Source organism: Bradyrhizobium sp. UFLA06-06 (assembly GCF_054820065.1).
The window spans coordinates 1-51,147 of the sequence record NZ_JADFUD010000056.1 but is presented as its reverse complement, the minus strand read 5'-3'; the positions used below and the strand labels follow the sequence as shown (position 1 = coordinate 51,147).

51 protein-coding genes, 1 tRNA gene and 1 pseudogene are annotated in these 51,147 nt (G+C 65.4%); 21 read left to right on the top strand and 32 right to left on the bottom strand.

What is annotated here, in order from left to right:
* The 7 genes and pseudogenes from IF803_RS33035 to IF803_RS33005 form a co-directional block, all read right to left on the bottom strand.
* A pseudogene (locus tag IF803_RS33035) lies at window positions 1-255 on the bottom strand (class I SAM-dependent methyltransferase); the annotation flags it as partial.
* 7 nt (window positions 256-262) lie between these two features.
* On the bottom strand, window positions 263-757 hold the full coding sequence (locus tag IF803_RS33030) for a hypothetical protein (protein ID WP_461194992.1): 495 nt from the start codon (window positions 755-757) through the stop codon (window positions 263-265).
* 48 nt (window positions 758-805) lie between these two features.
* Window positions 806-4,036, bottom strand: a complete 3,231-nt coding sequence (locus tag IF803_RS33025) for an AAA family ATPase (protein WP_411781385.1) — start codon at window positions 4,034-4,036, stop codon at window positions 806-808.
* 80 nt (window positions 4,037-4,116) lie between these two features.
* Window positions 4,117-5,409, bottom strand: coding sequence for an NAD(P)/FAD-dependent oxidoreductase (locus IF803_RS33020; RefSeq protein ID WP_411781386.1), 1,293 nt, complete (start codon window positions 5,407-5,409; stop codon window positions 4,117-4,119).
* Window positions 5,410-5,603: 194 nt separating this feature from the next.
* A complete protein-coding gene (locus IF803_RS33015; protein ID WP_038382842.1) occupies window positions 5,604-6,335 on the bottom strand; it encodes an amino acid ABC transporter ATP-binding protein in 732 nt (243 codons plus the stop codon).
* Window positions 6,332-6,985, bottom strand: a complete 654-nt coding sequence (locus IF803_RS33010; protein WP_028341235.1) for an amino acid ABC transporter permease — start codon at window positions 6,983-6,985, stop codon at window positions 6,332-6,334. Before IF803_RS33010 ends, IF803_RS33015 begins: the two co-directional genes overlap by 4 nt.
* Window positions 6,986-7,151: 166 nt before the next feature.
* Complete coding sequence (locus IF803_RS33005; RefSeq protein WP_461194990.1) at window positions 7,152-7,919, bottom strand: ABC transporter substrate-binding protein; 768 nt, start codon at window positions 7,917-7,919, stop codon at window positions 7,152-7,154.
* A gap of 182 nt (window positions 7,920-8,101) precedes the next feature.
* On the opposite strand from IF803_RS33005, the gene IF803_RS33000 reads away from it, so the two are divergent.
* A complete protein-coding gene (locus tag IF803_RS33000; protein WP_304496703.1) occupies window positions 8,102-8,749 on the top strand; it encodes a cupin domain-containing protein in 648 nt (215 codons plus the stop codon).
* A 179-nt stretch (window positions 8,750-8,928) separates the two neighbouring features.
* Here IF803_RS33000 and IF803_RS32995 read toward each other — a convergent pair whose 3' ends face one another.
* From IF803_RS32995 to IF803_RS32985, 3 genes are read right to left on the bottom strand one after another with little or no spacing between them, the layout of a single operon-like run.
* Complete coding sequence (locus IF803_RS32995) at window positions 8,929-11,190, bottom strand: xanthine dehydrogenase family protein molybdopterin-binding subunit (protein WP_461194989.1); 2,262 nt, start codon at window positions 11,188-11,190, stop codon at window positions 8,929-8,931.
* A 3-nt stretch (window positions 11,191-11,193) separates the two neighbouring features.
* A complete protein-coding gene (locus tag IF803_RS32990) occupies window positions 11,194-12,240 on the bottom strand; it encodes an FAD binding domain-containing protein (protein ID WP_461194987.1) in 1,047 nt (348 codons plus the stop codon).
* The gene (locus IF803_RS32985; RefSeq protein ID WP_461194986.1) at window positions 12,237-12,734 is read right to left on the bottom strand and encodes a (2Fe-2S)-binding protein; all 498 of its coding nucleotides are present in this window, start codon (window positions 12,732-12,734) and stop codon (window positions 12,237-12,239) included. The genes IF803_RS32990 and IF803_RS32985 overlap by 4 nt, the downstream gene beginning before the upstream one ends.
* Window positions 12,735-12,898: 164 nt before the next feature.
* On the opposite strand from IF803_RS32985, the gene IF803_RS32980 reads away from it, so the two are divergent.
* The gene (locus IF803_RS32980) at window positions 12,899-13,531 is read left to right on the top strand and encodes a TetR/AcrR family transcriptional regulator (RefSeq protein ID WP_461194984.1); all 633 of its coding nucleotides are present in this window, start codon (window positions 12,899-12,901) and stop codon (window positions 13,529-13,531) included.
* A 119-nt stretch (window positions 13,532-13,650) separates the two neighbouring features.
* Here the strand turns inward: IF803_RS32980 and IF803_RS32975 are convergent, their stop codons facing one another.
* The 4 genes from IF803_RS32975 to IF803_RS32960 all read right to left on the bottom strand — a co-directional run bounded on the left by IF803_RS32975 (window position 13,651) and on the right by IF803_RS32960 (window position 15,711).
* Window positions 13,651-14,094, bottom strand: a complete 444-nt coding sequence (locus tag IF803_RS32975; RefSeq protein ID WP_461194983.1) for a hypothetical protein — start codon at window positions 14,092-14,094, stop codon at window positions 13,651-13,653.
* A gap of 208 nt (window positions 14,095-14,302) precedes the next feature.
* Window positions 14,303-14,488 carry a hypothetical protein gene (locus tag IF803_RS32970; protein WP_461194981.1) on the bottom strand — a complete coding sequence of 62 codons (186 nt, stop codon included), beginning with the start codon at window positions 14,486-14,488 and terminating at the stop codon, window positions 14,303-14,305.
* Between the two features lie 36 nt (window positions 14,489-14,524).
* On the bottom strand, window positions 14,525-14,968 hold the full coding sequence (locus IF803_RS32965; RefSeq protein ID WP_461194979.1) for a hypothetical protein: 444 nt from the start codon (window positions 14,966-14,968) through the stop codon (window positions 14,525-14,527).
* A 398-nt stretch (window positions 14,969-15,366) separates the two neighbouring features.
* Entirely contained in the window at window positions 15,367-15,711 is a 345-nt protein-coding gene (locus IF803_RS32960; protein WP_461194977.1) for a hypothetical protein, read from the bottom strand.
* A gap of 160 nt (window positions 15,712-15,871) precedes the next feature.
* On the opposite strand from IF803_RS32960, the gene IF803_RS32955 reads away from it, so the two are divergent.
* Both IF803_RS32955 and IF803_RS32950 read left to right on the top strand, forming a co-directional pair.
* Window positions 15,872-16,075 carry a hypothetical protein gene (locus tag IF803_RS32955; protein ID WP_461194976.1) on the top strand — a complete coding sequence of 68 codons (204 nt, stop codon included), beginning with the start codon at window positions 15,872-15,874 and terminating at the stop codon, window positions 16,073-16,075.
* Window positions 16,076-16,465: 390 nt separating this feature from the next.
* Window positions 16,466-19,597 (top strand): multidrug efflux RND transporter permease subunit, encoded by a 3,132-nt coding sequence (locus IF803_RS32950; RefSeq protein ID WP_461194974.1) that lies wholly within the window; start codon window positions 16,466-16,468, stop codon window positions 19,595-19,597.
* Between the two features lie 48 nt (window positions 19,598-19,645).
* On the opposite strand, the gene IF803_RS32945 is transcribed toward IF803_RS32950, so the two are convergent.
* The 3 genes from IF803_RS32945 to aptA form a co-directional block, all read right to left on the bottom strand.
* Window positions 19,646-20,092, bottom strand: coding sequence for a GNAT family N-acetyltransferase (locus IF803_RS32945; RefSeq protein WP_461194973.1), 447 nt, complete (start codon window positions 20,090-20,092; stop codon window positions 19,646-19,648).
* A 156-nt stretch (window positions 20,093-20,248) separates the two neighbouring features.
* On the bottom strand, window positions 20,249-21,514 hold the full coding sequence (locus IF803_RS32940) for a D-amino acid dehydrogenase (protein WP_028341248.1): 1,266 nt from the start codon (window positions 21,512-21,514) through the stop codon (window positions 20,249-20,251).
* 106 nt (window positions 21,515-21,620) lie between these two features.
* A complete protein-coding gene (gene aptA / locus IF803_RS32935; RefSeq protein WP_035631725.1) occupies window positions 21,621-22,949 on the bottom strand; it encodes an omega-aminotransferase AptA in 1,329 nt (442 codons plus the stop codon).
* A 160-nt stretch (window positions 22,950-23,109) separates the two neighbouring features.
* On the opposite strand from aptA, the gene IF803_RS32930 reads away from it, so the two are divergent.
* Both IF803_RS32930 and IF803_RS32925 read left to right on the top strand, forming a co-directional pair.
* Window positions 23,110-23,658, top strand: a complete 549-nt coding sequence (locus IF803_RS32930; RefSeq protein WP_461194972.1) for a cupin domain-containing protein — start codon at window positions 23,110-23,112, stop codon at window positions 23,656-23,658.
* 67 nt (window positions 23,659-23,725) lie between these two features.
* Complete coding sequence (locus IF803_RS32925; RefSeq protein ID WP_461194970.1) at window positions 23,726-24,454, top strand: hypothetical protein; 729 nt, start codon at window positions 23,726-23,728, stop codon at window positions 24,452-24,454.
* 301 nt (window positions 24,455-24,755) lie between these two features.
* Here the strand turns inward: IF803_RS32925 and IF803_RS32920 are convergent, their stop codons facing one another.
* Complete coding sequence (locus IF803_RS32920) at window positions 24,756-25,508, bottom strand: Crp/Fnr family transcriptional regulator (protein WP_461194968.1); 753 nt, start codon at window positions 25,506-25,508, stop codon at window positions 24,756-24,758.
* 186 nt (window positions 25,509-25,694) lie between these two features.
* Here IF803_RS32920 and IF803_RS32915 point away from each other — a divergent pair, with 186 nt between their 5' ends.
* Window positions 25,695-26,078: a hypothetical protein gene (locus IF803_RS32915; protein ID WP_461194967.1), complete on the top strand. Its 384-nt coding sequence runs from the start codon at window positions 25,695-25,697 to the stop codon at window positions 26,076-26,078.
* 120 nt (window positions 26,079-26,198) lie between these two features.
* Complete coding sequence (locus tag IF803_RS32910; protein ID WP_461194965.1) at window positions 26,199-26,603, top strand: DUF4864 domain-containing protein; 405 nt, start codon at window positions 26,199-26,201, stop codon at window positions 26,601-26,603.
* 7 nt (window positions 26,604-26,610) lie between these two features.
* On the opposite strand, the gene IF803_RS32905 is transcribed toward IF803_RS32910, so the two are convergent.
* On the bottom strand, window positions 26,611-27,810 hold the full coding sequence (locus tag IF803_RS32905; RefSeq protein ID WP_461194993.1) for an MFS transporter: 1,200 nt from the start codon (window positions 27,808-27,810) through the stop codon (window positions 26,611-26,613).
* A 145-nt stretch (window positions 27,811-27,955) separates the two neighbouring features.
* On the bottom strand, window positions 27,956-28,402 hold the full coding sequence (locus IF803_RS32900; RefSeq protein WP_461194964.1) for a hypothetical protein: 447 nt from the start codon (window positions 28,400-28,402) through the stop codon (window positions 27,956-27,958).
* Between the two features lie 341 nt (window positions 28,403-28,743).
* Between IF803_RS32900 and IF803_RS32895 the strand changes: the two genes are divergently transcribed.
* The 4 genes from IF803_RS32895 (at window position 28,744) to IF803_RS32880 (ending at window position 32,397) form a co-directional block, all read left to right on the top strand.
* Window positions 28,744-28,866, top strand: coding sequence for a hypothetical protein (locus IF803_RS32895; RefSeq protein WP_256438777.1), 123 nt, complete (start codon window positions 28,744-28,746; stop codon window positions 28,864-28,866).
* Between the two features lie 101 nt (window positions 28,867-28,967).
* Entirely contained in the window at window positions 28,968-29,264 is a 297-nt protein-coding gene (locus IF803_RS32890; RefSeq protein ID WP_016844559.1) for a hypothetical protein, read from the top strand.
* Window positions 29,265-29,681: 417 nt separating this feature from the next.
* Window positions 29,682-31,811, top strand: a complete 2,130-nt coding sequence (flhA, locus tag IF803_RS32885) for a flagellar biosynthesis protein FlhA (RefSeq protein WP_461194963.1) — start codon at window positions 29,682-29,684, stop codon at window positions 31,809-31,811.
* Window positions 31,812-32,196: 385 nt separating this feature from the next.
* A complete protein-coding gene (locus tag IF803_RS32880; RefSeq protein WP_092090232.1) occupies window positions 32,197-32,397 on the top strand; it encodes a hypothetical protein in 201 nt (66 codons plus the stop codon).
* A gap of 308 nt (window positions 32,398-32,705) precedes the next feature.
* On the opposite strand, the gene IF803_RS32875 is transcribed toward IF803_RS32880, so the two are convergent.
* The 4 genes from IF803_RS32875 to fliI all read right to left on the bottom strand — a co-directional run bounded on the left by IF803_RS32875 (window position 32,706) and on the right by fliI (window position 36,275).
* A complete protein-coding gene (locus IF803_RS32875) occupies window positions 32,706-33,671 on the bottom strand; it encodes an anti-sigma factor (RefSeq protein ID WP_461194962.1) in 966 nt (321 codons plus the stop codon).
* A 3-nt stretch (window positions 33,672-33,674) separates the two neighbouring features.
* Window positions 33,675-34,220: a sigma-70 family RNA polymerase sigma factor gene (locus IF803_RS32870; protein ID WP_461194961.1), complete on the bottom strand. Its 546-nt coding sequence runs from the start codon at window positions 34,218-34,220 to the stop codon at window positions 33,675-33,677.
* A 201-nt stretch (window positions 34,221-34,421) separates the two neighbouring features.
* Complete coding sequence (gene fliJ, locus IF803_RS32865; RefSeq protein WP_016848565.1) at window positions 34,422-34,841, bottom strand: flagellar export protein FliJ; 420 nt, start codon at window positions 34,839-34,841, stop codon at window positions 34,422-34,424.
* Between the two features lie 108 nt (window positions 34,842-34,949).
* Window positions 34,950-36,275, bottom strand: coding sequence for a flagellar protein export ATPase FliI (gene fliI, locus IF803_RS32860; protein WP_461194959.1), 1,326 nt, complete (start codon window positions 36,273-36,275; stop codon window positions 34,950-34,952).
* A 367-nt stretch (window positions 36,276-36,642) separates the two neighbouring features.
* On the opposite strand from fliI, the gene ctrA reads away from it, so the two are divergent.
* The 5 genes from ctrA (at window position 36,643) to IF803_RS32835 (ending at window position 39,887) form a co-directional block, all read left to right on the top strand.
* Window positions 36,643-37,344, top strand: a complete 702-nt coding sequence (ctrA, locus tag IF803_RS32855) for a response regulator transcription factor CtrA (RefSeq protein WP_016848562.1) — start codon at window positions 36,643-36,645, stop codon at window positions 37,342-37,344.
* A 167-nt stretch (window positions 37,345-37,511) separates the two neighbouring features.
* On the top strand, window positions 37,512-37,916 hold the full coding sequence (locus IF803_RS32850; protein ID WP_016848561.1) for a DUF350 domain-containing protein: 405 nt from the start codon (window positions 37,512-37,514) through the stop codon (window positions 37,914-37,916).
* A 16-nt stretch (window positions 37,917-37,932) separates the two neighbouring features.
* Window positions 37,933-38,364, top strand: coding sequence for a hypothetical protein (locus IF803_RS32845; protein ID WP_461194958.1), 432 nt, complete (start codon window positions 37,933-37,935; stop codon window positions 38,362-38,364).
* Between the two features lie 110 nt (window positions 38,365-38,474).
* A complete protein-coding gene (locus tag IF803_RS32840) occupies window positions 38,475-38,696 on the top strand; it encodes a hypothetical protein (protein WP_461194957.1) in 222 nt (73 codons plus the stop codon).
* Window positions 38,697-38,729: 33 nt separating this feature from the next.
* Complete coding sequence (locus tag IF803_RS32835; protein WP_461194956.1) at window positions 38,730-39,887, top strand: glutathionylspermidine synthase family protein; 1,158 nt, start codon at window positions 38,730-38,732, stop codon at window positions 39,885-39,887.
* Between the two features lie 166 nt (window positions 39,888-40,053).
* Here IF803_RS32835 and IF803_RS32830 read toward each other — a convergent pair whose 3' ends face one another.
* The 6 genes from IF803_RS32830 to chpT all read right to left on the bottom strand — a co-directional run bounded on the left by IF803_RS32830 (window position 40,054) and on the right by chpT (window position 46,742).
* Window positions 40,054-40,926: a CheR family methyltransferase gene (locus IF803_RS32830; protein ID WP_461194955.1), complete on the bottom strand. Its 873-nt coding sequence runs from the start codon at window positions 40,924-40,926 to the stop codon at window positions 40,054-40,056.
* A complete protein-coding gene (locus IF803_RS32825) occupies window positions 40,923-42,089 on the bottom strand; it encodes a protein-glutamate methylesterase/protein-glutamine glutaminase (RefSeq protein WP_461194954.1) in 1,167 nt (388 codons plus the stop codon). The genes IF803_RS32830 and IF803_RS32825 overlap by 4 nt, the downstream gene beginning before the upstream one ends.
* Before the next feature lie 154 nt (window positions 42,090-42,243).
* Window positions 42,244-42,609 (bottom strand): response regulator, encoded by a 366-nt coding sequence (locus tag IF803_RS32820; protein WP_018273268.1) that lies wholly within the window; start codon window positions 42,607-42,609, stop codon window positions 42,244-42,246.
* 63 nt (window positions 42,610-42,672) lie between these two features.
* Entirely contained in the window at window positions 42,673-43,143 is a 471-nt protein-coding gene (locus IF803_RS32815) for a chemotaxis protein CheW (protein WP_155262142.1), read from the bottom strand.
* Between the two features lie 22 nt (window positions 43,144-43,165).
* Window positions 43,166-45,892 carry a hybrid sensor histidine kinase/response regulator gene (locus IF803_RS32810; protein WP_461194953.1) on the bottom strand — a complete coding sequence of 909 codons (2,727 nt, stop codon included), beginning with the start codon at window positions 45,890-45,892 and terminating at the stop codon, window positions 43,166-43,168.
* A 202-nt stretch (window positions 45,893-46,094) separates the two neighbouring features.
* Window positions 46,095-46,742, bottom strand: coding sequence for a histidine phosphotransferase ChpT (gene chpT / locus IF803_RS32805; protein WP_304496730.1), 648 nt, complete (start codon window positions 46,740-46,742; stop codon window positions 46,095-46,097).
* A 241-nt stretch (window positions 46,743-46,983) separates the two neighbouring features.
* On the opposite strand from chpT, the gene cysQ reads away from it, so the two are divergent.
* Window positions 46,984-47,811 carry a 3'(2'),5'-bisphosphate nucleotidase CysQ gene (cysQ, locus tag IF803_RS32800; RefSeq protein WP_461194952.1) on the top strand — a complete coding sequence of 276 codons (828 nt, stop codon included), beginning with the start codon at window positions 46,984-46,986 and terminating at the stop codon, window positions 47,809-47,811.
* Here cysQ and IF803_RS32795 read toward each other — a convergent pair whose 3' ends face one another.
* Window positions 47,812-48,276: a YHS domain-containing (seleno)protein gene (locus IF803_RS32795; protein ID WP_028344112.1), complete on the bottom strand. Its 465-nt coding sequence runs from the start codon at window positions 48,274-48,276 to the stop codon at window positions 47,812-47,814.
* Window positions 48,277-48,429: 153 nt separating this feature from the next.
* On the opposite strand from IF803_RS32795, the gene IF803_RS32790 reads away from it, so the two are divergent.
* From IF803_RS32790 to IF803_RS32780, 3 genes are all read left to right on the top strand, one after another.
* Complete coding sequence (locus IF803_RS32790; protein ID WP_016843676.1) at window positions 48,430-49,035, top strand: DUF1134 domain-containing protein; 606 nt, start codon at window positions 48,430-48,432, stop codon at window positions 49,033-49,035.
* Between the two features lie 237 nt (window positions 49,036-49,272).
* Window positions 49,273-50,556, top strand: coding sequence for a coiled-coil domain-containing protein (locus tag IF803_RS32785; protein WP_411780199.1), 1,284 nt, complete (start codon window positions 49,273-49,275; stop codon window positions 50,554-50,556).
* Window positions 50,557-50,670: 114 nt separating this feature from the next.
* Window positions 50,671-50,745 (top strand) — tRNA-Val (locus tag IF803_RS32780).
* A gap of 91 nt (window positions 50,746-50,836) precedes the next feature.
* Here the strand turns inward: IF803_RS32780 and IF803_RS32775 are convergent.
* On the bottom strand, window positions 50,837-51,147 hold a 311-nt coding region (locus IF803_RS32775), incomplete at its 5' end, for a hypothetical protein (RefSeq protein WP_461194949.1).

Sequence of the window (51,147 nt, the reverse complement as noted above, 5' to 3'; positions counted from 1 at the left end):
GAGATAGGCGCACAGCGCGCCGTATCCGCAGCCGATGTCGTTCAGGCTGAACGGTGCGGAGAAGTCGCAGAGCTTCAGCAACTGGACGAAGCGGAGGTCCTGGGTGGCCTGGCAGGACCAGTCCACCCCGCGCGGGGTGGCGCCGTATTTGGCGACCCGCGCGCTGTAGTAGGATTCGACATCGGCATAGAGGTCGGAGAACCGCGCCCGGTCGCCTTCGGCGCCGAAACCTGCGGTCTCCGCCGCGATGCTCACGTCTTGCTCACTTCTTGGCTTTGGCCCGCCGCTGCTTTGCCATCGTAGCAAGCTCCTTGCGGGCGACCTGGCTTGGCTTGGTCGGGATCGACAGAACCCGATACGACTGGGTCGAGTAGATCAGCGGCGTGTGGCCATCGGCCGCAAACGTCACCTTCGGATTTTCCTTCATGGCGTGAACGCTAACCAGCACCGGCAGATACGGATTCTGCGTGAGCGCGTGGCGGAACGCCTGGACCACCCGCTTGTATCCGCTCACATTGGGCTGATCGGAAGGATAATCCTTCAGCGTGCCGAGGAAGGTGTACCAGCGCTTCCGTTCGATCCGGTCGGCCGGCTCGATCCCGATCAGCCGGAACGACTGCTCGAGGGGATGATTGGGAGAGAAGATGTCGAACTCCTTTTGCAACTCGACCATCTCCATGATCCCGCCGGGACCAAATCGCTTGTTCAGCAGATCCAGAACATCGCGCGTCGTATCGTCTTGAATCATCCGTCCCATTAGAACCCCCTCAATACCTTGTTTCCAGAAATGAAAAAATCGTCGCGTCTAGCGGCGTCGCTCAAGATGCAATCGAAGCTGATCGAGTTGTGGTGTGAAGTAGACTGCCCCCGAGACATCGAGCAAATTCTGAGCGCCGCCGACAATCTCGTCAAGCTCATCATGTGACGTGCTGCCCAAAGCGCAAATGATCAGGCCGCGCAGCACGGTCGCGTGCAGTTCGGCGACGCGATCGGTCCTTCGCCGCGCGACCATCAGCGCCTCGTCCACCGCTTGCAGGGCCGCATGGTGGTCGGCGGCGCGATACAGCGCTTCGGCCAGATCCGCCAGCATGCGGGCCTCGAATTCGAGGCCGGCTCGCGCAGAGCGCGCAAAATCGATCGCCTCCTGAAGCTGGGCGGCGGCAACCTTGAAGTCGCCCGCGGCGCCGCTGGCGAGGCCGGCGCTGGCGAGCGCCGCGACCCGCAGATAGGGCGTGCCGGACTGCTCGGCCAATTCGGCGATCCTCGCCGCATGCGGCTTGGCGAGTTCCGGCCGGCCGCGGCTCCAGCCCATCTCCACCATCGCAAAATGCGGAATGAACTGCACGACGGCGGCGAAGCGCTCCGGCTCGGCCCGCAGGACCTCGGCGATCCGCCGCTCGGCCTCGTCAAACCGGCCGAGCCGCACCAGAATTCTGGTGCCGAGACACCTGATCCAGTGCTCGACGTCGAAGCCGAGAATCTGGTTCGGGTTGAGACCGAGTGTGACGTTGTTGTGAAAACCGCCCTGCTCGGCAATCGCGGCAACCGCCACCTGCCCGGCGTCGAGCGCCTCGGCAAGACGACCCGACAGGAAGAACGCCTGGCTCAGCATGGCATTGACCGTCGCAAACCGTCCGACGTCCCCGGTGCCGGAAGTGAGCTTCAAGGCGTCCTGCACGAGATTGACATAGTCGTCGGCCGCCGCGGTCGCGGCCAGGATCCTGCCGTAGGCGCCGAGCAGGATCGGCTCGTGCACCGGGTCCGCCGCGCGTGCGTATTTGATCGCCTCTTCGGCGTAGGGCTTGACCTCTTCGGCGGACATGCCCTCACGCCAGCCGAAGTTGAGGATCTGGCCGCTCGACATCGCCCGCAGCCGGTCGACATATTCGGACGGAGGCTGGTCCTGCAGTAGGGCGCGAACCTTTTTCCAGCTTTTCATTGCCTCGGCGGAGTTGGTCTTGCCGATCCAGCGTGCCGCACGCTGCAAATGGGTGACGGCCTCCAGCGGCTGGCCCGCGGCCTCGTAGTGATAGGCGAGCAGCCCGGCAAACTCGTCGAGCTTGCCCCAGTCGAAGCCCTCGATGGCCTTGGCGACGGTCGCATGCAGCGTGGTCAGCCGCGACCGCAACTGCGTTGCATAGGCGACCTCCTGGATCAATGGATGGCGAAACGCCAGCAGTCCCTTGTCGTAGGGCGGCAGGTCGTACAGCAGCTCGGCCTGGCGGAGCTGCGCGATGGCGTTCTGCAAATCGTCGTTCGGCAGCGCCGCGACCGGACGCAGCACCGACATCGCGACCAGCCGGCCGATCACCGCCGCCGTCTCGAGCACCTGCTTGGCGATATCCTCCAGGTGATCGATGCGGGCGGCCACGACGGCCTGCACCGTTGCGGGCAACGGCACCGCATCGACGCCATGCTTGAGCCGGTAGTTGCCGCGTTCGCCCTCGACATTGCCGCGCTCCACGACGGTGTTGGCAAGCTCCTCGATGAAGAACGGATTGCCCTGCGCGCGTTCAATGACATTGCTGCTCAGCGAGGCCAGCGAGGGATGCCTGCCGAAATGCTCGCGCAGCAGCTCGTTCGAATCGGACCACGGCAGCGGCGGGATGGCGATCTGACGGTAGTGAGACCGCTGCATGAAAGGTGCCGTGAAGCCCGGCCTGAAATTGACCACCAGGAACGTCGCGGTGCCGACGATGGCATCGACCAGCGTCTCGACGAACTCTTCGCTCGCGGCATCGATCCAGTGCAGGTCCTCGATCATGACGACCGCCGGCGTGTCCCCGGGGCGCGCATGCACCAGCGTTCGAACGAGATCGAGCAGCTGCAGCCGCAGCGCGCGCGGATCGAGCTTCGGGGCCGGATGCTCCGGATCGGCAAGCCCGAGAAATTCGAGCAGCACCAGCAGCTCCTGCTCCGACGCGGCCATCTCGGCAAAGCGGTCGATGACGCGACGCCGGGATGTCTCGATCGGCTCCTTGACACGGATGCCGAAGATGTCGCGCAGCAGCTCGAGCACGGGCTGGAACGGTGTTGCGCGGCCATGCGCCAGCACGCGCGCCTCGTAGACGCGAATGCCCTTGCGGCGGCAATTTTCGGCGAACTCGAAGCAAAGCCGGCTCTTGCCGATGCCGGCATCGCCGACCATGCCGACGACCCGGCCGTCGCCGGCAACCGCACGCGACAGCTCATGCTCCAGCGCCGCCATCTGCTCGGTCCGGTTGACCATCGAGGTCAGGCGGCGGCCGCTGCGGAAAACGTCGCTGGCGGGCGCGCTGAGCAGCCCGGTCAGCTTGAAGACCTCCACCGGCATCGAGATGCCGCGAATGGTCTGCATGCCGAGCGGCACGACCTCGACGAATTGCCTGGCGCCGAGATAGGTGTCCCGCGTGATGAGGATCGTCCCCTCATCGGCCATCTGCTCCATCCGGTTGGCGATATGGACGTTGGCGCCGGCGGCGTCGTAGGTCTGGTAGATTGTGTTTTCCACCGTCTGAACGACGACTTCGCCGGTGTGCAGCCCGACCCGGATCTGCATGCCGGGATCGGCCAGCCTGGCCACCGAATCCTGCATGGCGAGCGCGGCGAGACAGCCGCGGACCGCATGGTCTTCATGCGGGCGCGGCGGCGCGCCGAACAGCGCCATGACGCCGTCGCCCTGGATCTTGTTGACGATGCCGTCGTAGCGGTGGACGGCCTCCTTCATCAGGTCGAGCACCGGCTCCAGCCGCCGCATGCCGAGCTCGGGATCGCCGAGGCTGTCGATCAGATTGGTCGAGTTGCGGATATCGGCAAACAGCAGAGTGAGGTTCTTGCGTTCGCCGCCCTTGGTGCTGAGCGAACGAAGCAGCCGCTGCGAGGGCGCATCGGGACGGACGCTGCCCGCGGCGAGCGCGGTGCCGCAGCGGCCGCAGAAGCGGCTGGAGGGCCCGTTCACATGCTGACAGGAGTCACATTTGAGGCCTAACGGCGCACCGCAATCTTCACAATAATCGTTGCCAGCCCGGTTTGCGCGGCCGCATCGCTCGCACTGCATGAACAGCCTTTCAGTAAAGACTGCGAATATATCCGACGCGCGAGATTAGCCCAGCACATTCTGTAATTGTGTTAAATGCCTCACACACCGAGCCGGTCCCGCACCCGGCCGGTCAGCACCGCCGTGGTGACGCCGACCCGCCAGAAGGCGTGCATCGGGATCGGTTTGATACCGGTCACGGGCATGTCGATCTCGGCCTTGGGGCCGCCGATCAGGCGGCGGGCCAGCTCTGCGCCCATCGCGGTCGAGAGCGCGACGCCGCGGCCGTTGCAGCCGAGCGAGATCAGCAAATTCTCCGCGGGCTCATGGACATGCGGGTAGTGATCGGCGGTGATGGCAAGGCGGCTGTTCCAGCCGTGGGTCCAGCGCACGCCTTTGAGCTGCGGCCACAGCCGCTCGGCGTAGCGGATCAGATAGGCGACGTCGGTCGGCTTGCTGATCCAGCGCATCGGGCCGCGGCCGCCCATCAAGAGCCGATTGTGCTGGTCGATGCGGTAATAGACCGTGATGTTGCCGCTTTCATAGAGCACCGGCCGGGTCGGCATGATCGCGCGCGCGATCGCCTCGGACAGCGGCGCGGTCGCCGCGATCGACGAGAACACCGGCACGATGCTGCGGCGGAGCGCCGGCCAGAGATCGTCGGTAAAGCCGTTGGTCGCGAGCAGCACCTTGTCGGCATGCACGACCGCGCGCGGGGTCGCGATCCGCCACCGGCCGCCGTCGCGGCGGAGCGACAGCGCCGGGGTCTCGCCATGGACGGCAACGCCGGCCCCGATCGCGGCGCGCGCAAGACCCCGCGCATAGCTCAGCGGATGCAGGTCGCCGCCGCGCGCATCCAGCATGGCGCAGAGGTAACGGTCGCTGCCGGTCACCGCCCGCATCTCGGCGGCGTCGAGCAGCTTCACCGGCATGCCGCGCCGGATGCATTGCTTTGCCGTGGTCTCGATCGCCGCCGCGCTGGCTTCGTTGTAGGCGGCGCGCAGCGTGCCGTTCTGCCGGGCCTCGCAGGGGATCTGGTAGCGGCGGATCAAATCATGCGTGAAGTTGGTGCTGCCGTAGGAAAGTTCGATCATGCGGCGGCCGAGATCGGCGCCGAAATCCGCTTCGATCTGGTCGGGGTCGTGCTTCAGCCCGGGATTGGTCTGCCCGCCATTATTGCCGGAGGCGCCCCAGCCCGGCTCCTGCGCTTCCAGCACGGTCGCCGGCACGCCCTGCTCGGCGAGGTGCAGCGCGGTCGACAGGCCGGTAAAGCCGCCGCCGATGATCGCGACCGGCACGCTCTTGTCCGATGTCAGCTGAGGCGTCGGCGTCGCCTCCACCGCGGTGTCGGCATAGAGGCTCGGTGGCAGCGGCAGGCGGGTGAGTGTGGTCATGGGAGGAACTCGTATTTCACCTCTCCCCGTCGGGGAGAGGTCGGCGCGCAGCGCCGGGTGAGGGGTTCAGGTCCCACGAGAGAGCGCAACCCCTCACCCGGATTGCATCTAACGATGCAATCCGACCTCTCCCACAAGGGGAGAGGTGGACCGTCGATGCTGAAACGGCCTGACCAAGCGGCATCATGAACCGATCACAGCGGATGCAGCACGCGGCGCAGGAAATCCTGGGTGCGCGGGTGCTGGGGTTGGTTGAGGACGGATTTGGCGGCGCCCTGCTCGACGATGACGCCGCCGTCGATAAACAGCACGCGGTCGGCGACGTCGCGGGCAAAGCCCATTTCATGGGTGACGACAACCATGGTCATGCCGTCGTCGGCGAGCTTGCGCATCACCGACAGCACCTCGCCGACCAGTTCGGGATCGAGCGCGGAGGTCGGCTCGTCGAACAGGATCGCCTTCGGCTGCATCGCCAGCGCCCGCGCGATCGCGACGCGCTGCTGCTGGCCGCCGGAGAGTTTTGGCGGATGCACCTCGGCCTTGTCGGCGAGCCCGACCTGCGCGAGCAGCGCGCGGCCGCGGGCGACCGCCTGCTCGCGCGGCTCCCTCTTCACATAAAGCGGCCCCTCGATGACGTTCTCGAGCGCGGTGCGGTGCGGGAACAGGTTGAAGCGCTGGAACACCATCGAGACCTGGGTGCGGATCGCCACGATCGAGCGGTCATTGCTATCGACGCGCGCGCCCTCGACGCTGATCTCGCCGCGATCGTAGCTCTCGAGCCCGTTGATGCAGCGCAGGATGGTCGACTTGCCGGAGCCGGACGGGCCGATGATGCAGACCACCTCGCTCTTTGCGACGGAGGCGGTGATGCCCTTCAGCACCTCGACCTTGCCAAAACTCTTGTGGACGTCGCGGAGCTCGATCATTTGCGGTTCGCCTTGTTCTCGAAGTGCCGAACCAGCAGGATGAGCGGAATGCTCATGGTGAGATACATCAGCGCCACCAGCGTGAACACGCTGGTGTTCTTGAAGGTCGAGGAGGCGATCAGCTTGCCCTGCAGCGCCAGCTCGGCGACCGTGATGGTGGACGCCTGCGAGGAATCCTTCAGCATCATGATCATGATGTTGCCGTAGGGCGGCAGGATGATCCGAACCGCCTGCGGCAGCACCACGCGGCGCATGGTGAGCCACCAGCCCATCCCGATGGTCTGCGCCGCCTCGATCTGCCCCTTGTCGATCGCCTCGATGCCGGCACGGAAATTTTCCGCCTGATAGGCCGAATAGGCGATGCCGAGCCCGATGATCGCGGCCTGCAGCGCCGATAGCGCGATGCCGAAATCGGGCATCACGAAATAGATGTAGAACAGCAGCACGATGATCGGGATGCCGCGGATCACGTTGATCAGCGAGGCGCTGAGGCCGACCAGGAAGCCGATCCCGGACACCCGCATCAAGGCCCACACCAGCCCGAGCACTGTCGAAAGGACCAGCGAGCCGACGGTGACGACGATGGTCAGCCAGACACCCTGCAGCAGGATCGGCACGAACTCGACGGCGTCATGGAAGAATTTTTGCATCGGCTCAAACGTATCCAGTCCCGACACACGCTCGAATATTGTTCCCGTCACCCTGAGGAGTGTAGCGCGTCTCGAAGGGTCGACGGCCACCAGCCGGGCCGTGCATCCTTCGAGACGCGGCGAAGACGCCGCTCCTCAGGATGACGGATCACCCCGGGGCGCACGCTCAGGAAGCGCCGCCCTTCTGGCCCCATTTCTCCAGGATCTTCGCGATCGTGCCGTTGGCCCTCAGCTTCCCGAGCGAGGAGTTGATCTTTGCGAGCAGCTCGGTGTCGCTCTTGCGGACGCCGATCGCGACCGTGCCGACGGTGACCGGCTTGTAGCCGTCGACCAGCCGAACGTCGGCGAAATTGCCCTGCTGCAGATTGTAGGCGAGGATCGGATAGTCGGCGAAGCCGGCCTTGAGGCGGCCCGCATTCACGTCGCGCAGGATGTCGGGAATGGTATCGTAGACCTTGACCTCGCTGAACAGCCCGGTCTTCTTCAGCGCGTCGACAAAGGCAGTACCGACCTGGGCGCCGACCACGGTGCCCTTCAGATCCTCCTGCGAGGCATAGGCCTTGGTGTCGGCCTTCGGCACCACCAAACCTTCACCATACGTGTAGACCGGCTCGGAGAAGTCGATCACCTCCTTGCGCGCGGCGGTGGCGAACATCGCGGCGGCAATGATGTCGATCTTGTTCGCGGTGAGCGAAGGGATCAGCGCCGAGAACTGCATCGGCTCGATCTGCACGGTAAAGCCGGCGTCCTTGCCGATCTCGGTGGCGAGATCGACCATGATGCCCTGGATCGAATTGGTCTTGGTGTCGAGGAAGGTGAAGGGAATGCCGGTCGGGGTCGAGCCGACCTTGAGCACCTGCTGCGCCCCTGACGGCGCGCTCAAGGCAAGGGCAAGCGCCGCCACCGCGGCCTGGACGAGACGCTGAAACGACATCGCAACACCTCCCGAAGCTGGCCCTGGCGCCGCATCGTCCGCGCGTTTCGCGCTTTTGGTTGCGGGCGACGCCGTTCCGGCCTATTTTCACCAATATGAAATTGTGGTCACGAAACCGCGGTCAATGCAAGCGGTTTTCATGCACATGAAGGAAGCGGATTGACGTGAGCGGCGGCAAGAGAATGCGTAAAGGCGCGGCAGCGAAGCCCGCAACGGCACGCCGCGCCGCCAGAAAGCCGGCCAGCAAGCCGGCCGAGCCCGCGATGGATCTCGCGGTCGGACGCCGCATCCGCGACCTGCGCCGCAGCAAGGAGATGTCGCTGGAGGTGGTTGCCGCGCGTACCGACTTGTCGATCGGCTTCATCAGCCAGATCGAGCGCGGCCTGTCGTCGCCCTCGCTGCGCGTGCTGGCGACACTGGCCGACGTGCTCGGCGTCGGCATCGCCGCGCTGTTCGGCGCGACGCCGAAGGATGACGGCGCCAGCGGCGTCGTGACCCGCGAGGTGCAGCGCGCCGAGCTGAAGCTGTGGCGCACCGGGATCTCAAAGCAGTTGCTAAGCCCCGCCGGCAGCGAGAGCCGGCTCAATCTGTTCCTGGTGCATCTCGAGCCCGGCGGCAACACCGGCGACGAGTTCTATACGCATGACGGCGAAGAGGCCGGCCTCGTGCTCCAGGGCGAGATGACGCTGACGGTGGACACCGAGACCTGGACGCTGAAGCAGGGTGACAGTTTCCGCTTCGCCAGCCGCCGCCCGCACCGCTTTTCCAACCCGGCGCGCGACGCGAAAGCCGTGGTGCTGTGGGTGAACTGCGTGACGGCGGCGGGGTGAGGCCCCACTCTCTCCACTCGTCGTCCCGGCGAAAGCCGGGACCCATAGCCACCAATCTTGATTGTCGAAGGGGAAGCGGCCCCAGCGTCGCGCAACAACTCGCATTCGTGGTTATGGGTCCCGGCTTTCGCCGGGACGACGATGATGGTTACACCGCGATCGTATCGAGCCGCATCACCTCAACCCATCACCACTTCCTCGATCTTGATCGGGAAATTCCGCACGCGGATGCCGGTGGCGTGGAAGACGGCGTTGGCGACGGCGCCTGCGCTGCCGGTGATGCCGATCTCGCCGACGCCCTTGATGCCGAGCGGGTTCACATGGGGATCGTGCTCGTCGACCGTGATCACCTCCATCGGCGGCACGTCGGCATTCACGGGCACATGATACTCGGCAAGGTTCGCATTCAGGATGCGGCCGGACCGCTTGTCCATCACCGCCTCCTCGTGCAGTGCGAAGGAAAGGCCCCAGATCATGCCGCCGCGGAGCTGGCTCTGCACCATCAACGGATTGATGATGCGCCCTGCGGCGAACGCGCCGACCAGCCGCGTGGCGCGGATCTGGCCGAGCTCCGGATCGACCTTCACCTCGGCAAAGACAGCGCCATGCGCGTGCATCGCATATTGCGATTGCGCCGCCGGATCAGCCGCACCCGTGCCGGAGGCCTCGACCTCGGCAACGCCGGCGCGCGCCAGGATCTCGGCGTAGCTTTCGCTGCGCGCGTCATCGTCGCGGCGATGGAGCCGCCCGGCCCGCGCCACCACGCCGGCATTGCCGGCGCCGAACAGCGGCGAGCGCTCATCGGAGGTCGCAAGCTCGGCGAGCTTTGCGATCACCGCCGCACCGGCATTGTGGATCGCGGCACCGACCGTTGCAGTGTGCGCGGAGCCGCCGGCGATGCCGGCATCCGGCAGGTCCGACGTACCCGACAGGAACGAGATCTGCTCGAGGTCGAGCGCGAGCGCGTCGGCCGAGATTTGCGTGAGCGCAGTCCGGGCGCCCTGCCCCATGTCGTGCGCGCCGCTCTCCATCACGCCGCGTCCGTCGGCGCGGATCACGGCGCGGGCATTGCCCTGGAACATCAGCGCCGGGAAGGTCGCGGTGCCCATGCCCCAGCCGACCAGAAAGCCGTTCTCGTCGCGCATCTGCCGCGGCTGTAGCGGACGCCCCGCCCAGCCGAAACGTTCGGCGGCCTTGGCGTAGCACTGCCGCAGCGCCTTGGAGGAAAACGGCTTGCCGGTGGTCGGCTCGACCTCGGCGTAGTTCTTCAGCCGGAATTCCAAGGGATCGATGCCGCAGGCGAACGCCGCCTCGTCGATCGCGCTTTCCAGCGCGATTGATCCGGTGGCCTCGCCCGGCGCGCGCATGAACAGCGGCGTGCCGGTGTCGACGCGCACCGCCTCATGCACGGTGCGGATTGCCGGACTCGCATAGAGCGTGTGCGAGGCGTCAGCCGCCGGCTCGTAGAAATCGTCGAAGCTCGACGTCGTGACGCGCGCCTCGTGATCGAGCGCGGTCAGCAGGCCGTCGTCACCGGTGCCAATCCGGATGCGCTGGCGGGTCTGCGGACGGTGGCCGACCGGGCCATACATCTGGCTCCGCCGCAGCACCAGCTTGACCGGACGTCCGACCAGCTTCGCCGCCATGACGCCGAGCACCTGCGGCCCGGAGACCAGGCCCTTGGAGCCGAAGCCGCCGCCGAGGAACGGGCTGTTGATGTGGATATTGCCGGGCGGGATGCCGAACAGGCCGCCGATCCGCATCTGCGCCATCGCCATGCCCTGGCTCGGCGTGTCGATGAACAAACGGTCGCCGTCCCACACCGCGACGATCGCGTGCGGCTCCATCGCGTTGTGATACTGCGCCGGCGTCTCGTAGGTTGCGTCGATCCGCTTCGATGCCGCGGCAAGGCCCGCATCGATATCGCCGTGCCGAACCTCGGCGGGATTACCGATGCCGACCACCGGCGGCGCATAGGCCTCGCCGGCGTCGAGACCGACACGCGCGATCTCGACCTGATAGCGCGGCGACAGCAGCGCCGCGCCTTCCGTGGCGGCCTCCAGCGTCTCGGCGATCACGACCGCGATCGCCTGGTTGGCGTAGCGCACCTCGTCGCTCTGCAGGAGCTCCATGCGGAACGCGAACGGATTGCCTTTGGCGTCGGGGTCTTCGGCGAGCTCCGGCTTGTGCGCCGGCGTCATCACGTCGATCACGCCGGGGTGGCGCTTGGCGGCAGCGACGTCGAGCGCGGTGACGCGGCCGCGCGCGATGCAGCTGGTCGCGATCACGGCATAGACCATACCGGGCGGATGATTGTCCGCGGCATAACGGGCCTTGCCGGTCACTTTCAGCGTGCCGTCGGTGCGGGTCAGCGGCTGGCCGATATTCGAGCCGTGCCTGACATGGGCGGGGTCGCGGGTCAGATTGAGTTCAGCCGTCATGCGTTACGCTCCTGCAACGGATGAGAAGGGAGAGCCCGGCAGCGCGGGAATGCGATCCGGCGTGCCCGCGGCAGCAAGGGTGAGCGCGCGCACGACGATGCGCTGCGCGAGCTCGATCTTGAAGGCGTTGTCGCCGGACGGTTTTGCGCCCGCGAGCGCCGCGCGCGCCGCCTCGCGATAGCTAGCCGCATCCGGCGCGGCGCCCGCGAGCACCTGTTCGGCCTCGCGCGCCCGCCACGGCTTGGCCGCGACGCCGCCGAGCGCAAGCCGCGCCTCGCGGATTTTTCCATCCTCGATGCGCAAGCCGGCCGCAGCCGAGACCACGGCGAACGCATAGGACGTGCGCTCGCGCACCTTGATGTAGCGGGCATGCCCGGAGAAGCCTTGCGCTTCGGCCGGCAGCCGCAGCGCGACGATCAGGTCGCCGCGCTCCAGCGCGGTCTCGCGCTCCGGCGTCTCGCCCGGCAGACGGTGCAGCGCCTCGAGCGGCAGCTCGCGCCGGCCGGTCTTGCCCTCGATCTCGACGACGGCGTCGAACGCGACCAGCGGCACGCAGAAATCCGACGGATGGGTCGCGATGCAGCCCTCGCTCCAGCCAAGCACCGCGTGCAGGCGGTTCTCGCCCTTCAGCGCGTCGCAGCCGGCGCCCGGCCAGCGCCGGTTGCAGGCGCTGCCGGCGTCGTAGAAATAGGCGCAGCGCGTCCGCTGCATCAGATTGCCGCCGACGGTCGCAGCATTGCGCAGCTGGGCGGACGCGCCCGACAGCAATGCCTCGGCGACCGCCGGATAGTTGCGCGCGAACTCCGCGTCATGCGCGAGATCGGCATTGCGCACCAGCGCGCCGATCCGCAAGCCGCCGTCGGCCAGATGCTCGATGCGGTCGAGCCCGGGCAGACGCGTGACGTCGACGAGAAGGCTCGGCCGGCTGACGCCGCCCTTCATCAGGTCGAGCAGATTGGTGCCGGAGGCGAGATAGCTCGCGCCCTTTTCGGATGCCGCCGCGATCGCGTCCGCGACGCTGGCCGGCCTGATATAATCGAAGTTCATCATGCGGAGCGCCTCTGCTTGGTCGCGTTGATGTCGGCCTGCGCCTCGAGCACGGCCTCGGTGATTCCTTGATAGGCCCCGCAGCGGCACAGATTGCCGCTCATGCATTCGCGCACGCGCTCCGGATCGTCGCCGGCCTGGCCTTCCTGGATCAGGCCGATGCCGCTCATGATCTGGCCCGGCGTGCAGAAGCCGCACTGGAAGCCGTCACGGGCGATGAAGGCGGCCTGCACCGGATGCAGCTGGTCGCCGCGCGCGATGCCTTCGATGGTTGTGATCTCGGCGCCGTCATGGCTGACGGCAAGCGCGAGGCAGGAATTGATGCGGCGGCCGTCGACCAGGACGGTGCACGCGCCGCACTGGCCGCGGTCGCATCCCTTCTTGGTGCCGGTGAGATCGAGGCGCTCGCGCAACAGGTCGAGCAGGGTCACGCGGGGGTCGTCGAGGACAATTTCCCGGCGGACACCGTTGATGGTGAGACTGAGTGGGAGATTCATGCAGGGCTCCGATCCGTGTATGGTCGGGTTGAATCGAGGCAACGGAAGCCCGTGGCCGCCGATGCAGGATCGGCGCGCCTTGTCAGGTCCGGTGCTGGTCGCCATATACGGAGGCATCCTCCGTTTACAAGGGAGGGTGAAAAGAAAAAGCCGATGAAAAACTAATGGCCGGTCGATCACCAGAAATTGCACGCAAGCCCCGCGCCGACGCCGTGCGCAATCGCGAGCGCGTGCTGGAAGCGGCCAAGGCCGTGTTCTCGGCCGGCGGCAGCGAGGCGAGCCTCGAGGCGGTGGCGCGCCATGCCGGCGTCGGCATCGGCACGCTCTATCGCCACTTTCCGACCCGCGAGGCGCTGTATGAGGCGGTCTATCGCCGCGAGGTCGAGCAGCTCGGCGACCTTGCCGAGCAACTGGAGAATGCGCCCGAGCCGGTCGAGGCACTGCGGCGCTGGCTGCGCGCCAATGTGGAATTCGTCGCCACCAAGAAGGGCATGGTCGCGGCACTGGCGCTGGTCGCGCACGGCTCGACCGAGTTGCATGCCTATTCGTTCGACCGCCTGACCAAGGCGATCGGCACCCTGCTCGCGCGCGCGGTCGCGGCCGGCGCGATCCGCGGCGACATCAGCGCCGAGGACGTGCTGCGCGCGCTGATCGGCATGTGCTACATGCACGACCAGCCCGGCTGGCAGACCACCGCGCTCCGGCTGTTGGACGTATTCGTGGACGGCTTGCGGGTGCAGCCGATCGGTACAACGGCAAAGCCTGCGAAGAAAGCCAACCCAAAGCCGTCGCGCTGACCTTACCCATCGTAGCCCGCATGAGCGCAGCGACATGCGGGACCGACTGCCCCGGATATCGCGGAGCCTGTCATCGGCGGGCCATCGCGCGACCCGTTGGCTCAACGGGCTATGCTTGTTCAGGCCGCCATGTTGAAGAGAATGCCGAGCGGCAGCCGGGGTCCTGCCGGATTGACATGAAACACCGCATCGATGGTGCGCGCGGCGAGGGATGACGGCTTCATCCAGTCAAGATGACCGGCGAGCCAGGATCGCGGCTCCGCAGCCAGCACGATCGCCGATCCCCAGCTATCCAGCGGATTGTCGCGGGCCAGCGCCTGCTCGCGGCCGGGAATGGTTGTGCCGGCGGCGCCCATCAGATGATGCAGCACCGCCTTGGCAAGCAGGTCATCGAAACGTCCGTCATCGACCCGTTCGCTTCCGACCGCATCGATCGCGAACAGCGCGTCGGCTTCGGCGCGACTGACCGAATGTCCGGCGCGACCGGCGGCACAGAGGATGCGCGCACATAGCGCGGCGTCGGCGGCGTCGATCGTTCGCGAGAAATGCGCCCGGCCGGCCATCGTGGGTCCCTCGCCCGCAATGATGTCGCAACACACCAGCGAGAGCGCCGCGGCGCTGCGCGCCGCAACGTCGGACGTTGACCTCGCGATTTCAGCAACAATATCCTCTGCGCCGCGAGGCGCGTGTGGGGACAGCTCAAACTCATGGGCACGCATCGATCGCTCTGCTGTTGATTGCCGCCCGCCCCACGATGGCGGCGGCAGCCGCTCAAGGACGTCCGGTCCGTGGCAGCAGCCACCGCATGATGATCGCGTGCGGCGTTCGCCGGCTGCGCGGCAGGTCGTGCCGCTGCAGCGCCGCCCTTGCAAAGGCGGCCGCCTGCTCGCTGGATTGCCGTTTTTCGCGCGCCAGCAACATCCATTCGCGGATCACGGCGCGTCGCACCTTGGACATGGCGGTTTCCCTTCGCGATAAGCCGCGTTCAGCGCGTCACGCCGCCAGCTGCAGCGGATGGGCTTGCGACCGCCGCGCCGACAGCGCGCAGCCGCATTGATGCACGATGCCCTGCTCGACGACGAAGCCGCGCCGCTCCAGCGACGCCCGCAGGCTTTGGTTGGCCAAGGCCTTCTGTGCATCGACCCAGACCACCAGCACCGCGCGGGCGCTGAGGACATTCGTCAACCAGTCCAACGCCGGCTCGAGTGCGAGAAGCGTGCGCCGCCGCCAATCGACCAGCGCAACGTCGTACTGACCGGCCGGGCGGCCGCAATTGCCCGACGCCGCCGCGCGCGCATAGCCGCGCCGCTGCAGTTCGAACATCAATTCCATGCTCCTCGTACCGGCCACGACGATGCGCTGTTGCGTCGTGCAGCCGGCAAGCGCGATCATCGGCTCGATGATCCGGTCGCCGGTAGCAATCTGAAGCGAAGACATGACATCACCTGTTCCCGTTCGCTCGCGCGCGTCCGGCCGAGCCTCGGCCCGGCGTCCGCGGGAGCGCTTGCATTGGGATCAATATCTTCAGGACGGGATATGAATTCGAGAGCGCCGCAGGCTCCGCGGCATATGAGCCGCATAAGCCCGCGGCCGGATGCGATGGCGGCGCGGTAAGCGGCAACGCGTGAGCTGAACTCGGAGGCCGCACGAGTGTGCTAAAGTGCACAGACGATCAGATTGCCATTCGGTTAGATCGTCGCATTGCCAAGCCTGGTACATACATATCTGTCATATCTGTTCATATTCGCGATTCAGCCCGGCCATCGTGCCGGGCTTTTTCGTTGGCCCATCGCGCTTGTAACGAAAAACCCCGCGCTGAGGCGGGGCTTTCGCGATCATCGCGGATTGGTCCGCGTTCCGCTGTTGTTGCCGGGCAGGTTCGACGTCCCGGTCCCTGTCGCGGAATTGTTGTTGGGGTCAGTCGAGTAATTCGGCGTCGAGGCGCCCGGGTTGTTCATGTTGCCGGTCGTGCCGGGCGGATTGCTCATTCCCGAGCCCTGGCCCATGCCGGTGGTGCCTCCGGTACCGGTTCCCGTACCCGAGCTGCCCGTCCCCGCACTCGCACCGCCCGCCGATCCGCCGCCAGCGCCGCCTCCCCCACCGCCGCCACCCTGCGCGAAGGCGAGCGATGTGGACAGCATCATTGCCGCAGCGAGACCGATCGTTGCCAGTTTCTTCATGTGAAATCCCTTCCTGATCCAGACCGGAGCAACGTGTTCCGCAAGGCGGGCGTTCCTAAGCCATCGCCGCAGGATGGAGCGGCGTTCCGCGCGGCGCGAGGAACTTGAACTGGCCGGCCTTGTTAGGCCGGAGAACGAACGTTCGGGAGGTGCTCCCCGCATGAAGACACTTCAAATGCAGCACGAGATCACGGCCGAACTGGAAAGACGGTCCGGTGTCACAGGCCTGACGCTGATCCGGCTCAAGGGCTATACGCCAAGCTGGGATCTCGGCGGCACGCGCGAGACCGCGCTGGATGAGGCAAAGGAAAGAGAGCTTCGCGCCACCGTGACGGCGATGCAGGACGAGTTCGACATCGCCTAGGACCGTTGCACGAGCAAGTTGCACCGAGCAGCCCGAAGCCGTGCGTGAATGATCATGACGCACCTGGTGGCGTCGAGCCAACCGGGCGCGCAATAATATGTCGTCCCACGATATATTCTATGCCAGGGACATGTTTGACGCTTCTCAAGCGGCGATAATGACACGCGAATCCCGGCCATTGAACGAACGTCGAATGCGCGATCCGACGTTTCCATTCGCGCGCCGTGCTCCGGAATGATTATGCTGGCAAAAAACAGGTAGACGCGGAGGCAAACTCCGCGATCTGCCGATTGGCCATGGCGAGGAAAACGCGCGTTCGCGCTCGAGCTTTCGAGGACGACTCCCGACTTTCGGGACAAGATGCGCCTGCCGTTCATTTGGATCGCAGAAATGAACGAGAGCATTTCATCTCGGTTTATCCGCTACCCGATCGGCACCTCGCTGCTGATGGCCGGCATTCTGTTCGTCGGCATGGTCGCCTACCCACTGCTGCCGGTTGCGCCGCTGCCGCAAGTCGACTTTCCGACCATCCAGATCTCCGCAAGTCTGCCCGGCGCCAGCCCCGAAACCATGGCTTCCTCGGTTGCGCAGCCGCTGGAGCGGCAATTCGCGCAGATTCCGGGCATTGCCCAGATGACCTCGACGAGTTCGCTCGGGTCGACCGCAGTCACCATTCAGTTTGATCTGAACCGCAGCATCGACGGCGCCGCCAACGACATTCAGGCGGCGATCAATGCCGCAGGCGGTCAGTTGCCCAAGAACCTGCCGACGCCGCCGACCTATCGCAAGGTCAACCCGGCGGACTCGCCGATCCTGCTGCTCTCGGCGACCTCGGACACCCTGCCGCTCATCACCGTGAGCGATGCGGTCGACGCCCAGCTCGGGCAGCAGATCAGTCAGATTTCGGGCGTCGCCCAGGTGTTCATCGGCGGGCAGCAGAAGCCTTCGATTCGCGTGCAGATCGATCCCGCCAAGCTGGTCGCCAAGGGGCTCTCGCTGGAAGATATCCGCAGCCAGATCGCGATCACGACGGTTGACAGCCCGAAGGGCAACATCGACGGCACGAGCCGTGCCTACACGATCTACGCCAACGATCAGCTGCTGGATGCCAAGGACTGGAATGACGTGATCATCGCCTATCGCAACGGCGGCCCGTTGCGGATTCGCGACATCGGCCAGGCCGTCGCCGGGCCGGAGGACATGAAGCGCGTCGCCTGGGCGGACGGCAAGCGCGGCGTGTTCCTCGTCATCTTCAAGCAACCCGGCGCCAACGTCATCGGAACGGTCGACAGGATCAAGGAGCAGCTTCCGAGGCTCGTTGCCGCGATTCCGCCCGCCATCAAGATCAAGATCATCAGCGACCGGACATTGACCATCCGCGCCGCGGTCGAGGACGTGCAGATCACGCTGCTTATCACCATCGTTCTGGTCGTCATGGTGATCTTCCTGTTCCTGCGCAGCTTCTGGGCCACGGTGATTCCCGCCGTGACCGTGCCGCTCGCGCTGCTCGGCGCCTGCGCGCTGATGTGGGTGTTCGGCTACACGCTCGACAACCTTTCGCTGATGGCACTGACGATCGCCGTCGGCTTCGTGGTCGACGACGCCATCGTGATGCTGGAAAACATCACGCGGTACGTCGAGCAGGGCGCGCGGCCGCTCGCGGCGGCACTGCAGGGCGCCGGTGAGATCGGGTTTACGATCCTATCCATCAGTATCTCGTTAGTCGCGGTGCTGATCCCGCTGCTGCTGATGGGTGGCGTGATCGGCCGGCTGTTCCGCGAATTTGCGGTGACCCTTGCGATGGCGATCTTCGTCTCCCTGGTGGTGTCGCTGACGCTGACGCCGATGATGGCATCGCGCTTCCTGCGCGCGCGTGGCGAGACGAAGCACGGCCGGCTCTACCAATGGAGCGAGGCGGCATTCGACAGGATGCTGCATGCCTATGAGCGAGGGCTTGATCGCGCGCTGAGCTGGAGCCGGACCACGCTCTGCATCTTCTTCGCGACGGTCGCACTGTCGGTCTATCTGTTCGTGATCATTCCGAAGGGATTCTTCCCGCAACAGGACAACGGCTTCCTGAACGCCGTGTCGGAGATGGCCCAAGATATCTCTTTCGCCGACATGGAGCGGCATCAGGAAGAACTCAGCAGGATCGTTCGGGCCGATCCCGCGGTGGAGAGCATGGCCGAGTTCATCGGCGGTGGCGGCACCGCGCTGAATTCGGGTCGCATGTACATCACGCTGAAGCCGCGCGAGGAGCGTGACGCGAGCGCGCAGCAGATCATCGCGCGGCTGCGGCCGAAGCTCGAGGCGGTCGAGGGAGCACGTCTCTACATGCAGGCGTCCCAGGACGTCCGGCTGGGCGGCCGCGCCACGCGGACGCAGTTCGAATACACGCTGCAGGATGCAAAGCTCGACGAGCTGAACGAATGGGCGCCGAAGATTTTGGCCAGGATGAAGACGCTGCCGGAACTGCGCGACGTCGCCACTGACCAGCAGACCGAGGGAACGACGCTGACGCTGACCATCGATCGCGACACCGCGTCGCGCTTCGGCATCCAGCCGCAACTGATCGACGACACGCTGTACGACGCGTTCGGCCAGCGCCAGGTGACCCAATACTTCACCCAGCTCAACAGCTATCACGTCATCCTGGAGATCCTCCCCGAATTGCAGGGCAAGCTCGACACGCTCAACAAGATCTACATCAAGTCGCCGACCACGGGGGACGAGGTGCCGCTCTCCGTGTTCTGCAAGTGGACCACAATTCCGGTGCGCCCGCTCGCGATCGCGCACCAGGGGCAGTTTCCTGCGACCACGATCAGCTTCAACCTCGCGCAAGGGGTGGCGCTCGGCCAGGCCACCGATGCGATCCAGAACGCCGTCGCCGATCTCGGTGCTCCAGCCACGCTCAGCTCGAGTTTCCAGGGCACCGCGCAGGCCTTCCAGCAATCACTGAGCTCGGTGCCGCTGCTGATCCTGGCCGCCCTGGTCGTTGTCTACCTGATCCTCGGCGTGCTCTATGAAAGCTACATCCATCCGCTCACGATCCTGTCCACGCTGCCATCGGCGGGGGTCGGCGCGCTGGCGATCTTGATGGCATTCGGGTTCGATTTCAGCCTGATCGCGCTGATCGGCATCATCCTCTTGATCGGGATCGTGAAGAAGAACGGCATCATGATGGTCGACTTCGCGATCGCCGCCGAACGCGAGGAGCATCTGTCGCCGCGTGAGTCGATCCGTAAAGCGGCCCTGCTGCGCTTCCGCCCGATCATGATGACGACGATGGCGGCGCTGCTCGGCGGCGTCCCGCTGATGCTGGGCACCGGAGCCGGATCGGAAATCCGTCAGCCGCTCGGCTATGCGATGGTCGGCGGCCTGATCGTGAGCCAGGCGCTCACGTTGTTCACGACGCCGGTCGTGTATCTCTATCTCGACCGGTTCTCGAATGCGCTGTCGAACTGGACGGCAACGAAGCGAGACGACGATGTCGAACCGCCCGTGAAGAACGCCGCCGAATAGCCCCGGAGCGGACTCGAACCCGCGATCGCAACCGCCCTGGCGAGGCGATCAGGCCGAGCGGTAGATATCCGGCCGGACGATCTCCATGAAGCGCGACGGGTTACCGAGCGCCTCGAACCCGAATTGACGATACAGTCCATGGGCGTCCGAGGTCGCGAGCAGGAAGCGCCTCAGGCCCTGGAGGTCGTGATGCTCGACAACGCAACGCATCAGCCATTTGGACAGCCCCCTGCCGCGATGCGCCTCGAGGATGAACACGTCGGCAAGCAATGCGAAGGTCGACCTGTCGGTGACGATCCGCGCGAAGCCAACCTGTGCGGCGCCATGATAGACGCCAAAGCAGATCGAGTTCTCGATCGCCCGCTGCACGGTCGATCTCGGAATGCCCCGCGCCCAATAGCTGCCCTCCGCCAGAAACGTGTGAATGACCTCGACGTCCAGGCGGTGCGGATCGGCTGATATCTCGTAGTCGGTGGGCATCCGCTGCATCGGCATTGGCGCGTTCCTTCGATCAAGTCGCTAGAGCATTCTCGGTTCTGATTGAATCAGAACCGAAGCCGCGTAGCCCGCATGAGCGAAAGCGACATGCGGGACAAAGACCCGGATATCGCTTGCGCTCATCCGGGCTACGAAACTTCGCTCGAAAGCGCTCTAGCCGAACCGGTGGTCGTAGCGCTTGATCGACAGCTCCTTGGTGTCGATCTCGGGCTTCTTCCCCGAAAGCATGTCCGCCAGCACCCGCCCGGAGCCGCAGGCCATCGTCCAGCCCAGCGTGCCGTGGCCGGTGTTGAGGTGGAGATTGGCAAAGCGCGTGGCGCCAATCACCGGCGGGCCGTCCGGCGTCATCGGGCGCAGCCCGCACCAGAAGGTGGCCTTGGGCAGGTCGCCGCCGCGCGGAAACAGATCGGTCAGCGAATGGTCCAGCGTCGCGCGCCGCGCGGCGTAGAGTTTGGTCGAATAGCCCGAGATCTCGGCGGTGCCGCCGACCCGGATGCGATCGCCGAGCCGGGTGATCGCGACCTTGTAGCTCTCGTCCATCACGGTCGATTCAGGCGCGCCGGACGCGTCCTTGATCGGCACGGTGATCGAATAGCCCTTCACCGGATAGACCGGCAGCGAGATGCCGAGCGGCCGCAGCAGGATCGGCGAATAGCTGCCGAGCGCCAGCACATAGGCGTCCGCCGTCATCATCCCGGCGCTGGTCGCGACGCCGGTGATCCGGGTCGTGTCCGCATTCAACCCGTCGATGCCGACATTGAACTTGAAGCGCACGCCGAGCTTCTCGGCTTCCAGCGCCAGGGCCTGCGTGAACATGTGGCAGTCGCCGGTCTCGTCATGCGGCAGCCGCAGGCCGCCGGCGAACTTTTCCTTCACGCCGGCCAGCGCGGGCTCGGCGGCGATGCAGCCCTCGCGGCCCAGCACCTCGAACGGCACGCCGTACTGCTTCAGCACAGCGATATCGTCGCCGGTGTGATCGAGCTGCGCCTGCTCGCGAAACAGCTGCAGCGTGCCGCGCGCACGCTCGTCATAGCGGATGCCGATCTCGCTGCGCAGCGCCTGCAGGCAGTCGCGGCTGTATTCCGCGATCGGGATCATGCGGCTCTTGTTCACCGCGTAGCGCGCCGTGGTGCAGTTGCGCAGCATCTTCAAGAGCCAGAGCCACATCACGGGATCGAGCTTGGGGCGGATCACCAGCGGACCGTGCTTCATCAACAGCCATTTCACCGCCTTGACCGGCACGCCGGGGCCGGCCCAGGGCGATGAGTATCCGGGCGACACTTCGCCGGCATTGGCAAAGGAGGTTTCCAGCGCGGGCTTCGGCTGACGGTCGATCACCGTCACCTCGTGGCCGGCGCGCGCAAGGTAATAGGCGGAGGTGACGCCGATCACGCCACTGCCGAGAACAAGGACCTTCACTTTTCCTCACATCCTGCAGCGAAAACGCAATCGCCGCTGCGAAACCACTCTGCTTCGCAACGGCGACAGCAATTTGTAGAGCCAGCTAAGATATAGCTAGCAATTATCAGGCCACGCGCTTGATGGAGTCGCCGAGGATCGAGACGATGTCGTCGATATGCGACTTCTCGACGATCAGGGGCGGCGACAATGCCAGCGAGTCGCCGCTCATGCGGAAGTAGAGGCCGCGGTTGAAGCAATCGACCATGATGTCGTAGCCGCGCGCGCCGACGACACCATCGCGCGGCGCGACTTCGACCGCACCCATCAGGCCCTGGTTGCGGATGTCGACCACGTTCGGCAGGCCCTTCAGCGAATGCAGGGCATCGCGCCAGTAGTCGGCGAGCGAGGCGCCGCGGGTCAGCAGAGCTTCGTCCTTGTAGATGTCGAGCGTCGCAAGACCCGCCGCGCAGGCCACCGGATGCGCCGAATAGGTGTAGCCGTGGAACAGCTCCATGGCGTTGTCAGGGCCAACCATCAGCCCGTCGTGGATCTGGCGGCTGGTGAACACCGCGCCGCACGGCACGGTGCCATTGGTGATGCCCTTCGCGGTCGTCATCATGTCGGGCGTCACGCCGTAGAAGTTGGCGGCGAACGGGGTGCCGAGGCGGCCGAAGCCGGTGATGACCTCGTCGAAGATCAGGAGGATGCCGTGCTTGGTGCAGAGCTCGCGCAGCCGCTGCAGATAGCCCTTCGGCGCCGGCAGCACCGCGGTCGAACCCGGCACCGGTTCGACGATCACCGCCGCGATGGTGTCGGCGCCATGCAGCGCCACCATCCGCTCGACATCGTCGGCGAGCTCGGCGCCGTGCTCCGGCTGGTCCTTGGCGAAGGCGTTGCGGGCGAGATCGTGGGTATGACGGATGTGGTCGACGCCGGGCAGATGGGTGGCGAACTGGCGGCGGTTGGCGACCATGCCGCCGACCGACATGCCGCCGAAGCCGACGCCGTGATAGCCGCGCTCGCGGCCGATCAAACGGGTGCGGCTCGGCTGGCCGGCGGCGCGGTGATAGGCCAGCGCGATCTTCAGCGCGGTATCGACCGATTCAGAGCCCGAATTGGTGAAGAAGACGCGATCCAGCCCCTTCGGGGCGATCTCGGCGAGCCGCTCGGCGAAATCGAACGCCAGCGGGTGGCCCATGTTGAACGAAGGCGCGAAGTCCAGCGTCGACAGCTGCCGTTCGACCGCGGCCGCGATCTGCGGGCGGCCGTGGCCGGCGTTGACGCACCACAGACCGGCGGAGCCGTCGATCACCTGCCGACCGTCGACCGAGGTGTAGTACATGCCCTTGGCGGAGGAGAACAGCCGCGGCGCCTTCTTGAACTGCCGATTGGCCGTGAATGGCATCCAGAACGAGTCGGTCTTGATGGTGTTCGGAATCTGATGAACGGTCACGGCGGCGCTCCATTGCTGACTGATGCTAGTCGGACCACTCTTCCAGGCACTCAACAAGTCCTTTTCTGCCGCACCGCAAGCCATTGATCTTGTTGGGGCGGTCTGCCAAGATTTGTTCGATCCGCAACACCTGCAACAGGGATTTGCCAAAGGAACTGTCATGAGCGTCGACATCGGCGGTCGGCTTCGATTCATCCGCGCGCGGCACAAGCTGTCGCAGCGCGAGCTCGCCAAGCGCTCCGGCGTGACCAATTCGACGATTTCGCTGATCGAATCCAACCAGATGAACCCGTCGGTCGGCGCCCTCAAGCGCATCCTCGACGGGATTCCGATGGGGCTTGCCGAATTCTTCGCGATCGAGCCGGAACGGCCGCGCAAGGCGTTCTATCGCGCCGACGAGCTGACCGAGATCGGCAAGAAGCCGATCTCCTACCTGCAAATCGGCGACAGTCTGTTCGGCCGGGCGTTGCAGATCCTCAAAGAGCGCTACGAGCCCGGCAGCGACACCGGCCGGGTGCCGCTGGTGCATGAGGGCGAGGAAGGCGGCATCGTGGTCTCGGGCCGGCTCGAGGTCACGGTCGACGACGAGCGGCGGGTGCTCAACGCCGGCGACGCCTATTACTTCGAAAGCCGCCGCCCGCACCGCTTCCGCTGCATCGGCACCAAGCCGTGCGAGGTGATCTCGGCCTGCACGCCGCCGACATTTTGAACCCGGCGCGCGCGGCGGGCGACCCAAGCCGCAGGGGCCGCATGGCGCGGCCGCGCGGGTGACGTCGATGCCTTGCTCTCCACGGCTTGCGGCCGCCGTCGCGGCCATCGCGGTCCTTGCGTCCGGCCCGTCCGTTGCGATGGACGACGATCTGCGGGCATCGAGCAGCGCGCCGACCGCGAAGGCGTTGCAGCCGCACCTCGACGAGGCGACGCGGCGCGCGCTGATCGACGACCAGCGCAGCTGGGTGAAGAGCCAGGCGCAGCAATATCCTGAATTCCTGCACCCGGCCTGGAACAAGCAGAGCTCCCAGGTTCACTTCACCGTCGATGCCCGCGACCACGTCGACGGATTACAGCGCGAACGCCTGGCGCTGCTCGACGGCTTTGACGACAAGCGCGACGGGCTTGCCGGCATCTGGCTCGCCCATAACGCCATCATCAAGATCACCACCGAGAGCAACGGCGCCGTGAAGGCGACCGGATGGAAGTGGGACCAGGGCGACTGGAAGGCCGGCTGCGACTACGAGATGACGGGCAAGATCGTCGGCGGCACGTTCCGCTCCGACGAGCAGCGCAAGAACCCGGACACGCTCGAGCGCGATCACGCCATGCTGATCGTCAACCGGCAGGACGATTTGTTCGCGAAGAAGCGCTACTCGAACAAGGGCGGCACCGAGAACAAGGACGCCGACGAAGCGAAATGCAAGCGCCGGCTCGACAATTCCTCGACCGCGCGGCTGTTTCCCGCCCGGCCCTCGCCGGACATCGACAATTTCAAGGGCTCGATCAGATAGAGCGTCTTCAAGCGAAGTGGATACCGGTTCGCGTGACGAAAACGCGTCAAGACAACAATCCAGAGACCCGTTCCGATTCAATCGAAATGGAAAGGCTCTGATCACACGACAGTATCACAGATCGCGCGTCTGCCGGTCGCCCCACGCGATAACGGCGGCAATGGTGGCGAACATCGCTGTGACCGCGATCATGACGAGGATGGTGTCGAGAGGCATGGGTCGTCTCCTGCATATGATGGAGAGACCTAGCGCGCCTGTGTGGGCATCGCCTTGTGCTGGATCAAAAGGCGGCGCCGCGGCGTCAGCTCGCGCCGCTCAACTTGAGCCGTTCGAGGTCGAGCAGCCGCACGCCATCGGGCACGATCAACACCACCTTCTCGCGCGCAAGGCGGGTCAGCGTGCGGCTCACCGTCTCGATGGTGAGACCGAGATAGTCGGCGATGTCCTGCCGGCTCATCGGCAGCGGCACGGTGACGGACACGCTTCCGATCCGGGCATATCGCGCCTGCATGTTGAGCAAGAATGCAGCGATCTTTTCCTCGGCACTGCGCCGTCCGAGCAGCAACATCTGGTCCTGCGCCAGGCTCAACTCGTGCCCCGCGAACTCATGCAGGCGGCGCAGCAGATGCGGCTTGCCGTCGACATAGGCGAGGAACGCCGATCGCACGAAACGGCAAACCGCGACCTCGTTGACCGCCTCCGCGGTGACGCCGTAGCGGTCCTGCAGCGCAAGTCCGAGGAAGTCGCCCGGCAGCGCGAAACCCACGATCTGACGGCGGCCGTCGGGCAATGATTTGTAGAGCCGCACGACGCCGTCGGTGACATTGAACACGCTCCCCGCCGGCGCACTCTGCTCGAACAGCGTCGTTCGCGCCGGAACCAGCTTTGCCTGGCTGATCCGGTCGAGCTCCTCGAGTTCGGACGGCTCCAGCGCGGCGCAGACGCTGAACAGCCTGACCTTGCAGTCCTCGCAGCCATTCGTGGCGCGGCCGTGCCTGCAGTCGGACGGCGTCGCGCCGGCACACGAATCCTGCAGTGGCTCGGCAATGCTCATGGCTTCGGGGTCCGCTTGGTTAGGTGCTTCACACTATCAACCCCGATTTGATCTGGATCAACCGCCAACGGCATTGATGCAGATCAATGCTGCGCCGCGCTTTCCCCAGCAGTTTCGCCATCATCGGGGAATCCGGCGATGAACGAGCAATTCCAGGCACTTCCGATCGACCATCAGCATGCGATCGTGGCCTATCCGCTGGTGTTCATGCATGATGCCAGTATTACCACGGATCAGTGGCTGCGGTTCGTGCGCCGGCGCTGCCGCGGCAGCTCGCCCGATACCGGGCTGATCGCGATCCGCGATCGCCGCGGCGTGATCCATGCCTTGTTCAGTTACCGCATCGACAACGACCTGCGCGTCCGCAAGCGGCTCAGCATCGGCGATCTTATCGTCGCGCATCTGCCCGGCTCGCGGATCGACGACGCGGTGTCGAACGTCATCGCCGAGGTTTCGGCGCAATACGGTTGCCAGATCGTCACCATCGAGCAGCCATTCGCAACGCGTCATGCGCGGCACGCCGGATGCCCGACTGCCGAGGCGCTGCGGCACCGTCGGCGCGTCAACTGACATCGCGCCGCTCGGTCGTTCGGAGCCAGCCGCCGAAGGCGCCCTGCTCCGTTGCCGCCGTGGTCGTGCGGGAGTAGCCTTGCGGCGGCTGGAAGGTCCGACTGTCGACGGTGCCACCGCATGCGCATCATCCTGATGTTCGTCGCTATTCTGCTCGGCTCGCTCGCTCCCGCAGCGGCCGACGACGTCGGCGCCGCGCAGGCCGTAATCCGCGCGCAGGAGCAGGCGTTCGGCCGTGACGACGCCTCGGCGGCCTATTCGCATGCCGCGCCCGCGATCCGGCAGATCTTTCCGCAAGCCGACATCTTCATGTCGATGGTGCAGAACCAATACGCCCCGGTCTATCGGCACAGAAGCTTCGAGTTCGGCGAGGCGCGCAGCGACGGCGACCGGATCGCGCAGCGCGTCCATATCGTCGACGCCAATGGCGAGGCGTGGGAGGCGCTCTACACGCTGGAGCGGCAGGCCGACGGCAGCCTGAAGATCACCGGCTGCTCATTGCTCAAGGCCGGCCAGTCGGTGTGATCGCGGATCATGCCAGCGCCAGCCGCTGCCGCGCCCGCATCATGAGCAGCACGATGATGCTGACATTGAGCAGATTCCAGGCGAGGCCGTTGGCGAAGGCGGCGGCATAGGAGCCGGTGGCGTCGAAGATCACACCCGAGATCCAGCCGCCAAACGACATGCCGAACACCGAGGCGAAGATCACGATGCCGATCCGCGTCGCGGCCTCCGACGCCGGCATGGCCTCACGCACGATGATCGCGTAGCTCGGCACGATGCCGCCCTGGAACAGGCCGAACATCGCCGAGATGATGTAGAGCGAGGTCAGGCTGTCGAAGAACAGATAGAACAACAGCGCCGCGCCTTGCGCGATCGCGCCGATCAGCAGGGTGCGGATGCCGCCGATCCGGTCGGCGAGGAAGCCGGAGCCGATCCGGCTGATGATGCCGAAGCCGAGCATCAGCGACAGCATCTCGGCGCCGCGCGCCACGCCGTAGCCGAGATCGCCGCAATAGGCGACGATATGGACCTGCGGCATCGACATCGCCACGCAGCAGGAAATCGACGCGAGCGACAGGATCGCGGTCAGCGCGTTGGTGGAAAGCTTGAGGTCGACCCGCGGCGGTGCCGCGTTGACATGGCTGCGCCTGGTCGCCGCGCCCATCAACACGCGCAGCACCATGAGCGCGAGCAGCATCGCGATCGCGGTGAAGATGCCGATTGCAATATGGGTGGTGCGCCAGCCGACACTCTGCATGCCGAAATTGACCAGCGGCGGCCACACCGTACCGCCGACGTAATTGCCGCTCGCGGCGATTGCGACCGCGAGGCCGCGGTAGCGCTCGAACCAGTGCGATGCCTCCGCCATCAACGGGCCGAAGGTCGCCGCCGACGACAGGCCGATGGCAAAATGCAGCAGGATGAAGGCCCAGATCGACGGCGCGTAGCCGGCGCCGACATAGCCGAGGCCGAGGATGCCGATCCCGGCGCCGATCGCCGCGACGATGCCGTAGCGGTCGCTGATCTTGCCGGTCACGACCTGGCCGAGGCCGAAGCCGAGCATCACCATGGTAAAGGCGAGCGAGGCCGTTCCGCGGGTCGCGCCGAAGTCGGTCTGCACCACCGGCAACGCCACCACGACCGACCACATGCCGACGCTGCCGAGCGAGCCGATCACCACGGCCACGACCAAACGGAACCACGCCCGGCGCGAGTCGGGAATGAATATTGTAGCTTCGGGGGAAAATTCAGAAGAAATTGCCACGGCAGGCGGAACTTCGTCGGCATTTGCCTCCGGGTCAAGCCACATTGCCGAGAGATTAGGCATGCGCGAACAACGGGACGCGCGTCCCGCGACGGGAAAGTGAGCCGGATCAATTGCCGAAATCGGGATCCTGCGACTGGAACGGCCCGCACTTCGCGTTCTTTGCGAACCGCTGGTCGAAATCGACGGTGCCGCCGGTGACCGGAATGCGGGTCGGCGGCAGGCCCCGGAGGTACTGATCGACGGTCACGGTCTTCTGGTCGGTGCTCAGGGTGACACGCACCGGCTCGAGCGGCTTGCCCTTGTTCACGTCGGTCAGATCGAGCGTGTAATAGCCGATGACGGATTGTCCGCCCCGCATATGGCGATCGACCGAGAGCGGCAGATAGACCTCCATCCGGACGCCCTCGCCGTCGCAGGGGATCATGCGGATCATCACCGCCTCGGCGCCGGGCGGCTTCGCGGCGGCGGCTGTCGCAACGCAAGCCGAAATCGCCGCGACAAGTCCCAGCTTCGCGAGCCCGTGCCTTCTCTTCAATGCGATGGTGCAGCGCATCGAATGGCAGTCCAGCATCCCTGGCCATGACCTGCAATCTGCACTTCGTCGGGCGCAGGCTCCGGCAAGTTCAATCCACCGCCTCAGCAGGTCGGGAATATCGTGCGTCAAATCGCGATCCATGCTGACGAGGAAAAATGATACACTGCGAGCCGGTTCACACTCGCGGCGCGCAACCCGGACTATCATTGCGCAGGGATGGCACGCGGCTCGTAAGGTAAAGGATCGAAGCGCTTAACTGTCGGAGGGTCATCATGCGTTCGTCGTCAGCAGAGTGGTTACCCGTTGCATCAGCGCCGTCGGACCACGAGCTCGAAGTCTGTGTCCTCGATTATGATGGCATGGTCCACGCGCTCATGTTCCCGTGCCACCGCGACGGCGCCGAATGGGTCGACCATGCCGGCAGCAGGCACCTCGACATCCAGCCGACGCATTGGCGCAGATGGACGCAGTCGGCCAACTAGCGCCGCTGTGATCGACCGAGGCGGCCGGCACCGATCTCGCGCCGGTCCGCACCTTGGGCTAGAATGGTGACGTGGGTTCAGGGTGGGCCAGGAGGCTCGTCATGAAATCACACGTGGTCCCTTTCGAAAATCGCTGGACCAACGGCAAGCATGCCTGGGAGTGGCACTGCGAGCTCGAGCGGCTGGGCGTGCCGACGGTCCGGACGATGTACTGCGAGCATGAAACGCACCGTCGCAACAAGTCGGCGGTGGTGTTCGACATCCCCGCGGGCTTTGTCCACGACTGGCTGGCCTTTCATGACCGGCGCGCCGCCCGGCAGCAGTTCTTGTGGCGCGCCAGCGTCATCACGCTCGGCATCATCGCCGCATCGGGCGTCGTGCTCGGTGCGCTCAGATAGAGGCCACAAGGCCGGCGGCGTCATCCGTGGCCATCCTTCGAGACGTCCGCCTTTGGCGGGCTGCTCAGGATGACGCCTTGTTGCGGGGCAAAATCCTGGTCTGGACACTCATGATAAGGAGCGCCGCTTGCGGCGCATCCGACCACGAGGCCTTATCACCCCTGCTCCAAGCCGCGAATCCCCCATGCCCGGCGCCTGCGACGACCCGTGCGGTCGCGCGAAAGCACTTATTAACCCTTTGCTAACCATACACCCGGCAAGAATTGCCGAGTGAAGTCGAGTGTCGTCGAACGCGTCTAACGGGCGGAGATCCCCGTGAACGCCAGCGCGGTGCCTCACTTTCGGAACGGCGGCCCTGCGGCCGTCGCGCAGACGCTTGGCGGCCGCAGCCGCCAGTCGCGGGGGAGAGCGGCTACCATGGTCGACATCACGGCAGGTCAGGGCACGGCAGGCAAGAGCGGATTGCCGAGCCTCGGCGAGATCGGCGACATCCTGAAGCGCGGCGATATCGCGCTGGCGATCGGCGTCCTCACCATCCTGGTGGTGCTGATCCTGCCGCTGCCCTCGATCGTGCTCGACCTTTTCCTGGCGGTCTCGATCACGGTCTCGATCCTGATCCTGATGACCTCGCTGTTCATCCAGGCGCCGCTGGAATTCTCGTCGTTTCCGACCATCCTGCTGATCTCGACCATGCTGCGGCTGTCGCTGAACATGGCCTCGACCCGGCTGATCCTGAGCCACGGCCATGAGGGCACGGCGGCCGCCGGCCACGTCATCGAGGCGTTCGGCAACTTCGTGATGGGCGGCAACTTCGTGATCGGCATCATCGTGTTCGCGATCCTGGTGATCGTGAACTTCGTGGTCATCACCAAGGGTTCGGGCCGCATCGCCGAAGTCGCGGCGCGCTTCCAGCTGGACTCGATGCCCGGCAAGCAGATGGCGATCGATGCCGACCTCTCCGCCGGCCTGATCGACGAGAAGGCCGCCAAGGAGCGCCGCAAGGCGCTGGAAGACGAGAGCGGCTTCTTCGGCGCGATGGACGGTGCCTCGAAATTCGTCCGCGGCGACGCCATCGCCGGCCTCCTGATCGTCGGCATCAACATCGTCGGCGGCATCATCATCGGCGTTGCCCAGCAGGGCCTCTCCTTCAGCGAAGCCGCCCGCACCTACACCGTGCTGACGGTCGGCGACGGCCTCGTCACCCAGGTGCCGGCGCTGATCGTCTCGACCGCCGCGGGCCTCCTGGTCTCCAAGGCCGGCATCACCGGCGCCGCCGACAAGGCGCTGATGCGCCAGCTCTCGGGCTATCCGCAGGCGCTCGGCATGTCGGCCGGCGTGATGCTGGTGCTGGCGCTGCTGCCGGGCATTCCGACGCTGCCGTTCCTGGCGCTGGGCTCCGGCGCCGCGGTGCTGGCCTGGAACGCGCGCAAGCAGAAGCGGGCTGCGAAGGCGGCCGAAACGGCGGCAGCCGCCGCCCCGGCTGCAGCCGCGGCCGCCGCCGCTGCAGCCGCGGAGGAGCCGATCGCCGCCGCGCTGAAGATCGACGACCTCAAGATCGAGCTCGGCTACGCGCTGCTGCCGCTGGTCAACGGCCCCGACGGCACCGACCGCCTGACCGAGCAGATCAAGGCGCTGCGCCGCTCGCTTGCCATCGAGATGGGTTTCGTGATGCCGGCGGTGCGCATCCTCGACAACGTCCAGCTCGAAGCCAACAGCTACGTCATCAAGATCAAGGAAGTCGACGCCGGCACCGGCAAGATCTGGCCGAGCCAGTTCATGGTCATGGACCCCGCCGGCAACCAGGTGCAGCTGCCCGGCATCCACACCATCGAGCCGACCTTCGGCCTGCCGGCGACCTGGGTCGACGCCGGCCTGAAGGAAGAGGCCGCGCTGAAAGGCTACACCGTGGTCGACGCCGCCACGGTGCTGTCGACGCATCTGACCGAGCTGCTCAAAACCAACATGGCGGACCTGTTGTCCTACGGCGAGGTGCAGAAGCTCTTGAAGGACCTGCCGAAGGAGCAAGGCGAGCTGATCAAGGACATCGTGCCGGGCCAGGTCACCGTGTCGGGCATCCAGCGCGTGCTGCAATTGCTGCTCGCCGAGCGCATCTCGATCCGCGATCTCTCGACCATCCTCGAGGGCATCGCCGACGCGCTGGCGTTCTCGCGCAATCCGGCCACCATGGTCGAGCACGTTCGTGCCCGGCTGGCCCGCCAGATCTGCGCGCAAAACACCTCGCCGAACGGCTATTTGCCGCTGATCGCGCTGTCGGCGCGCTGGGAGCAGGCGTTTGCCGAATCGATCGTCGGTCAGGGCGACGACCGCAGCCTGGCGATGCAGCCCTCGAAGCTCTCGGAATTCATGACCGCCGTGCGCAACGCCTTCGAGCAGGCGGCGCGCGAGGGCGAGGCGCCGGTCCTGGTGACGTCGGCCGCGATCCGGCCGTTCGTTCGCCTGGTGGAACGGTTCCGCTCGCAGACCACCGTGTTGTCGCAAGCCGAGATCCATCCCCGCGCCCGGCTGAAGACGGTCGGCAGCGTTTAGGACCTCTTGTTCGGAAGCGTTTTCCGCAGGCGAGCCGGGCGTCCACTTCGCGCGAAAACACGCTAGCGGCCGCAAATCATTTGCGTTTTCGTCTGTGTTTTCTCGCCACAGGCAACTGATTTATGTGGAACAGGCCGGAACGGACCTATCTGGGATGCAACATTCCAGCACCAGCTCAAGACACTGATATTAAATAGCTTTAATGCGTTTCAGATTACCAAACGGTCATTTTTGATCGCGCCCGATCACGTCTCATCACGGCCTTGTGATGGCCTCTAGGGAACGGAATCGGCAAATCCTACGTTAGCGGGGCACGAGACGTTGAACCGGACAACAGACCGAACCGACAGATTTACTGAGAGCAGGAAGGCGGCAGGAGACTTCCATGAACCACTCGATCTACAGCGCCGATCGTATGACGCACCTGAAGATTGTGGTCGTGGCGTTGTTCGCCGGTATCCTGGTCGCGGGCTTTGGTATCGCGGCACATAATTCGTCGGATGAGGGATACACGCAGACGGCGCGGGTCATGAAGGCCGGCAAGCCCGTCGCGATCACCAGCACCAGCAACTCGCTGGTCCGCTAACAGGAGAGTTTCACGAATTCACGTAGTGTTCTTTACAGCCCCCCAAAGTCGCTGCGTGGATATTTAAGACCCCCAACTACCCCCAAGTTGACTATCGAAAACGCCCGCTCCCCACGGGCGTTTTCTTTTTTTGCGGATGGCGGATCGAACTGACCTGCTGCGAAACGCGCAGCTCTATCCTCGTCATTGCGAGCGAAGCGAAGCAATCCATTGCTCCCGAGCACGCGGAACGATGGATTGGATTGCTTCGCTGCGCTCGCAATGACGGGCGGCTACTGTCGGCAACCTCTAACGGTTAGACGGCTGGCCTATCGCGGCGGCGAACCCGACGCGCCCGGCACCGTCTCGATCAGCTTGCCGGTGAAGATCGGCGCCGAGGTCGGCTGGCCGTTCGGCGAACCGCCGGCCTGCTCGACAGTCACCGCATAGGTGGCGCCGTTGATCACGTCGGCGTCATAGCCCGACAGCACCGGCCGCGCGGTGAAATCATCGGCGCCGATCACGCCGAGCGAGCGCGGCTGCGGCAGCTTGTCGGAGATCAGCCAGAGCTCAAAGCTCTTGCCGGGCTCTGACGGGGCGCCGACCTTGCGGACGGTAAAATTCTTGGTCGCGCCGTCGATCGTCAGGATGAAGGCCGGCCCGCCATTCTGCCCCTGCAACAGCGCGACATACTGCGCGGACGGCGTCAATGCCTGCGCCGGCGTCTTCACTTCGACGGTCTGGATGCGCGGCTTTGGCCTTATCGCGTTCGGCAAGGCGTCGGGCTTGTAAATCTGTAGGCCGAGCGTCGCCAGCAGCGCGGCCGCGATCGCGGTCGCGGCCGACGCGATGCCGCGCCAGCGTTTCACGCGGCCTGTCAGCGCCGTCACGTTGCGTTCGTCGAAGATGACCCGCGGCGGTCGGGCCTCGGGCAGCCTCCGGGGCTCGGGCGACTGCGCAGGCTCCGGATCGAACGCCGAGCCGAATTCAGGATCGTCCGTGATCGGCGAAGGCGGCGGCGTCACCGTCGTGGCCGGCGTCTCGGGCAGCACCAGCGGCGCCTGCGCGCTCGCGTGGCCGATCGCCGCCTTGATGTTGTCCCAGACCACCGGACGCGGCTCGACCAGGCCGACCATCTGGTTCAGCGGCCCGAGCCTGAACTGCCAGGCCTGCACCAGCGCTGCGAACTCGCTGTCGACGGCCATCATGGTCTCGACCTGCGCGCGCTCCTCGGCATCGAGCGTACCGAGCGCATATTCCGCGGCGAGCGCGATATGGTCTTCGCTATAGGCCATCAATCAGAGTCCAAGACACTCCCGGATATCCATCAGGCTGCGGCGCAGCCAGGTCTTCACCGTGTTCACCGGTGTTTCGAACTTTGCGGCGAGCTGCTCGCGGCTCCAGCCGTTGTAATAGGCGAGCAGCACGAGCTTCTGACGATCCGGCTCCAGACGACCGACGCACTCCAGCAACCGCTTCAACTCTTCCGTCATTTCCCGTCGCGCCAGCGGATCGGGCGAGTCGGCGGCGACCTCCATCGAGGCCGGCTCGTCTTCCAGCGATGCCTCGCCGCGCTTGCGCACCACGTCGATGGCGCGGTTGCGCGCGATCGACGTCATCCACGTGATCGGGGAAGACAGGGCTGGGTTGAACTGCCCGGCGCTGTTCCAGATCTTGACGTAAGCCTCCTGGAGGACCTCCTCGGCGAGATCCTGTCGCCGCAAGATACGGAGCACGACGCCGAAGAGTTTCGCGCGGGTCGCGGCGTACAGCCGCTCAAAGGCGGTCTCATCCCCCTTGGCGACGGCGGCGATCAGCCAGACCAGCTCAGCCGGCGTCAGCATCTTGCGCCCTCCAAGCCCCGATCCCCCATCGCGTCATTGCCACCGTGCCGCCGATCTTCCCGTCCGGACCGGTGGTAGCATATTTTGGGACACCACGATCCGCCAAATGGCCGACGGGTCGCCGGCTTGTGGACAGCGCCCAGCAAAAAGCCCGGGCGATCGGCCCGGGCTCTCAATCTGGTCAGCTGAGGGAGCGAGGTCTCAGGCGATGACGCCGAGACGGGCCCGCATCAGGCCGATCGAATCCATGTCGGCTTGTTCGCGAGCGCTCTCCTCCGCGCGTTCGCGCGCCTGGTCGCGCTCGTCGAGCAGCTCGACCTTCTTCAATTCCTCGAATGCCTCCGACAGCAGCGCCTTGGCGTCATCGAGCTGGGCGCGCAGTTCGTCGGCCGAACGGGTCAGGTTCTCGCGGCGCTGGATCGCGGCCTTGGCATAGGTCGGATAGGCGAAGTGCGTGGGGTCGTTGATCCCGGCGCGCTCCTGCTCGGTCTGGATCTCGCGCTCGAGCTCGACCGACATGCGCTGGAAGTCGGCGATCATCCCTTCGATCTGGGTAACCCGACGGCGCTTTTCGTCGACCTGAAATTTCTTCAGGCGGATCAGCGTTTCACGTGACTTCATCGACTCATACTCCCCAGAAGTCCCAAATCTGAACGCGGGACAGAGCCGGCTCCCCGCTGGGCCCCGCCGGCATAGCTATGGTGTGCCGGCGATGATGGCCTGACAAAGTTAGCGTTCCGTTTCCAAACCCGACAGGATTTGAGCCAGTTGCCGGTAGCCGTCGGGAAGGCTGGTCGCGTCGTCCTTGGCCTGGCGCAGGTAGGCCTCGAGCGGCTCATGCAGCCGGATCGCCTCGTCGACCTCCGCGCTGGAACCCGGCCGGTAGGCCCCGAGCCGGATCAATTCCTCCATGTCGGCATAGGTCGCCATCACCTGCCGCGCCTTGTTGATGTAGGGCAGGAAGTCGGGGTCGGCCGACCGCGGCATGGTGCGCGAGACCGACTTGAGGATGTTGACCGCCGGATAGCGGCCGCGCTCGGCGATCGCCCGCTGCATCACGATATGACCGTCGAGGATGCCGCGCACCGCATCCGCGATCGGCTCATTGTGATCGTCGCCGTCGACCAGCACGGTGAAGATCGCGGTGATGGTGCCGTCGCCAGTGCCCGGCCCTGCCCGCTCGAGCAGCTTCGGCAGTTCGGTGAACACGGTCGGCGTGTAGCCCTTGGCGGTCGGCGGCTCGCCCGCCGAGAGGCCGATCTCGCGCTGCGCCATCGCAAAGCGCGTCACCGAGTCCATCAGGCACAGCACATCCTGTTCCTCGTCGCGGAAATACTCCGCGATGGCGAGCGTCAGATACGCCGCCTGGCGCCGCATCAGCGCCGGCTCGTCCGAGGTCGCGACCACCACGACCGAGCGCGCCAGCCCCTCCTCGCCGAGATCCTCCTGGAGGAATTCCTGCACCTCGCGGCCGCGTTCGCCGATCAGCCCGATCACCGAGATCGCGGCATCGACATTGCGCGCCAGCATCGACAGCAGCACCGACTTGCCGACGCCGGAGCCGGCGAAGATGCCGAGCCGCTGGCCGCGGCAGCAGGTCAGGAAGGTATTGAGACCGCGCACGCCGAGATCGAGCGGCGGGCCGACCCGCTTGCGCGAATGCGCCGGCGGCGGCGAGTTGCGGTAGGACATCGGCGAGGCGCCCTGCACCAGCGGGCCCTTGCCGTCGATCGGCTCACCCATCGCGTTGACGACGCGGCCGAGCCAGGCCGGCGACGGCCGCACCTGGCTCGCCGCATTGGCGATCACCGCGCGGCAACCGCGCCTGACGCCATCTAATCCGCCGAACGGCATCACCACCGCGTTCTCGCCGGAGAAGCCGATCACCTCGGCGGGGATGAAGCGGCCTGCGCCGACGTCGATCACGATGCGGGCGCCGACCGACATCGCGTGGATCGGGCCCGCGATCTCGACCATCAGCCCGCGAACACCGACCACGCGGCCATAAATATTGACGCCGTCGATGTCGCCGATCTGCTCCGCGAGCGCCTTCATTGCGAAAACCTTAAGTTTCCACGATTTTGCTCCGGCCGCTTAACTTCGTGTTTACCCGCATCATTAATCATTGCGTCACTGTCTTTGGTGACTGAGGTCGCTTGCCCATCAGAAGAAGGGCGAGTCGCGAGAGTCGGTTAGGCCCGCCTCTTAATGTGGAAACTGAACGAGCGCGGTTAGGAAAAGCTTCTTCTACGCAATATCTTAGGGCGATTCGACAAAAATTGCACGGTTAGAGCTTGCGTCGAGGAATCAGTTTTTGTTAACCATATCTCGTCAGGATCCGAATCAGTTGTTCAAAGGCGTTTTGTGAGTGCCGCAAGTGCGGCCGACCTGACGCCCGGAGCGGCGACTATAGGGGACTGGCATGCGCGTTTTGCTGATTGAAGATGACAGCGCCGTCGCGCAGTCGATCGAATTGATGCTCAAGTCCGAGAGTTTCAACGTCTACACGACGGACCTCGGCGAAGAGGGCGTCGATCTCGGCAAGCTTTACGACTACGACATCATCCTTCTCGACCTCAACCTGCCCGACATGTCCGGCTACGACGTGCTCAAGCAGCTCCGGGTGTCGAAGATCAAAACTCCCATTCTGATCCTCTCCGGCCTCGCCGGCATCGAGGACAAGGTCAAGGGTCTCGGCGTCGGCGCCGACGACTACATGACCAAACCCTTCCACAAGGACGAACTGGTCGCCCGCATCCACGCGATCGTGCGCCGCTCCAAGGGCCACGCCCAGTCGGTCATCCAGACCGGCGATCTCGTGGTCAATCTCGACACCAAGACGGTCGAGGTCGGCGGCCAGCGCGTGCATCTGACCGGCAAGGAATACCAGATGCTGGAGCTGCTCTCGCTCCGCAAGGGCACCACCCTCACCAAGGAAATGTTCCTCAACCATCTCTACGGCGGCATGGACGAGCCGGAGCTGAAGATCATCGACGTCTTCATCTGCAAGCTCCGCAAGAAGCTCGCCAACGCCTCCGAAGGCCGCAACTTCATCGAGACCGTGTGGGGCCGCGGCTACGTGCTGCGCGAGCCGCACGAGGCCGACGAGCGCATTCCCGCCTGACCTTCTGGGCCCGCAGAGAACCGCAAGGTTCGCTCCTTTCGACCTGAACCCCGCCGCAAATGGCGGGGTTTTTGTTTGGGATTGAACCGGCTGTCGGCATGCGCCGACCAAGGGAACGTGCAATCCTGCCTCGCGCGAATCCCGACGAACTCCCGGACCGCCCCGACATGATCCTGCAATCCCTCGCCGGCCTGCCGGCGTTCCTGGTCTATTTCTGCACGGCGCTGATCGCCGTGGTCGCCTACCTCTTCGTCTACACGCGTGTCACGCCGCACGACGAATTCCAGCTGATCCGCGACAACGATCCGGCGGCGGCGATTGCGCTGGGCTTAAGCCTGCTCGGCTTCGTGCTGCCGGTGGTCAGCGCCATCGCCCACTCCGCCAATGTCGTGGACTGCCTGATCTGGAGCATCATCGCGCTGATCGTGCAGATCATCGTCTATTACATCGTGAAGATCCCGGTGCCGAACCTGTCGGCGCGGATCGCCTCCGGCGAAATGGCGCCGGCGATCTGGCTTGGGCTGTCCTCGCTGGCGGCAGGCGCGCTGAACGCGGCCTGCATGATCTACTGAGCCGTTGAGCCAAACCATGGCGCGCAAACCGAACCCGGACTTCGGCAAACGGCGACCGGTCGTGCCGGCGGTGCCGACGCCGCCGCGGCCGGAGGCGCCATCCAAGCGCTCCAACCACGTCGCGCTGCTCTTGATGGGAACGCTCGCGGTCGGCGGCAGTGCCTACGCGCTGATGCCGCGGCCGAATTGCCAGCCAGTGCCGCCGACGCCGCCGGGCGTCACCGCACCGGGCGTCGCCACACCGGTCCCGCCGCAACCCGGCGTCGACTGCACGGCGCGCAGTTCGTCGTCGGGATCGGGCGGCAGCGGCGGCTCGTCGCGCAGCAGCTTCTACAGCAGCTCCTCGTCGAGCGGCTCCTCTTCTTCGTCGAGCTCATCGTCAAGCTCGTCGGTGAGCCGCGGCGGCTTCGGTTCATTCGCGCATGCGTTCGGCTTCAGCGGCGGCTGATGCGCATGTTGCCGTGTCATCGCTATGTCATCCCGCTTTCGCTTGCCCGGCGAACGCAGCTGATGGAAACTCGCCATGGCTCCGCAGACGGCAAGGCAGGGATTGCGTCCATGAAACGCTCGCGCCGCGTATGGCTGAAATTGATGGGAAGTAGCGCGATCGGCGCGGCGTCGATCGGCCTGACGCCAAGCCATGCCCGCAGCCACCATCACCACGCAGGACACGACGCGACGCGAAAGCCCGCGGAACGGTCGCCGTCCGGCGGCTTCGGCGGGGCGCCGCGCACCATCGCCCGCTACGGCGACGACGATCCGTCGCATGGCGGAAGCTGACACCAGGCTGACGAGCAAGCGCGGTTTCCCCTGATGCAACGCATCGCATGTCCCGAACGCGACGATTGGCGGACGACTGCCGAGAACGCCGGCTTCACCTTCCACACCATCGACGGCGAACGTTACTGGGACGAGCGCGCCTATTACGCCTTCACGCTGGACGAGATCGAGCGCTCGATCGAGACGCCGACCAGCGAGATCGACGCGATGTGTCTCGAGCTCGCCGGACGCGCGATCAAGGATGAGCGCTATCTGCGCCGGCTGAAGATACCGGAGGCGTTCTGGGATCTGATCGCGGCAAGCTGGCGCCGCAACAATCCGAGCCTGTACGGCCGGCTCGATCTCACCTTCGACGGCCGCGGCCCGGCCAAGCTGCTCGAATACAATGCCGACACGCCGACCTCGATCTTCGAGGCCGCGGTGTTTCAATGGACCTGGCTCGAACAGGCGATCCAACGCAACATCATCCCGAAGCGCGCCGACCAGTTCAACTCGATCCACGACCGGCTGATCGGGGCCTGGAAGAGGATCGGCGCGACCCACCCGCTGCATCTCACCGGACTGACCGGAAATCCCGAGGACGCCGGCACGCTCGCCTATCTCGAGGACACCGCGGCGCAGGCCGGGCTGAAGACCACGCTGCTCGACATCGAAGAGATCGGACTGCGCGACGACGGTCAATTCGTCGACCTCGATGAACGCCCGATCGCACTCGCGTTCAAGCTCTATCCGTGGGAATGGATGTTCCACGACGCGTTCGGCAAGAACCTCTCGACCGCGCCGACGCAATGGATCGAGCCGCCGTGGAAGGCGATCCTCTCCAACAAGGGCATCCTGCCGCTGCTCTGGGAGATGTTCCCGAACCACCCCAATCTGCTGCCGGCCTATTTCGAGGACGACCCGCAGGCCGCCCAGCTCGGCACGTCGTTCGTGCGCAAGCCGATCTATTCGCGCGAGGGCGCCAATGTCGAGCTGGTCAGCGCCGGCGTCACGCTGGTCGCCGAGCAAGGCCCCTACGGCGCCGAAGGCTTCATCCGCCAGGCACTCGCGCCGCTGCCGAATTTTTCCGGGCAGTATCCGGTGCTCGGCAGCTGGCTGGTCGACGGCACGCCCTGCGGACTGTCGATTCGGGAAGACGAAAATCCGATCACCGGCAACACCTCGCGCTTCCTGCCGCACGCGATTCTGTAGCGGTGTCGGTCAACGCGTCCCGTTCCCCGTCATCCTGAGGAGCCGCGAAGCGGCGTCTCGAAGGATCGACGGCCCGGCTGGTGGCCGTGCATCCTTCGAGACGCGCGCAAGAGCGCGCTCCTCAGGATGACGGACAAACAATTGAACTTCGCTCAGGAAAACGCACTCACCGCGCAGCGGACGCAACCGCCTTCAGCACATGCAGCGCGGCGCCGGCGCGCGCGACTGGCGCAGTGTTCGGCTGATAGAGTCCGCGCCGGTCGGGATAAGGCCTGAACAGGTTGGTGATGCCGACCACGGATTCCGCCGCGCCAAGCGCCAGCACGCCGTCGGGCTCGAGCATCCGGGCCACCTTGCCGAAGATGCCGGCCTTGGTCTGCTGATCGAAATAGATCAGCACGTTGCGGCAGAAGATCACGTCGAAGGTGCCGAGATGCGAGACGTCCTGCAACAGATTGAGCTGGCGGTGCTGCACCATGCCGCGGACATCGGCGTTGAGCTGCCAGAGCTCGCCCTTCTGCACGAAATACTTGACCAGCAGCTGGATCGGCAGGCCGCGCTGCACCTCGAACTGGCTGAACAGGCCGGCCTTGGCCTTTTCGAGCACCGCCTGCGACAGGTCGGTGGCGATGATCTCGATGCGCCAGCCGGCAAACAGCGCGGTCATCTCCTTCAGCAGCATCGCGATCGAATAGGGCTCCTGCCCGGTCGACGACGCCGCGCACCAGATACGCAAGCTGCGGCGCGCCGCGCGCGCCTGCGCGAGTGCGGGCAGCACCGCTTCCTTCAGATGGTCGAACGGGATCTTGTCGCGAAAGAAGAAGGTCTCGTTGGTGGTCATCGCTTCGACCACCTCGGACGTCAGCAGTTCGGCGCCGCCCTTCATCCGCTGCACCAGCTCGGGAATCCCGGCGAGGTTCGACCGGCGCGCCAAGGGCAGCAGGCGACTCTCGACGAGATATTGCTTGACGGCGGAGAGATCGAGGCCGGAACGCTCTTTCAGCAGCTTACGCAGATACTCGTAGTCCAGCGGCGTCACGAACGGTCTCCCGCAAACACCCGAACAAGCTTCGGTGCGATCTGATTGAGCGGCAGCACCGCGGCGCAGATGCCGGCATTGACCGCGGCACCGGGCATGCCCCACACCACGCTGGTCGCTTCGTCCTGCGCGATCACGCTGCCGCCGGCGGCGACGATGTCCTTGCCGCCGCGCATGCCGTCGGAGCCCATGCCGGTCAGGATCACCGACATGATGCTGCCCTGCCAGACATCGATCGCGGAGGTGAACATCGGATCCACCGCGGGCTTGCAGAAATTGACCGGCGGCCCGTCGTCGAGCGCGATCGTGGCATCGACGCCGTGGCGCGCGATGCGCATGTGGCGCCCGCCCGGCGCCAGATAGATCTGGCCCGGCTTGATACTCTCGCCGTCGATCCCCTCATGCGCCGGCCGCTTGCTGGTGCGCGCCAGATGCTCGGCGAGAATGGTCGTGAAGGTCGGCGGCATGTGCTGGGTGATCAGCACCGGGAAGCGATCGATCACCGGGCCGATCTCGGCGACCAGCGTCATCAGCGCCTGCGGTCCGCCGGTCGACGAGCCGATCAGCAGCACCTTGGGCGGCAGCAGGCCGAACGAACGGCGCGTGGCCTGGGCCGGCGCCGTATGCGCGGCAGCGGGAATAGACGGACGCGGTCTGTCATGACCGGGCGCAAGCGGCGGGCTTGCCGTCGTGTGCACCGGGCTGCGCCGCGCCTTGGCGCCGAGATGACGGATCTTCTGGATCAGGTCGTGGCGGAAGGTTTCCGCGGCGGTGGCCTCGCGCGTGCTTTCCGGCTTCGGAATGTAGTCGGACGCACCGAGCGAGAGCGCCTTCAGGCTGATCTCCGCGTTGCGGCGGGTCAGCGTGGAAGCCATGATGACGACGAGATTGCGCTTCTTCGCCAGCAGCTGCGGCAGCGCCGAGATACCGTCGAGGTCGGGCATCTCGATATCGAGCACCGCGACATCGGGGTTGATGCGCTCGAGCTGGTTGACGGCGTCGAGGCCGGTGCGCAGCGAGGCGACGACCTCCATGTCGGGCTCGGCGCCGATCCAGCGCGAGATCATCCCGCGGATCACCACGGAATCGTCGACCACCATCACCCGCACCTTGTCGGTACGGGTCGATGTCGGGACCGCAGTACTTGTCAACGCAACACTCATGACTTCACCAGCGACGCAACACGACGCACAACAACCGTTGAGCCGAAGGCTTCTGCCGCCGGATCGAACGAAGAATCTAAGTCAGCATGATCTTCGCGCAAACGCTTCGCGTTTGTCGCAGGGAAAACCGGTTCCCACTTTTCCGGATCATGCTCTAAATCAGTCCGACTTCCTGGAACTTCGCAGTGACGATGTCCCGGTCGAACGGCTTCATGATGTACTCGTTGGCACCGGCATGCAGCGCGCGTGCGATATGCGCGACGTCATTCTCGGTGGTGCAGAACACGACCTTGGGCTGATCGCCGCCGGGCATGCGGCGGAGATTGCCGAGAAACTCGTAGCCGTCCATGACCGGCATGTTCCAGTCGAGCAGCACCGCCTCCGGCATCGCGCGCTTGCAGGCTTCGAGCGCCTTGGCGCCGTCCTCGGCCTCGACGATCTGGAAGTCGAGACCTTCCAGGATGCGGCGGGCGACCTTGCGAATGACGCTTGAGTCATCGACAACAAGACAGGTTCTCATCTGCGACCTCTACTTCCTCATCCCCGGTGGGATGTTTCAGTTCTTCAGTTCGGGCGGCCCCGTTCACGCCGCTTTGGCATCAGGCACCAGTTCGAGCACGCGATCGACATCGAGGACGACCATGAGCTGGCCGTCGAGGCGGTGGACGCCGCCGGCGAGCTTGGCCATGCGGGGATCGAGATTGACCGGATTGTCCTCGCGGCTGTCGTCGGGCAGCCGCAGCACCTCGCCGATCTGGTCGATCAGCAGGCCATAGGATTCGCCGCGCTGGTCGACGCCGACCGCCATCGGCGGCTTACCGTCATCGGCCTTCGGCAGCCCGAGCCGGGCGCGCATGTCGACCACGGTGACGATGCGGCCGCGCAGGTTGAGCACGCCGGCGATCTCGCTGGAGGCCAGCGGCACCCGCGTCAGCCGCTCCGGCATGAACACGTCCTGCACCCGCGAGATCGGCAGGCCGAACAGCTGCCCGCCGATCACGGCGGTGACGTACTCGGCCATGGCGCCTTCGCTGGTCTCGGTCTTGCTGGTCATCGTTTTGTCCCTTCAAGCCCGGTCATGCCGCCCGGCGCAGTTCGGCGGTCTGCTCCTTCAGCGCCGCGATCAGCCCGGGACGATCAAACTTGGCGACATAGTCGTGGAAGCCGGCCTGCCGGCCGCGCTCGATCGCCGCCGGCGACACCATCGCCGACAGCGCGATGATCGGCAGCTGGTTGAAGTTGTGGTCGCTTCGGATGTTCTCGGCGAACTCAAAGCCGTTCATCTCGGGCATCTCGATGTCGGTCAGCACGACGTCGAAGCTTTGCCCCGAACGCAGCGCGGCGAGCCCTTCCTGCGCGCCGCCCGCGGTCCTGACCTTGTAGCCGGCGGCCTTCAAGACCGGCGCCAGCATGTTGCGGAAGAACGCCGAGTCATCGACCAGCAGCACCGACTGCGCCGAGGCCGACGGGCGCATCTCCTTGCGCGAGAACCAGTCGGCGAACGCCATCGGCAGGAAGTGGCCGACGTCGATCACCTCGGTGGCCTGGCCCTTGATTACGGCCGAGCCGAGGATGCCGTCCTGCGAACCCGCGACCTCGATGTTGAGCCGCTCCTCGACGATGTCGATGATCTCGTCGACCACGAGCCCCATCGAGCGACCGTCGTCGGCGAACACCAGGATCGGCTGCGAGCCCTGCGACTGCACCTCGACCCCGGCCATCTGCACCAGCGGCATCAGCTGCTCGCGGTACTGCACCATGTAGCGGCCGTTCGAGAGCTCGATCTTGTCGGTTGCGATCTCCTCCAGCCGGGTGACGAGGCCGAGCGGCACCGCCTTGGGCTGCGAGGAGCCGGCGCGGAACACCAACAGCGAGGTCAGCTGCTCGCCGCTTGCGGCATGCGCCGCGGCATTGTCGTCGGCCAGGTCATGGGCCGAGGAGCCGGACGCGCCGAGGGCTTTGGCGATGCCGTTGGGGTCGATGATCATGATGACGGCGCCATCGCCCAAAATGGTGTTGCCGGAGAACATGTCGATGTGCCGCAGCTTGGTCGACATCGGCTTGACCACGATCTCCTCGGTGTGGAACACGCCGTCGACCACGATGCCGAAGGTCTGGCTGCCGACTTGCGTGACCACGATGAAGCCGTTCTCGGCATCGCTGGTGGTCGCGCCGTCGTCGATCTTCAAGAGCTTCTTGAGATGGATCAGCGGCAACAGCTTGTTGCGCAGCCGCAAGACCGCGGTGTCCTTGATCCGCTCGATGCGGTGCTCGGAGTTGGCGCGAGCCCGCACCAGCTCGACCACCGACAATTGGGGAATTGCAAAACGGTCGCCGCCGGCTTCCACGATCAGCGCGGAGACGATCGCCAGGGTCAGCGGGATCTTGATGGTGACCGAGGCGCCCTCGCCGGCCACGCTCTTGATGTCGATGGTGCCGCCGATCTGGTCGATATTGGTGCGCACCACGTCCATGCCGACGCCGCGGCCGGACACCGAGGTCACTTGGGCTGCGGTCGAGAAGCCCGGCGCGAAGATGAACTTGTGGATCTGGGCCTCGGTCATCTTCTCGAGCTCGGCCTCGGTGACGAGACCGTTCTGAAGCGCCTTGGCCTTGATCCGCTCGGTGTTGAGCCCGCGGCCATTGTCGGCGATGCAGATGATGATGTGGCCGCCTTCGTGATAGGCGGAGAGGCGAATGGTGCCCTGTTCCGGCTTGCCGGCCGCGACCCGCTCGGCGGTGGTCTCGAGCCCATGATCGGCGGAGTTGCGCACCATGTGCGTCAGCGGATCCTTGATCAGGTCGAGCACCTGGCGGTCGAGCTCGGTATCGGCGCCGTGCATCTCGAGCTCGATCTGCTTGCCGAGTTCGCCGGAGAGGTCGCGGACGATGCGCGGCAGCTTCTGCCAGGCATTGCCGATCGGCTGCATGCGCGTCTTCATGACGCCCTCCTGCAGCTCGGCGGTGACGTTGGAGAGCCGCTGCAACGGCACCTTGAACTCGGTGTCCTCGTTGCGGCGGGAGATCTCCAGCAGCTGGTTGCGGGTTAGCACCAGTTCGGAGACCATGGTCATGAGGTGTTCGAGGGTATCGACATTGACCCGGATCGACTGGTTGGCGATCTTGTCGCCTTCCTGGACATCTTCACCCGCGGCCTTGCGGGCCGGCTTCTTCGCAGCCTCGGCCGGCTCGGCGGCGGGAGCCGCAGCAACAGCGGGCTTAGCGGCCGGCGCCGGTGCGGCGACTTCGGTCTCGGTCTCGCGGAAGGCGCGCTCGAGCTCGTCGAGCGAGACCTCGCCCGGACGCAGCGGACGCTCCAGCGTCTGCACCACCAGCGTGCCCTCGGTCATTGCCGCCTGCACCGGCGGGGCTTCAACGACCGGCACATCTTCTTCAGCCGCAGCTTCGCCAGCAGCCATGGCGGCCATGCCGTGCTCGACCATGGCCTCGAGCTGATCGATCAGGTCGCGGTCGTTGCCCTCAGGCTCCGCCTCGGTCGCCTCAAGGCCGCCGAGGATCTCCTTGATGCGGTCGATCGAGGACAGGATCAGCGTCACGGCTTCCGCCTTCACCGGCATGCCGTCGCGGAATTTGCCCATCAAGGTCTCGCCGGCATGCGCCAGCGCCTCGAGCCGCGGCAGCCCGAGGAAGCCGCAGGTCCCCTTGATGGTGTGCACCAGGCGGAAAATGTTATCCAGGATCTTCGCGTTGTTCGGGTCCTGCTCGAACTGCACCAGCTGGTTGTCGACCGTATCCAGGCTCTCGCTGCTCTCCGTCAGGAACTCGCGCAACAGATCGTCCATGAAACCAACCTTCGAAAAACGCCGAAAACGCTGCGGCGCGCGACATCGACGCGCCTGACGGAACTTAGGTCAGCTTCTCCGCAAAGCGTTTAAGTTTGGTTGAGCAAATGGAAAAGAACGGGATCAACAAAGAGATAAGGCCGCGCGATCGAATCGCGCGGCCGGTCGTAACCTTTGCTTAATGATGTTCCCGCGGCCGCGTTCAGGACGCTGCGATAACGACCTTGTCGCCGTCGAGCGTCAGCGTCACTTTCAGCCCGCAGGCTTCCGCCAAGAGGCGCGTGTAATGCGGCTGCACCGCATGTGCATCAACCGTGTTCGACGAGCTTGCATTGAGCAGGTCGACGATGTTCTGCGGCACCCGCGCATTGAGGCCCGCGGCCAGGATGCGGAAGCTCATCGTCTCCCCCTCGCCGACCGGATCGATCGTGAGCGTGCCGCCGCGCGGGATCGTCTGCTGCGCGATGACCAGCATGTTCAGCAGCAGCTTGACCCGGTTCTTGGGCAGGAGCAGCCGCGGCAAATTCCAGGTCAGCGTCACCTTGCCGTCCTCGATATGCCCCTTCGCCATGTTCTGGGCATCGCCGAGGTCGATCTGCGCGCCGGAGGAACCGGCCGCGCCGAACGCCAGCCGGCAGAACTGCAACCGCGCCGAAGCGGTCTTGGCGCTCTTGCGAATCAGATCGAGCGCGAAGTCGCGGTCTTCGGGCTTGGGATTGTCGTCAAGGACCTCAAGCCCATTGACGATCGCGCCGACCGGACTGATGAGATCGTGACAGACCCGCGAGCACAACAGCGCCGCGAGTTCGAGCGCATCGGGAGCGGGACCGGGAGACGAAGTGCCAGACATCAATTGTTTCCTGGAAAGCCGCACGCCGACCGAGGAGTGCGAATCACGCATGCCTGTCGGCTTGATACACCGCGCAGACGGATGCTGCCAGCTTGCGGCGGGACTGATAAAGCATGATCCGGAAAAGTGGAAACCGGTTTTCCAAAAAGATCATGCTCAAACAAGGAGATGAGATCATGATGCGATGCTCCGTCATCGCATCATGATCTCAGGGAACACAAACAGGATATGAAACCCCCTCATGATTAAGGCACAGCCGTCCCTGATCGGCTGCGAGACCGCCGCCACGCTGCTCGAATCACTGACCGAACTGGTGATCCGCGCCGGCGAGGCAATTCTTGCCGTCAATCGTTCGGCGATGAATGTGACCGGCAAGAGCGACGGGTCGCCGGTCACCGAGGCCGATCTCGCCGCCGACCACATCATCGTCGAAGGGTTGACGCAGCTCGCGCCGCAGGTGTCGCTGCTGTCGGAGGAGCGCGTCCATCTGGCGACGCCGCCTTACAAGGACAGTTTCTTCCTGATCGATCCGCTCGACGGCACCAAGGAGTTCGTTGCCGGCCGCAATGAATTCACCGTCAATGTGGCGCTGGTCACGCAAGGCGTGCCGCTGCTCGGCATCGTCGGCGCACCGGCACTCGGGCTGATCTGGCGCGGCATCGTCGGCAAGGGCGCGGAGCGGCTGACGCTGCAAGGCGGCGCGGTTTCGCAGGCGGTGCCGATCAAGACCCGTCCCTGCCCGCCACGCGGCGCGCCATGGACGGTGGCAGTGAGCCGCTCGCATGGCGATGCACGCACCGAAGCCTTCATCGACGAGCGCGGCGGCGCGGTCCGCGCCGTGCTGGGCTCGGCTGTCAAATTCGGCCGCGTCGCCGAGGGCGATGTCGACATCTATCCCCGGTTGTCGCCGACATCGGAGTGGGATGTGGCGGCCGGTCACGCGGTCGTCGTTGCGGCCGGCGGAAAGGTCACCGATTCGAACGGCAGCCCATTACATTTCGGACTCGGCCGCGAAGACTTTCTGGTGCCGGAATTCATCGCCTGGGGCGACCCGACCGCGGCGCCGTGATCACTGCGCGAGATTGTCTTCCAGCTCCGGCCAACGCGCCGCGGCTTCCTTCAAAAAGCGCGCGGGATCGGCGGCGAACGCGTCACGGCTGCGTTCCCGGTTGAACAGGTAGAGCCTGTTCCCGACGACGGCCCAGAATCGCGGATTGCCCGCGCAGGTGACGCCCCGCACCAGATCGGTCGGATCGTAACCGCCGAATTGCGGGCCATAGATTTCGGGATGCGCCACGAACGAGGCGCGGTTGCCCTCGTTGCGGAAACGCCAGACCACGCCGCTCTCCGCGGCCTCGAATTCCGGCCGCCCCTGGGTGGCGGCGGCGTCGGTGAAATAAGCGACGGGATCGAATCCCTCGATCGCCAATCCGGAGTAGCGGTTCGTCACCACGCGCTCGGTTGTGGTGGCCTGAACAGGCAAGGACGGCCAGATGGCCGCCAAAATGCCCGCCAACAGGCCGAAAAACGCCATCCCCCGGCACGATCCATATCTTTCCTGCCGTTGTGCCGTCATAGTTGATACCGATAACATCCGAGTCGAGGGGACACCGGGCGCAACCTAGAGCCGTGCCTGTTGGCATCAGGTTAAGGGGCAGCGCCCGGATTTCGATAGCAGGGGTTCTTAATGACTTTCGCATCACGCCTTGCCGCGGTCGCGTTTGCCGCGCTGATGTGCTGGAGCGCAGGGGCGTCCGCGCAGCAGGGCCCGCCACCGCAATATCCGCCGCCACAGCGTGAACCGACCCCGTATACTTACGGGCCCGACGAACTGGTCAATGCCGGACACAAGTTCTTCGGCAATGTCTCGCGCGGACTCGCCTCGGTCATCGAGCGCGCCGTCAGCCAGTGGGGCTTGCCCAATGGCTATGTGCTCGGCGAGGAAGGCTCCGGCGCCTTCGTGGCCGGGCTGCGCTATGGCGAAGGCACGCTCTACACCAAGAACGCCGGCGACCTCAGGGTCTACTGGCAGGGTCCCTCGGTCGGCTTCGACTGGGGCGGCGACGGCGCGAGGACCATGACGCTGGTCTACAACCTGCCCTCGACCCAAGCGATCTATCAGCGCTTCGTCGGCATCGACGGCTCGGCCTATATCGTCGGCGGCTTCGGCATGACGGCGCTGACCGCCAACAACATCGTGCTGGTCCCGATTCGCTCGGGCATCGGCTTGCGGCTCGGCGCCAGCGTCGGCTATCTCAAATTCACCCCGCGCGCGACCTGGAACCCGTTCTAGAGCGTTTCCAGCGAAGTGGACGCCGGTTCGCATCAAGAAAACGCGTCAAGACGGAATCCAGAACCTCGTTCCGATTCAATCGGAACGAGGCCCGAGGTCACAGCCCTGATCGGGCGATGAGGCCGACGCTCCGGCACGGTTGGCAATTCAGGTTAACGCGGCAATCGGGCTGGCCTTTGGCCGGCCCGCCGTGGCATTGTGATTAACAAATTCCTTCTTTTCTTGGAGTGACCTTTCATGATCGAGCCGATCATGTACGCGGCGATCGGTTTCCTGATCTCGATGCTGTGCGGCCTGATGATCGTTCCGCTGGTGCATAACCGGGCGGTGCGGCTGACCACGCGCCGCATGGAGGCGGCCACCCCGCTGTCGATGGCCGAGATCCAGGCCGACAAGGACCAGCTCCGCGCCGAATTCGCCATGTCGGCCCGCCGGCTCGAGATGAGCGTCGACCAGCTCAAGAGCAAGACCACGAGCCAGCTCGCCGAGCTCGGCAAGAAGACCGATGCGATCAACCGCATGAAGATCGAGCTCGGCGAGAAGAACGCCGCGATCTTCGCGCTGGAAGCGCGCGAGAAGGCGATGAAGGAGCAGCTTCGCGCCACCGAGGAAGAGTTCTCGGCCAAAACCGAGCTGTTGCGCAACGCCGAGCAGGCGCTGACCGACAAGCAGGGCGAGCTCGGCAAGATCAACGCCGAGCTCAACGACCGCGCGATGACCGCCGACAGCCGCCAGATCGAACTGGTCGCGGTGCGGACCCAGGTCGAGGAGCTGAAGAACCGGGTCGGCGATGCCGCCAGGGAATTCGCGGCAACCGAAGCCCGCCTCACCCAGGAGCGCAGCCAGTCGGAAACCGCGACGCGCGATCTCACCGACGCGCGCGGCCGGGTCGAGAATCTGAGCCAGCGCGTCACCGATCTCGACCGCCAGCTGGTCGCCCAGGTCAAGGAAGCTGAGATGCTCGGCAACCGGGTCAACGACCTCGAGACGCGGCTTGCGACCCAGGGCAAGCTGCTGGCCGAGCGCGAATTCGAGAACGGCCAGTTGAAGCAGGCCAACGCCGCCGCCGAGCGGACGGTGCAGGAGCTGCGCGAGGAGATCGCCGCGGCGGGCGGCGGCAAATCCTCCGCGCTCGACAGGCTGCGCCAGGAGAAGGCTCAAGTCGAGGAGCAGCTGCGCACTGTCAGCGACGAGCGCGGCAAGCTGCAGCGCGACATCAACGCGATCCAGCAGCAGGCCGAAAGCTCCTGGGCGACCGAGCGGATGGAGAATGCGCTGCTGCGCGAGCGCATCAACGACATCGCCGCCGAGGTGGCCAAGCTCGCGATCCAGCTCGAGGGCCCCAATTCGGCGATCGAGGCCATGCTGGCGGCGGAGCCGACGGTGCCGGCCAAGGCGGCGGCCAAGCCCGCCAACGGCGCCTCGCCGGGCAACGGGATGCCCGAGGGCGGCGGCACGCTCGCCGAGCGCATCCGGGCGCTGCAGTCACACGCCTCCCGCGCCCGCCAGCAAGGGGCGTGATTCCCGCAGGGTTTGGCTTGACACCCCTACCCGGCACTTCGTAAATCGCACGCTCTGACGAAGCGCCCATTTTCGACCGGCCGCCGACCAGCGGCCTTTGGCACGTCACATCCCGGACGCATAGCTCAGCGGGAGAGCGTTCCCTTCACACGGGAGAGGTCCAAGGTTCGATCCCTTGTGCGTCCACCATTCCCTTTCGGGACCGCCTCATCAAAAATGTCGAAAACAACCCCATGCAAAGTAGCCGACGCGTTAGCGGCGGCGACCCGGCCTTTCCGGCTCACTGCCGGCGGCGCTGCGGTGCGGATGACGGGTTGGCGGTGCGGCGGCTGAGTTCGCCGAGCAAGTCGCGAACCGCGCCGTCGAGTTCATCGGGCGGCGGAGTGGCGTGATCGGCGGGCTGCGTGCTGGTCGGCCGATACCAGCCGCGGGCAGAGCTGTCGTCATTGGCGGCGCGAACCTGCGGCGCGCGAACGCGAACGCGCGGGGCGGACCGCCGCCGGCGGCGCGAGATCAGCTCGCGTACGCCGTATCCCGATACGAATCCGATCCCGGCGACGAGGACGACAATCAGAAATTCCAACATTGCGG

What these genes read in the sequence shown, in the direction of transcription:
- IF803_RS33030 (WP_461194992.1), bottom strand. Translation starts at nt 757, where the DNA reads ATGGGACGGATGATTCAAGACGATACGACGCGCGATGTTCTGGATCTG.
- IF803_RS33025 (WP_411781385.1), bottom strand. Translation starts at nt 4,036, where the DNA reads ATGCAGTGCGAGCGATGCGGCCGCGCAAACCGGGCTGGCAACGATTAT.
- IF803_RS33020 (WP_411781386.1), bottom strand. Translation starts at nt 5,409, where the DNA reads ATGACCACACTCACCCGCCTGCCGCTGCCACCGAGCCTCTATGCCGAC.
- IF803_RS33015 (WP_038382842.1), bottom strand. Translation starts at nt 6,335, where the DNA reads ATGATCGAGCTCCGCGACGTCCACAAGAGTTTTGGCAAGGTCGAGGTG.
- IF803_RS33010 (WP_028341235.1), bottom strand. Translation starts at nt 6,985, where the DNA reads ATGCAAAAATTCTTCCATGACGCCGTCGAGTTCGTGCCGATCCTGCTG.
- IF803_RS33005 (WP_461194990.1), bottom strand. Translation starts at nt 7,919, where the DNA reads ATGTCGTTTCAGCGTCTCGTCCAGGCCGCGGTGGCGGCGCTTGCCCTT.
- IF803_RS33000 (WP_304496703.1), top strand. Translation starts at nt 8,102, where the DNA reads ATGCGTAAAGGCGCGGCAGCGAAGCCCGCAACGGCACGCCGCGCCGCC.
- IF803_RS32995 (WP_461194989.1), bottom strand. Translation starts at nt 11,190, where the DNA reads ATGACGGCTGAACTCAATCTGACCCGCGACCCCGCCCATGTCAGGCAC.
- IF803_RS32990 (WP_461194987.1), bottom strand. Translation starts at nt 12,240, where the DNA reads ATGATGAACTTCGATTATATCAGGCCGGCCAGCGTCGCGGACGCGATC.
- IF803_RS32985 (WP_461194986.1), bottom strand. Translation starts at nt 12,734, where the DNA reads ATGAATCTCCCACTCAGTCTCACCATCAACGGTGTCCGCCGGGAAATT.
- IF803_RS32980 (WP_461194984.1), top strand. Translation starts at nt 12,899, where the DNA reads ATGGCCGGTCGATCACCAGAAATTGCACGCAAGCCCCGCGCCGACGCC.
- IF803_RS32975 (WP_461194983.1), bottom strand. Translation starts at nt 14,094, where the DNA reads ATGGCCGGCCGGGCGCATTTCTCGCGAACGATCGACGCCGCCGACGCC.
- IF803_RS32970 (WP_461194981.1), bottom strand. Translation starts at nt 14,488, where the DNA reads ATGTCCAAGGTGCGACGCGCCGTGATCCGCGAATGGATGTTGCTGGCG.
- IF803_RS32965 (WP_461194979.1), bottom strand. Translation starts at nt 14,968, where the DNA reads ATGTCTTCGCTTCAGATTGCTACCGGCGACCGGATCATCGAGCCGATG.
- IF803_RS32960 (WP_461194977.1), bottom strand. Translation starts at nt 15,711, where the DNA reads ATGAAGAAACTGGCAACGATCGGTCTCGCTGCGGCAATGATGCTGTCC.
- IF803_RS32955 (WP_461194976.1), top strand. Translation starts at nt 15,872, where the DNA reads ATGAAGACACTTCAAATGCAGCACGAGATCACGGCCGAACTGGAAAGA.
- IF803_RS32950 (WP_461194974.1), top strand. Translation starts at nt 16,466, where the DNA reads ATGAACGAGAGCATTTCATCTCGGTTTATCCGCTACCCGATCGGCACC.
- IF803_RS32945 (WP_461194973.1), bottom strand. Translation starts at nt 20,092, where the DNA reads ATGCCGATGCAGCGGATGCCCACCGACTACGAGATATCAGCCGATCCG.
- IF803_RS32930 (WP_461194972.1), top strand. Translation starts at nt 23,110, where the DNA reads ATGAGCGTCGACATCGGCGGTCGGCTTCGATTCATCCGCGCGCGGCAC.
- IF803_RS32925 (WP_461194970.1), top strand. Translation starts at nt 23,726, where the DNA reads ATGCCTTGCTCTCCACGGCTTGCGGCCGCCGTCGCGGCCATCGCGGTC.
- IF803_RS32920 (WP_461194968.1), bottom strand. Translation starts at nt 25,508, where the DNA reads ATGAGCATTGCCGAGCCACTGCAGGATTCGTGTGCCGGCGCGACGCCG.
- IF803_RS32910 (WP_461194965.1), top strand. Translation starts at nt 26,199, where the DNA reads ATGCGCATCATCCTGATGTTCGTCGCTATTCTGCTCGGCTCGCTCGCT.
- IF803_RS32900 (WP_461194964.1), bottom strand. Translation starts at nt 28,402, where the DNA reads ATGCGCTGCACCATCGCATTGAAGAGAAGGCACGGGCTCGCGAAGCTG.
- IF803_RS32895 (WP_256438777.1), top strand. Translation starts at nt 28,744, where the DNA reads ATGGTCCACGCGCTCATGTTCCCGTGCCACCGCGACGGCGCCGAATGG.
- IF803_RS32890 (WP_016844559.1), top strand. Translation starts at nt 28,968, where the DNA reads ATGAAATCACACGTGGTCCCTTTCGAAAATCGCTGGACCAACGGCAAG.
- flhA (WP_461194963.1), top strand. Translation starts at nt 29,682, where the DNA reads ATGGTCGACATCACGGCAGGTCAGGGCACGGCAGGCAAGAGCGGATTG.
- IF803_RS32880 (WP_092090232.1), top strand. Translation starts at nt 32,197, where the DNA reads ATGAACCACTCGATCTACAGCGCCGATCGTATGACGCACCTGAAGATT.
- IF803_RS32875 (WP_461194962.1), bottom strand. Translation starts at nt 33,671, where the DNA reads ATGGCCTATAGCGAAGACCATATCGCGCTCGCCGCGGAATATGCGCTC.
- IF803_RS32870 (WP_461194961.1), bottom strand. Translation starts at nt 34,220, where the DNA reads ATGCTGACGCCGGCTGAGCTGGTCTGGCTGATCGCCGCCGTCGCCAAG.
- fliJ (WP_016848565.1), bottom strand. Translation starts at nt 34,841, where the DNA reads ATGAAGTCACGTGAAACGCTGATCCGCCTGAAGAAATTTCAGGTCGAC.
- fliI (WP_461194959.1), bottom strand. Translation starts at nt 36,275, where the DNA reads ATGAAGGCGCTCGCGGAGCAGATCGGCGACATCGACGGCGTCAATATT.
- ctrA (WP_016848562.1), top strand. Translation starts at nt 36,643, where the DNA reads ATGCGCGTTTTGCTGATTGAAGATGACAGCGCCGTCGCGCAGTCGATC.
- IF803_RS32850 (WP_016848561.1), top strand. Translation starts at nt 37,512, where the DNA reads ATGATCCTGCAATCCCTCGCCGGCCTGCCGGCGTTCCTGGTCTATTTC.
- IF803_RS32845 (WP_461194958.1), top strand. Translation starts at nt 37,933, where the DNA reads ATGGCGCGCAAACCGAACCCGGACTTCGGCAAACGGCGACCGGTCGTG.
- IF803_RS32840 (WP_461194957.1), top strand. Translation starts at nt 38,475, where the DNA reads ATGAAACGCTCGCGCCGCGTATGGCTGAAATTGATGGGAAGTAGCGCG.
- IF803_RS32835 (WP_461194956.1), top strand. Translation starts at nt 38,730, where the DNA reads ATGCAACGCATCGCATGTCCCGAACGCGACGATTGGCGGACGACTGCC.
- IF803_RS32825 (WP_461194954.1), bottom strand. Translation starts at nt 42,089, where the DNA reads ATGAGTGTTGCGTTGACAAGTACTGCGGTCCCGACATCGACCCGTACC.
- IF803_RS32820 (WP_018273268.1), bottom strand. Translation starts at nt 42,609, where the DNA reads ATGAGAACCTGTCTTGTTGTCGATGACTCAAGCGTCATTCGCAAGGTC.
- IF803_RS32815 (WP_155262142.1), bottom strand. Translation starts at nt 43,143, where the DNA reads ATGACCAGCAAGACCGAGACCAGCGAAGGCGCCATGGCCGAGTACGTC.
- IF803_RS32810 (WP_461194953.1), bottom strand. Translation starts at nt 45,892, where the DNA reads ATGGACGATCTGTTGCGCGAGTTCCTGACGGAGAGCAGCGAGAGCCTG.
- chpT (WP_304496730.1), bottom strand. Translation starts at nt 46,742, where the DNA reads ATGTCTGGCACTTCGTCTCCCGGTCCCGCTCCCGATGCGCTCGAACTC.
- cysQ (WP_461194952.1), top strand. Translation starts at nt 46,984, where the DNA reads ATGATTAAGGCACAGCCGTCCCTGATCGGCTGCGAGACCGCCGCCACG.
- IF803_RS32795 (WP_028344112.1), bottom strand. Translation starts at nt 48,276, where the DNA reads ATGGCGTTTTTCGGCCTGTTGGCGGGCATTTTGGCGGCCATCTGGCCG.
- IF803_RS32790 (WP_016843676.1), top strand. Translation starts at nt 48,430, where the DNA reads ATGACTTTCGCATCACGCCTTGCCGCGGTCGCGTTTGCCGCGCTGATG.
- IF803_RS32785 (WP_411780199.1), top strand. Translation starts at nt 49,273, where the DNA reads ATGATCGAGCCGATCATGTACGCGGCGATCGGTTTCCTGATCTCGATG.